Genomic DNA, 57671 nt, shown 5'->3' on the forward strand with positions numbered 1-57671 from the left:
AAGCCTGAATCAGCCGAAAAAATTAGGTGAATGTCTGCGGGAATTTCTGCGCAGGCACTCACCTGAACACTGCGCCATCATTGCTGCTAACGGGTCAATGACGCTCGAAGTTGTGAAAGCGTTACGGGCCGAAGGACTGGAGTGTGGTAAAGATATTGGCCTGGCCGGTTTTGATGAGATGAGCTGGTCTGCGCTGGCGGGGCCCGGTATTACGACGCTGAAACAGCCGACCCACCAGATAGGCTACAGTGCGCTGCAGAGTGTTATCAGTATGATAAAACAGAACGATACCGCCCCTGCCGACCAGTTTTTTAGCGGTGAATTAGTGGTACGCGGTTCCAGCCATCCCCTGTGAGTCTGCGGCTCTGATGTCCGGTTAATCATTTTTTGTTACGGAGATGAAAAAATTAGCGCTTTACCGGCCGGTTATGGAACCAGTACCATCCTGATCAGATAAGCGCTGAAACTGCCCGGCACTGATGTCAGGAGGGAGTGATGAGTACCGAGATTATCGTAGTTACCGGAGCCTATGGCAGGCAACAGGTCGCGGCTGCAGGCGGGCAACAAGCTCTGCTACCGGTGATTGAACAATCCGGTGCCAGCGGTGTTGAAATCCGCAGGGAGCTGTTTTCAGCCCCGGAGTTGTCACAATTACCTGCATTGTCGGCCGCGATAAAACAACACGGGCTAACGGCTTATTATTCTGTTCCGGAGCCACTTTTCACGACCGCCGGGACGATTAACCCGAATCTTCCGGTCTTTTTCGCGGAGGCCGGGACCCTGAATGCCCGCCTGCTGAAATTTTCGGCCGGATATCCGGCTGGCAATCTCCCGGCGGAGCAGCTGGCAGAAAAACTGGCGGCAAGCCCTGTCCCCGTGACGGTCGAAAATGATCAGACTGACGGTGGAACCCTTGCCGCCATGCGTGAATTCTTTTCCCGTTTCGGCCGGGTTCAGGCCATCGCCGGAATGACCTTTGATACCGGAAACTGGTACTGGACCGGCGAGTCACCTCACCAGGCCTGCCGGGAACTCTCAGCCTGTGTCAGTTATATTCATCTGAAAGCTGTCCGGAAAGATAAGCACGGTTTCCGCGCTGTCCCCCCGGACCCGGACGATGAGCACTGGCAAACACTGCTTACCGCTCTCCCGGCGAATGTGCCGCGGGGGATCGAATTCCCGTTAACCGGAGACGACCTGGTGGCCGTCACCCGGCAGTATGTGAACCTGTTTCGTCATTCCTGACCCTGTTTAAGGTTATCCGTCTGCCTGAACTTCCGTCCCGTCAGACAGGTCGCCTGTCGTGTTATACCGGCCCTGCATGGCTGTCATGCCGGAACCGGAGTATGCAGTCATACCCTACAACTTCACCATGGAGATAAACCGGAATGAAACCCTCTGTCATACTTTATGAATCACTCCCCGCAGACCTGCTCTCCCGCCTGAGCGAACAGTATCAGGTCACTGAAATCAGTGCGCTGAATGCTGAGACGGTGGCTGAACATGCCGATGTCTTTCGTCAGGCAGTCGGACTGCTCGGTTCCGGCGGAAAAGTTGATCAAACCCTGCTCGACAGTATGCCCGCCCTGAAAGCCTGCTCTACCATTTCAGTCGGTTATGATCTGTTCGATGTTGATGCGTTAAACGCGCGTAATATCGCACTGATGCACACCCCGACGGTGCTGACAGACACAGTAGCGGATACGATTATGGCTCTGGTACTGGCCAGCGCGCGCCGTGTGACTGAACTCGACAGTTGGGTGAAAGCCGGCAAATGGACCAAAAATATTGGCCCGGAACAGTTCAGTATCGATGTACACCATAAAACCCTCGGTATCGTCGGTATGGGCCGTATCGGTAAAGCCGTCGCACAACGTGCCCGTTTCGGTTTTGATATGGAAATACTGTATAGCGCCCGTTCGGCGCATAAGGATGCTGAAGAGCGCTTCTCAGCCACCCGCTGCGAACTGGATGAGTTACTGAAAAAGAGTGATTTTGTCTGCATTATTCTGCCGCTGACCGATCAGACACGGCATATGATTGGCGCCGGACAACTGGCACTAATGAAATCCAGCGCGATCCTGATTAATGCCGGTCGTGGCCCGGTGGTGGATGAACAGGCCCTTACACGTGCACTTAAAGAGAAAGCAATTTACGGTGCCGGTCTGGATGTGTTTGAACAGGAACCTGTCCCGGCACAGGCTGAACTGCTGACCCTGCCAAATGTGGTGACCCTGCCGCATGTGGGCTCCGCCACCCATGAGACACGATATGCCATGAAAAAGGATGGCGTGGAGAATCTGCTTGCCGCTTTGTCCGGCCAAACCGACAAAAATTGTGTCAATTCCTCCGCCCTCAAAAAGTAAGAGACGGCGCAGGAGAGATTAAAACACATTACCATTGCGCCCGCTGATAGCGGGCGTTATGGTGGAGATACCTTCGGCTAACTTTATATTTCAGCGATGAATTTTTCTCAGTTCGGTCACAAATTTACCCGTCAGAATGGTATTACCCGTTTAATGGAAGATATGGGGACAGGCTTACGCACTCCCGGTACAGTCATGCTGGGGGGCGGGAATCCTGCCAAAATTCCGGAAATGGAAGGTTATATTGAAACGTTGCTGGCCGATATGCAGCAGAGCGGTCAGTTAACAGAAGCCCTATGTAACTACGATGGCCCGCGGGGTAAGAGCGTATTACTGGAAAGCCTTGCCGCAGAACTGAAAGAACACCACGGCTGGGATATCACCGCAAAAAATATCGCCCTGACAAATGGCAGTCAGAGCGCTTTTTTCTACCTGTTTAATCTGTTTGCCGGTACACGAGAGGACGGTCAGAAACGTAAGGTTCTCTTTCCTCTGACACCGGAATATCTGGGATATGCGGATGCCGGTCTCGAAGAAGATCTGTTTGTTTCCGCCAGACCAACGCTGACCCTGCTGCCTGAAGGACAGTTCAAATATCATATTGATATGGATAATCTGACTGTCGGGGATGATATTGGCCTGATTTGTGTTTCCCGGCCCACCAACCCGACCGGTAATGTGATTACCGACGCAGAGTTAGCCAGTCTCGATACGCTGGCCAGGCAGCACGATATTCCGCTACTGATCGATAACGCCTACGGTTTACCTTTCCCCGGGATCATCTTCACCGAAGCCAGTGCCCTGTGGAATCCGAATATTATTCTGTGCATGAGTCTGTCCAAGCTCGGTCTGCCCGGTGCACGCTGCGGTATTATTATTGCCGGCGAAGACACCATTAACGCGCTGGGAAATATGAACGGGATTATCAGTCTGGCCCCCGGCAGTATCGGCCCGGCGATCGCCAACGAAATGCTCTGTCGTAAGGATCTTCTGCGCCTGTCTGCAGAGGTGATCCGGCCTTATTATCGTCAGAAGGTGACAGAAACCATTGCGATTATTCGCCGCTATCTTCCGGAAGAGCGCTGTCTGATCCATAAGCCGGAAGGGGCTATTTTCCTCTGGTTATGGTTCCGTGATCTGCCGGTGACGACAGAGGAACTTTACCACCGTCTGAAAGCGCGTGGTGTATTGATGGTCCCCGGACATTTCTTCTTCCCGGGACTTCAGGAAGAGTGGCCTCATGGGCATCAGTGCATGCGGATGAACTATGTTCCTGAGAATAAAGAAATCGAACGTGCAATGATTATTCTGGCCGATGAACTGGAACAGATCTGTCGTTGATTCTTATCGATTAACTGACTATGTAAGAGTCAACTATGCGCCTTAAAGACCTGCTTCTGGCTTTGTGTGTTGTGATTATCTGGGGTATTAATTTCGTTGTTATCAAAGTGGGCCTTGAAGGTATCCCCCCCTTTTTACTGGCAGCACTGCGCTTCCTGCTGGTCGCTTTTCCCGCGTGTCTGTTTATCAGGCGGCCTGCGGTCCCTTTTAAATGGCTGCTGGTGTATGGCCTGACCATCAGTTTCGGTCAATTTGCTTTTCTGTTTCTGGCCATCAAACTGGGGATGCCTGCCGGGCTGGCCTCACTGATACTGCAGGCACAGGTATTCTTTACCTTACTGTTCGGTGCCTTTTTCCTGCGGGAGAAACTGCACTGGTATAATTTTGCCGGGTTACTGGTAGCTATTATCGGGATGGTCTTCCTGGCAGAACAGAGTCTGACGCCAGGCGTCAGCGATGCGATGTCACTGACCAGCCTGTTGCTAACGCTGGCTGCCGCGCTCTGTTGGGGGCTCGGTAACATCAGCAGTAAAATAATCATGCGTGACCATCCGGTACCGGCAATGTCGCTGGTCGTCTGGAGTGCATTTATTCCTGTCGTGCCATTTATACTGTGCAGCCTCGTATTTGAGGGTGCCGGGAACGTGCTATACAGCCTGACGCATTTTTCCGTCACCGGCATATTCTCCGTCATTTACCTGTCGCTGCTCTCGACAATTGTCGGCTATGGGCTTTGGGGGGCTTTACTGGGGCGTTATGAAACATCGCGGGTAGCACCGATGGCGTTACTGGTACCGGTGGCCGGGATCCTTAGTGCCTCATTTTTCCTGCATGAAACCATCAGTCCCTGCCAGATGCTCGGGATTATGGTGATCATCGCAGGCTTACTGATCACCACCTTTGCGGGCAGATTAAAAAAGCTTCGTCCCCGTCACTGACCGGAGCTCCGCCGGTAAAAATGCCGTGAACCCGCGGCATTGTTTACTTATCTGCCGGACCGGCCATCCTGCGGAACAAGTAATCTCAATACGCCACCGCCTGGCGTTTTTCCCGGGATACCCCATGCAGGGTAATACCGGGTAAGCCTTTCGCCAGCCAGACCGCCCGCGCCGCAGGAAAATATTTACGCTGAAACGGGGACTCCGGCGTCCGCGCTTTATTACTCCGGCAGTGTCTTTTCCCCTGCTCAGTAAAACGAACATCACAGCTACTCGTGAGCGATGATGGGTCAGCCGGGGGCTACGATTGTAATATGTCACAGACGCCTATTCCCCGTGTATTCTTCCGTCAGCAGGCTGAAGCAAATACCGGCAGATTAACGTAAAAACCCGTCTCATCCGTAACGATATATCGATTACCATCAAATACTCCACATAAAAAACCAGAAAATAACCATTACTGAGACTAACCATCTTTCGACACCAGTCATAAAAGCCAGTAGCCTCTGGCCGCACTTCCCGGTTATGCTAAAACAGGAACGGCTAAATGTGTTTTTTTCAAGCAGAAAATAGATTTTTTGCGCGAATTCAGACGAATTGACATACACTCAGAATGAGGGATTATCATATGACTGTAGTAACAGACTGTCATATTTCCGGTTGCCAATCGCTGACGACCTGAAAAAAGATAAAACAGAGGGTAAGGAAGGAACGATAATGATGAAAATGAAAAACAGGATCCCGACTGCCGGCGTTATTGTCTGGTGTGCTTTTTCTTCCACAGGATGTTCCAGTGTTATGTCTCATACCGGTCCGGAACAGGGCTATTATCCGGGAACCCGAGCCAATACTGAGATCCTGAGCGACAGCCATACCCGCTGGCCGGTGAAGACCATGGCGGCTCTGGATTATCCTTTTTCGGCCGTCATGGATACACTGCTGCTTCCCTGGGATTATTATCGCCATGATCATGGTGACGGGCTTTCATTACGTGCCAGAGTCGAACAGAGTGACAGTCTGGCAAAAACAACTACCCCGCAAACGGCGGCTCTGGTAACAACTCCCCCGTCACAATAAATAATTGCCGCCAGCCATCAATGATGCGTGAAAAGGCGATACTCAGGCCATCAGGTGACCAGACGACAGCCTCTCCGTCAGGAGAACGTGCGCTACGGGCTGTCACCCGACGGCAATGACCGGTCAGTACCTCACAGGTCATGACACTATTGTCACTAATAAACGCCAGGTAATCGCCGGACGGATGCCAGTTAACCACCGACGTTATGCTGTGCTTAAGCGACGTGATCTGTACCGGCTCCCCCCCCTGGGGTGAAAGCGTCCATAACTGAATGATCCCTTCCTCATCTGCCATCAGAAAACTGATCCTGCTGCCATCCGGCGAGGTACGTAACCAGTGGCGCGGTTGCAGAGCAACACCGCGGGAAAACGTCAGTCTGCGCTGGACAATGCCTGCCGGCGGTGAGGGCATCCGGTCATGGGTTCCCTGTAGCGGATAAGCACCGGGTAATGCGTAGTCTGCGGCGGCTTCCGGCAAATCCGCGATGAAGATTTCCGGAATCTTTTTACCGTCCGCCGCCAGGGTATCGCCAATAAATACCAGCGCCCGCCGCTGCCACTCACCATTTTTTTTACGGTAACCCCGGTGACCCACCCAGCCTTCCTCATAGGCACGGCTGATTTCGTCACTGCCGGGCACAGGTGCGGGCGTGGTGGTACTGATAAGAACACAGAAATGGCTGCCATTATATTCCCGCGGATGCCGCTGCGGAACACTCACAGAGCGGAGAGGAACTGCCACGCCGACATTTCGTAAATCTTCCGCCAGGGAACGTTCATGCATCACATGGTCGTTATAGGTGAAGCTCAGGTAATCCCCATCCGCATCATACATATGGACATGACTACCGCCACGTAATGCCCCCGGAGTAAAGGGCGGGGTAATATCGCAGGCATCCAGGGTGACCGCCAGGCCTTGCTGAATAATCACGCCCCGCCGGTGATGGAGGTCATAATGCCACGCCTCATCGGGATTTTCCGGGCCGTGGATGCAGACATAGCGTTCCGGGTACTGAGGGCTGCAGGTGATCACCCCCACACAGGCCCCTGCTGTCGCACGGTAAATAATTTCCGTGACACCCGAGTGAACATTCACCCGCTCAACCGTCTGGCTGGTAAAGCTGGCTTCCGGGGGACGCAAATCAAAGACCAGCCACTGGCTGTCAGGCGTCCAGACCTGATCATTCGTTAACTGATGATGACGGTTGTCGAAGGTAAGTTGTTTTTCCTGCATTCACCCGGGTCCACGGTATTCAGTAAGTGGAGGGAATATGCAATATTCTGTGCCCCTTCACCAGCCATAAACCCGTTTTCTGACGGCAGAAAGCGGAAAAACTGCCAAAGGCAGTTTTCCGACGATTGCATGAACTGTGCGACGGTGCTTATTTATCTAATTCCGCTGTCATATAAACGCCGTTATGAGTTCTGGCACTGGTGATGGTGTAAGAGGACGCGCCTGCTGCTTTTGCCTGAGCTGCAATATGAGACTGTGCGCTATCCAGGGTGCTGCCGGTGGCGGAGATCATCTCAGCTGATGCACCGAAAGAGAGTGCAGAAAAAACAGCGGCGGTGGCTAAAGTAGTTAATAGTTTCATCATCAAATTCCTTCTCTGGTTATCTGTTGTTCGTGCTCACCGGACCTGAGGATTATCCTGCAGGTTCAACAGGCACCTGGCACCGGTGGTACTGGCTCTGTTTTAGAACTGAGCCGTTCCCGGGGCATTATTTGTTGTTAATTTCTGCTGTCATATAGACACCATTGTGTGTACGGGCACTGGTAATGGTGTAAGACGATGCGCCGGCAGCTTTCGCCTGAGCTGCAATCTGAGACTGTGCACTATCAAGGGTGCTGCCAGTGGCAGAAATCATTTCGGCTGAAGCCCCAAAAGATAAGGCAGATAAAGCAGCGACGGTCAGTAAGGCAGATAGCGTTTTCATTGTTAACTCCTGAATAGTTAAAAGCTGATATGTAATGCGTTGATGTAATAATACCTATAGTTATTATTAGCTGGTTAACAGAAAATGCGATCCTGATCACGCAAAACCCCTTTATGTCGCGATTTTATTTTAACTAATTGCAACGTATTAATTACATTAGGATTCCTGAAGGACACAGTGACGGAAAAAAACGACCTGTCCGATAAGTACCGGACAACAGCAGGGACAGAAGGGGAAAGCGGAAGGCCGCTGGCAGAAAAAAGGCACCCCGTGAGGTGCCTGTCAGATCTCAGGATTTATTCAGAAAGGGCCCATTTTTCAATGGCGAGGGCAACACCGTCTTCAGCATTAGACAGTGTCTGGTAACGGGCATGTTTTTTGACGATATCAATCGCATTCCCCATGGCGACTCCGCTACCGGCGTAAGTCACCATCGCCAGATCATTTTCATGATCACCAATAGCCATCACTTCATCCGCTGAAATACCGAGTAACTCTGCCAGCTTACGAACACCCTCCCCCTTATTGACCTGTTTGTTGAGAATTTCGAGGTAGAACGGCGAGCTCTTCAGGATGGTATAGTTTTCCACGATCTCTGCCGGTAACCGGGTAATCGCTTCATCGAGGATCTCCGGTTCATCGACCATCATCAGTTTCGGAAAACGTAATTCAGGCTCCATCTCTTCCACGGCACGGTAACGTAACGGTATTCCCGTCAGAGAAACCTCATGTACCGTATATTTGCTGATATCTTTGTCGGGAGTATAAAGATGTGTTTTATCCAGCGCCTGGAAGTGAACTCCCAGCTCCCCCGCGAGCTGTGCAAACCGCAGATAATCATCATGTCCCAGGGTCACTTCGGCAACACAGCTGCCATCTTCGGCACGCTGAACCAATGCCCCGTTATAACTGATACAAAACTGTCCGGGCTTATCCAGGCCCAGCTCTGCAACATACTGCTGCATGCCAATATAAGGCCTGCCCGATGCCAGTACGACAGTGATCCCCCGCTCCTGTGCCTTGTGGATCGCCGATTTTACGGCGGGACTAATCTGATGCTCCGGCGTCAGCAGAGTCCCATCCATATCAATTGCTATCAGTCTGATTGCCATAATGTCCCCGGAAATAATAAAGAGTCCCCCGATGCTACTCTTTTTCACCGAATACTGACTACTGTTTCTATGCTCACGACCAATCCGTATCACAGAGTTAGCATGAAGGTACGGCAGTGACAGTATGTTGCGGTTTCCTCACTGTCACCGTCAGCTGCCTTAAGGCAGCGCGATCCTCGCATTGTCCGTGCCTGCGGACGTACCAGTACCTCTCTTTTCTGTTACCCGCGGCTGTCTGCTCTCCTTAAGCGCCAGCAGCTTGTCGCCGCCCTTTGCAGAATGCCGTCTCAGCCTGAGCCCCCCGGCACCACGCTCTGCGAAGCAAAACCGTATGACCGCCAGAAGTCTGCACTCACCCCGGGGAAGCGCCTGCGGCAACATCCGTTCTCTGTGGCACTCTGTTTCGGGCTGGCATGAATTTCTGCCGTTACCGCCGGTGGCGGTTCCCGGAGAAAACAATAAGGCCGTCCGCCCCTCACTGACAGCAGGCAAAAAAAAACCTCTCTGTGACCAGAGAGGTTTATTATTTCAGCGGCGAACGATCAGATATCGATATTCGCGGCTTTCAGGGCATTTTCTTCGATAAAGGCGCGACGCGGTTCAACCGCATCCCCCATCAGCGTGGTAAATAGCTGATCGGCGGCAATGGCATCTTTAATCGTCACACGCATCATGCGGCGGCTTTCCGGATCCATCGTGGTTTCCCAGAGCTGTTCCGGGTTCATCTCACCCAGACCTTTATAGCGCTGGACTGACAGTCCACGTCTGGACTCTTTCACCAGCCATTCTACGGCCTGCTCGAAGCTGGCTACCGGCTGACGACGTTCCCCGCGTTCAATAAAGGCATCTTCTTCGATAAGGCCACGAAGTTGCTCACCCAGTGTATTGATTCGCTGGTATTCCGGTCCGTAAATGAATTCCGAATCCAGAGGATAATCGGTATCCACACCATGTGTACGAATACGCAGTACCGGCTCAAAACGCTGATGTTCACGGTCTTCACGGACAATACCGGTATAGCTGCTGCCGTGCTGTTCGCGTTCTTCCAGTTTGGCAACCAGAGCATCCATCCACGCCTGTACGGCCGTCTGGTCAGACAAATCATTCAGCGTCGGGTGATACACCAGCCCTCTCAGCATGGCCGCCGGGTAACGACGGGTCATCCGCTTAATCATCTTCTCTGTACTGTTGTACATCGACACCAGATTTTCCAGCGATGCCCCACTCAGTGCCGGAGCGCTGGCATTGGTATGCAGGGTCGCGCCGTCCAGCGCAATCGCTATCTGGTACTGATCCATCGCATCATCATCTTTGATGTACTGTTCCTGCTTACCTTTTTTCACTTTGTACAGCGGTGGCTGTGCGATAAACACATGGCCGCGTTCAATGATTTCTGGCATCTGACGATAGAAGAACGTCAGCAGCAAAGTACGGATATGCGAGCCATCGACGTCCGCATCCGTCATGATGATGATGCTGTGATAACGTAATTTATCCGGGTTGTACTCATCGCGGCCGATACCACAACCCAGCGCCGTGATCAGTGTTGCCACTTCCTGAGAAGACAGCATCTTGTCAAAACGGGCTTTCTCAACGTTCAGGATCTTACCTTTCAGAGGTAAAATAGCCTGATTCTTGCGGTTACGTCCCTGCTTTGCAGAGCCGCCCGCGGAGTCCCCTTCCACCAGATAAACTTCTGACAGCGCAGGGTCACGTTCCTGGCAATCTGCCAGTTTGCCCGGTAATCCGGCCAGGTCCAGTGCCCCTTTACGACGGGTCATTTCACGGGCACGGCGCGCCGCTTCACGCGCACGGGCAGCATCGATAATTTTGCCCACGACGATCTTGGCATCGGACGGATTTTCCAGCAGATATTCAGATAACAGTTCATTCATCTGCGATTCCACGGCCGATTTCACTTCCGAAGACACCAGCTTGTCTTTGGTCTGGGAAGAGAATTTCGGATCCGGCACTTTCACCGACACAACCGCGATCAGGCCTTCACGGGCATCATCACCGGTGGCACTGACCTTCGCTTTTTTACTGTAGCCTTCTTTATCCATGTACGCGTTCAGTGTACGGGTCATCGAGGCACGGAAACCGGCAAGGTGCGTCCCGCCATCTCTCTGCGGAATGTTGTTGGTAAAGCAGTAGATATTTTCCTGGAAGCTGTCGTTCCACTGCAGCGCAACTTCCACACCGATACCGTCTTTTTCAGTACTGAAATAGAAGACATTCGGATGGATAGGCGTTTTATTTTTGTTCAGATATTCAACAAACGCGCGGATACCACCTTCATAGTGGTAGTGATCACTCTTATCGGTGCGCTTGTCGATCAGGCGGATAGACACGCCGGAATTCAGGAAAGAGAGTTCGCGCAGGCGTTTGGCCAGAATGTCGTATTCGAAATCGGTGACATTCGTGAATGTCTGATGACTGGCCCAGAAACGTACCGCCGTCCCGGTCACTTCTGTTTCGCCGATCACAGTCAGCGGAGCGGTCGGTACACCGTGCTGATAAATTTGCTGATGGACTTTACCATCACGGCGGATAGTCAGTTCCAGCTTTTCAGACAAGGCATTGACGACAGAAACACCGACACCATGCAAACCACCGGAGACTTTATAAGAGTTATCATCAAACTTACCGCCGGCGTGCAGTACTGTCATAATCACTTCTGCCGCCGAGACACCCTCTTCAGGGTGGATCCCGGTCGGGATACCACGACCATCATCCTGAACCGAGACGGAGTTATCGGAGTGGATGGTGACGGTGATTTCTTTACAGTGGCCTGCGAGTGCTTCGTCGATGGCGTTGTCCACAACCTCGAATACCATGTGATGCAGACCGGTACCGTCATCCGTATCACCGATGTACATACCGGGGCGTTTGCGTACCGCATCAAGTCCTTTCAGAACTTTGATACTGGAGGAGTCATAAGAATTCGACATCAACGTTTCTCGCTCATTTAATCTTCGGGTTGAACTGCTATTTTACCTTTTTCTACGCTGAACATCTTGCCCTTTTCGTCATTCATGTCGATAACATGATCAACACTGATGGCGCTCACAAAAACCTGCGCTTTTGTGGCTTTCAGGCGGTCGGCAAGGATCTGCCGGCGCGTGTCATCCAGTTCAGAGGCAAAATCATCGATCAGGTAAATACAACGTCTGCCACTTTGACGTGTCAGGTATTCCCCCTGCGCCAGGCGCAGGGCACACATTAATAATTTAAGTTGTCCGCGCGATAACAAATCCTCTACCGGAGTTCCGTCAGCCCGGATACGAAAATCGGCTTTATGCGGTCCACTGGCGGTATAGGTCAGAGCACGGTCCCGTTCAAAATTACGCTCCAGTAACTCCGCGTAATCACTCTCTTTATCCCATCCACGCTGACAGGAAAATGTCAGATCATATTCCGGCAGGAATTGCTGGCAGGTGGCCTTAATTTCCAGCGTAATATCCTCGCTGTAAGACTGCCGCCACTCACTGATTTTATGCGCCAGCGGTGCCAGTTCCTGATCCCAGGGCCGTATCTGTCGATAACTTCCGGCCTGACGCAACGCCGCATTCCGCTGCTTCATCAGGCGGCGAAGGTCATTCCAGGCCGCAAAAAAACCAGGGAAGTTATGAAAGCACCCCCAGTCAATATAGGCTCTGCGGAATTTCGGCCCGCCGGTCAGCAGGGTGAACCCTTCCGGGGTGATCAATTGCATCGGCAAAAGTTGAGCAAGACCGGCAATTTTATGTCCGTCACTGCCGTCGATACGCACCTTGCTCTCCCCGGCACGATCTTTACTGAGCCCGATACTGTGTTGCTGGCTGGCATCAGTGATCCTGCCATGCAGGACAAACGCGGGCTGATCATGTCTTATCACCCGTCCGGTTTGCAGACTGCGGAATGCGCGCCCGTGCCCCAGCGTATAAATCGCCTCCAGCACACTGGTTTTACCGCTGCCGTTAGGACCGATAAGGAAATTTACCCCCTCAGACAGCGAGAGATCGGCCTGCGGAATATTACGAAAGTCTTTAATGATAAGACGGGTCAGGGCCATACATCAGTCCGGGGGCGAGAAAAACGCATTACATAAAAGCCGATCCCCTGCAGAAGTCCTGCAGGGAATGGGGAGCCGGGTAGAGGACTATAAGCGCATCGGCATCACGACATACGCAGCATGCGGACTGGCGACGTCTTCAATCTGCACGCTTGAAACAGAGTCTGTCAGCAGTAAGCGGACATTCTCACATTTAAGGGCATTCAGCACATCCAGTACATAACTGACGTTAAACCCAATCTCGAGATCACTGCCCTGATAGTTCACGTCCAGGATCTCTTCAGCTTCTTCCTGCTCCGGGTTATTCGCGGTAATACGCAACTGATTCTCGGTAATGAAAAGACGCACTCCCCGGAACTTTTCATTGGAAAGGATCGCCGCACGCGCAAAGGCCTGCCGTAAGAGATCACAACCGGCTTCCAGCGTCTTATCCGGATTTTTAGGCAGAACCCGGCGATAGTCAGGAAAACGTCCGTCCACCAGTTTGGAGGTAAAGATAAAATCCCCCACATGCGCACGAATATTACTGCTGCCGATCTGCACCTGCAGAGGCGTATCTCCGCCATCCAGTAGCCGGACCAGTTCAACCACACCTTTACGCGGAACAATGACTGAATGGTCAGGTAACGACTGGCCAACCGGCATCGAACATACCGCCAGGCGGTGTCCGTCGGTGGAGACAGTCCGCAGCTCTTCCCCTTCGGTTTCAAACAGCATTCCGTTCAGGTAGTAGCGAACATCCTGATGGGCCATGGAAAACTGCGTGGCCTCAATCAGGCGTTTCAGCGTTGCCTGAGGCAGTGTGAATTCGACCTCACTCTGCCAGTCATCGAGATTCGGAAAATCACTGGCCGGCAGCGTGGATAACGAGAAACGACTGCGTCCTGAACGTACCAGAATCCGGTCACCTTCCAGGATGACGTGGATCTCAGCGCCTTCCGGTAATCCCCGGCAGATATCCAGGAATTTACGCGCAGGCACGGTCGTCGCCCCTGATTCATGGGGCTGACTGAGCGATACCCGGGCAACCATCTCCATTTCGAGATCCGTTCCGGTCAGCGATAATGCACCCTCGCTCACCTGCAGTAACAGGTTGCCGAGGATTGGAAGTGTCGGACGTCCCCCCAGGGGGCCGCTCACTTGCTGTAAGGGTTTGAGCAATTGCTCTCTTTCAACAATAAATTTCATAGCGTCAGGAAGATAATGTTCTGATTAAATTGGAGAAATCTTCTTTGATATCGTGACTTTCTTCACGTAACTGCTCTATTTTCCGGCAGGCGTGGAGTACGGTGGTATGGTCCCGCCCGCCAAAAGCATCACCGATTTCCGGCAGACTATGGTTCGTCAGTTCTTTCGCCATCGCCATTGCCATCTGACGCGGTCTGGCCACCGAGCGCGAGCGGCGTTTCGATAATAAGTCCGCCACTTTAATTTTATAGTATTCTGCGACGGTTTTCTGAATATTATCGATAGTGACCAGCTTTTCCTGCAACGCCAGCAGATCACGCAGTGCTTCACGAACAAAGTCGATGGTGATCGCCCTGCCGGTAAAGTTCGCATTCGCGATGACACGGTTCAGTGCCCCTTCCAGCTCACGGACATTGGAGCGCAGGCGTTTGGCAATAAAAAACGCGACTTCGCCGGGCAGACGGATTTTATTTTCGTCAGCTTTTTTCATAAGAATGGCGACGCGAGTCTCAAGCTCGGGCGGTTCGATAGCCACCGTCAGGCCCCAGCCAAAACGCGACTTCAGGCGATCTTCGACCCCATTGATCTCTTTCGGATACCGATCGGAGGTCAGGATAATTTGCTGGTTACCTTCCAGCAACGCGTTGAAGGTATGAAAAAACTCTTCCTGCGAACGCTCTTTATTCGCAAAAAACTGAATATCATCGATAAGCAGCGCATCCACCGACCGGTAATAGCGCTTAAATTCTTCAATGGCATTGTTCTGCAATGCCTTTACCATATCCTGCACAAAGCGTTCCGAGTGCATATAGACAATTTTTGCATTCGGTTTTCTGGCGATAATACCGTTACCGACAGCATGTAACAGGTGGGTTTTCCCCAGGCCCGTACCACCATACAGAAATAACGGATTATAGGCGCCGCCCGGGTTCTCAGCGACCTGCCGCGCGGCCGCGCGGGCCAGCTGGTTTGACTTACCTTCGACAAAGTTATCAAAGTTATGCCGGCTATTCACATTTGAGCGATAAGCCACTTCCACAGGGGCAGGAACGTTATCCCAGCTGGGGCGACCATCATGACTCGGTGCTGAAGGCTGACGTACCGGAGGGATCGGCTGCGAAATATTCTGAACGGCAACCGTACTCGCAGCAGGCACCGCCGGTGCTGCCGCTGCAGGCCGTGCACCCACTTCAAAACGTAATACCGGAATATCCGATCCACAAAACTCATTCAGCAGGCCATTAATACTATTAATGTATTTATCCCGCACCCAGTCGAGTACAAAGCGGTTTGGTGCGTACAGAGCCAGAGTGTTGTCGTTCAATTCAGCCTGTAAAGGACGGATCCACATACTGAATTCAGTGGCAGGTAATTCATCCTGCAAACGGGTAAGGCACTGTTGCCAAAGCGTTAGTGACACGGCGGACTCCACTGGTACAAAAAAGTAAGACAAGAAATGGTGCTAATCTTTTGAAAAAACTGGTTATTGATGCAGACGGAGAAATCGCCTGCTGCAACGATCTGCAATTCATCCCCGCGGTGCGTCCGGAAGGATCGCCAGCGGAACGACGGATCATAACGCAAAGCGGGCAAGAGATCTTCCTTTTCTACACCGATTTCTCCCATTTTATCCACAGGATTTCAGAATGACACCGGGCAAGTCACGCTCCGGGATAAAAGAAAAAACCGGCCGGATTGCAGATTTTTCCACCTTACCGGCCGGAGGACGGTCATTTTATGGCAACAGATCGACCGATGATCCTGAACGATCCTTGCTCTTTATAAGGAAGCCCGTATAATTCTCACCCTGTTTGCATCCCGAAGTAGCGCCTGGCGTCACCGAAAGAATTGCAGACAGACTTTTATCGGGGCATAAAGGTGTCATTATTAGCGGAAGTAAATTGACTCAGGACTGTACAGTTATTACAATCCCGCCTCTTTAAATAAAATACACTGAGGCGTCGGTCGGTTTACTGACTCTGCTACGCGTCACCAAGTGAACATTCTCAAGTTTAGGTAGAAATCGCCATGAAACGCACTTTTCAACCGTCTGTACTGAAGCGCAACCGTTCTCACGGCTTCCGTGCTCGTATGGCTACTAAAAATGGTCGTCAGGTTCTGGCACGTCGTCGTGCTAAAGGCCGTGCTCGTCTGACCGTTTCTAAGTAATAAAGCTAACCCTGGTGGGTAAGCTCGCATTTCCCAGGGAGTTACGTTTGTTAACTCCCAATCATTTCACTTTCGTCTTCCAGCAGCCACAACGAGCTGGCACGCCGCAATTGACCATTCTCGGCCGCCAGAATTCGCTGGGGCATCCCCGCATCGGTCTCACCGTCGCTAAGAAACACGTGAAACGGGCACACGAACGTAACCGGATTAAACGTTTAACCCGGGAAAGTTTTCGTTTGCGCCAGCACGAGCTTCCGGCTATGGATTTTGTCATCGTTGCCAAAAAAGGGATAGCTGACCTGGATAACCACACACTGACGGAAGTGTTGGAGAAACTATGGCGTCGTCATTGTCGCCTGGCGCGCGGCTCCTGATTGTCCTTATCCGCGTTTACCAACGGGCAATAAGTCCTCTTCTGGGGCCTCATTGCCGTTTCAATCCAACCTGTTCCCATTACGGGATACAAGCCTTACGTCGTTTCGGGGTGGTAAAAGGCAGTTGGTTGACGGTGAAACGCGTATTAAAATGCCATCCTTTACACGCGGGTGGTGACGATCCTGTGCCGCCAAAAAAACACTGATACCAGAGAAAACTAACGATGGATTCGCAACGCAATCTTTTTTTCATCGCTTTTCTGTTTGTGTCTTTTATGATCTGGCAAGCCTGGCAGACGGACCACAATCCACAGCCACAGCAAACTCAGACCACTCAGAATACGAACAGCACCGCAGGTGATGCTGCAAACCAGGGCGTCCCCGCCAGTGGTGAAGGCAAAACGATTACAGTTAAGACAGACGTCTTGTCTGTTGAGATTAATACCCGTGGCGGTGATGTAGAGCAGGCACAATTACTGGCTTACTCTGACAAACTGGGCTCTTCCAAGCCTTTCCAGTTGCTGGAAACGTCTCCTGACTTCCTGTATCAGGCACAAAGTGGTTTAACCGGCCGTAACGGTCCGGATAATCCTGCCAATGGTGCCCGTCCTTTATACACCGCGACTCAGCAAAGCTACCAGTTAGCCGATGGCCAGACCGAACTGCGCGTTCCTCTGACCTGGACCGGTGAAAATGGCGTGGTTTACACCAAAACCTTCGTCTTCAAGCGTGGTGGTTACTCGGTTGATGTGGATTATCACATCGATAATACGTCAGCACAGCCACTGGAAGTTTCCATGTTTGGTCAGCTGAAACAGACTATCGCGCTGCCAAAAGATCGCCAGACCGGAAGCAACAACTTCGCGTTGCATACCTTCCGTGGCGCGGCGTACTCCACCAGCAATGAAAAGTATGAGAAATATAAGTTCGATACCATTGCTGATAACGAGAACCTGAACGTCAATACTGATAATGGCTGGGTAGCCATGTTACAACAGTACTTTGCGACGGCCTGGGTTCCGCGGACTACCGGCAGTAATACCCTGTATACCAGCGCTCCGGCTAACGGCCTGGCTGCGGTAGGATACAAATCTGCGCCAGTCACTATCGCTGCAGGTGCACAGCAGGACCTGAATGCGACCCTGTGGGTCGGACCGGAACTGCAGGATGAGATGGCAGCCATCTCTCCTCACCTGGACTTAACCGTGGATTACGGGTGGTTATGGTTTATTTCTCAGCCGCTGTTCAAACTGCTGAAATTTATCCACAGCTTTATCGGTAACTGGGGCTTCTCCATTATCGTTATCACCTTTATTGTCCGTGGTATCATGTACCCGCTGACTCGTGCGCAATACACCTCAATGGCGAAAATGCGCATGCTGCAACCCAAAATTCAGGCCATGCGTGAGCGCCTGGGTGATGATAAGCAGCGTATCAGTCAGGAAATGATGGCGCTGTACAAAGAAGAGAAAGTGAACCCTCTGGGAGGGTGTCTGCCACTGGTTATCCAGATGCCTATCTTCCTGGCGCTGTATTATATGCTGATGGGTTCCATTGAACTGCGTCACGCGCCGTTCATTCTGTGGATCCACGACCTGTCCGCGCAGGACCCGTACTATATCCTGCCGGTATTAATGGGTCTGACCATGTTCTTCATCCAGAAGATGTCGCCGACGACGGTCACTGACCCGATGCAGCAGAAGATCATGACCTTTATGCCGGTCATCTTTACGGTCTTCTTCCTGTGGTTCCCGTCAGGCCTGGTGCTGTACTACATCGTGAGTAACCTGGTGACGATACTCCAGCAGCAGCTGATTTATCGTGGTCTGGAAAAACGCGGTCTGCACAGTCGTAAGAAAAAAGCCTGATGGCTATCACGTAGCCTGGCTGCGTGAAAATCCCGATAACTCAGGATATGATAAGGCGGTCATCTGACCGCCTTTTTTTATTGGTAAAGAGAGAACAGCTATGAGCCACAGCGATACTATCGTCGCCCAGGCAACGCCACCGGGCCGCGGAGGCGTCGGTATATTACGAGTTTCCGGCCCGCATGCCGCCGGCATCGCACAACAGATTCTGGGGAAACTTCCGAAACCCCGCTATGCAGATTACCTCCCCTTCCTGGACACAGAGGGTGCTGTTCTGGATCAGGGCATCGCGTTGTGGTTTCCCGGCCCCCATTCCTTCACCGGTGAAGATGTTCTGGAACTGCAGGGACACGGCGGCCCGGTCATCCTGGATCTGTTACTGAAGCGCATTGCCGGACTGCCGGGGGTGCGTATTGCAAGACCCGGTGAGTTCTCCGAGCGTGCGTTCCTGAACGATAAGCTGGACCTTGCCCAGGCGGAAGCGATTGCCGATTTAATCGATGCCAGTTCGGAACAGGCGGCCCGCTCCGCGGTGAACTCGTTACAGGGCGTCTTTTCTACCCGGGTGAACCTGCTGGTAGAAGCGCTGACCCATCTGCGTATTTACGTGGAAGCCGCTATCGACTTCCCGGATGAAGAAATCGATTTTCTCTCTGACGGTAAAATTGAGGCGCAGTTAGCCCGGGTAATTGATGATCTGGAGGCAGTACGGAGTGAAGCCCGCCAGGGAAGCCTGCTGCGCGAAGGAATGAAGGTGGTGATCGCCGGACGTCCGAATGCCGGTAAATCCAGCCTGCTCAATGCGCTGGCGGGCCGTGAAGCGGCGATTGTGACCGATATTGCCGGCACCACCCGCGATGTGTTACGTGAACATATTCACATTGATGGTATGCCGCTGCATATCATCGATACGGCCGGGTTGCGGGAAGCCAGCGACGAAGTGGAACGCATCGGTATCGAGCGCGCATGGCAGGAGATTGAACAGGCCGACCATGTCCTGTTTATGGTTGACGGTACCACCACCACCGATACCGATCCCCGGCATATCTGGCCGGACTTTATCTCTCGTCTGCCGGAAGCATTGCCGGTGACCGTGATCCGTAACAAAGCCGATATCACCGGTGAGTCTCCCGGGGCAGAACCGGAGGCCGGCCATATGTTAATCCGCTTATCGGCACGGACCGGAGGGGGGATCGATACGCTGCGCGAGCATCTGAAACAGAGCATGGGCTTTTCCGGCAATATGGAAGGCGGCTTTATTGCCAGACGACGTCACCTGGAGGCGCTGGAGCTGGCCGGGACCCACCTTCTGCAGGGCAGAGGGCAGTTGCTGGATGCCCGGGCCGGAGAGCTGCTGGCCGAAGAATTACGCCTGGCGCAACTGGCGCTGAGTGAAATTACCGGAGAGTTTACTGCGGATGACCTGCTGGGACGGATTTTCTCCAGCTTCTGTATCGGTAAATAAACCCGACACCGGCCCTGAAGGGCCGGTGTGTTTTCAGGAAGAGGGCCGGTTCCGTGACGGGGTATCTGCCGCCGCTTCGGCACCGACGGACATCAGCGCACCGGCATTCAGTAATCCCCCTACGGCTTGTGCCAGATCCGCTGGCATGGCGACAACCTTCGTATTATTACTTTTTGAAAGATCCCCAAGCGTCGCCACATAATTGTTTGCCAGCTGGAATGACATCGCCTCATGCCCTCCGGCGGCATTCAGCGCGTTTGCCAGTTGTTCCGTGGCTTTTTTCTGTCCGGCAGCCAGCGTTTCAATCGCCTCAGCTTCCCGTCGGGAGGCTTCAAGCTTCGCTTCGGCATCCAGGATCATCGCCTGCTTTTTCCCTTCAGCTTCACGTATCGCCGCATTCTTATTCCCTTCGGCCCGGGTTTCCGTCGCTTTACGCTCCCGCTCTGCGGCAGCCTGTTGTTCCATCGATTTACGCATCGAATCTGACGGTGTAATGTCCTGAATATCAACGGTCCTCAGGATCAGCCCCCAGTCATTCATCTGCTCTTCCATATTCGCCCGCAAGGTAATAGCCAGCTGATCACGGTTAGATAACGTATCGTCCAGATTCATTCCCCCGACCGCATTACGGATGGTGGTCATTACCAGGTTCTGCACGGCAGCACTGTAACTGTCGACGCCGTAGGCGGCTTTATTCGGGTCTGCAATACGGATAAAGCAAATGGCATTGACCCCCACCGTCGCATTATCTTTGGTGATCCCTTCGATACCTTTTACTTCAAACATCTGATCTTTCGCCGACATTTTATAGGCGACGACATCCAGAAAGGGGATCAGGATATTCAGCCCCGGATTAAGGGTACTGTGGTATTTCCCCAGGCGTTCCACAATCCACTGATCGGCCTGCGGAACTATACGTACGCATTTAAATAACGTAATCGCCAGTAAAATAATGATTAAACCCGATGCAATCAGTCCCGGTGACATAGCGCCCCCTCCCTCATGTAGTAACTTAGATAACTGCGACCTTTACCTGTCCTTCGCCGGCCATCGCGACCACCTGCACACGTGCCTGACGGGGTAAAGCTTCATCACTGATACAGGGCCACTCCTGACGTCCCTGAACCGGTTTACTCAGTAGCAGTTTTCCGGTTTCTCCCGGCACCAATGCCGACGCCAGAATCCCCTGCTGCCCCACCAGCGGTTCCGCGAGGTACTTCTCGGGCGGACTACGGATCCAGCGAACCCAGATCCAGGCACAAAGCAATGACGCCACCACCCAGATAAGTAACTGCCCCGCCAGGGATATCCCCGGAACGATTAGCACGATCAGCGCCGGCACCATCGCGGCAATGGCCATCCAGAGACCAAAGAAGGTGACCGTCATCAGTTCGGCCAGCGAAAAAATCGCGGCGATGGCTACCCAGAACCAGAATATTGTGGTTATTTCCATATCTCCCCCTGCTGAAAATACCGGATCCTGTGATGTCCGCGACCCGGTTCAGCGCAGCGATAGGCCTGCGACTGCTGGCGTTATCTTGCCTGAAAAAAACGCAGAATTCATAACTCATCGTAAATTATGAGGGACAGGGCCGTTTACAGACCCCGGAGCTTCAGGAGGCGGCGCGTGACAGCTCAATCACCCGGTCAGCACTGGCGATGGTTGACGGGCGATGGGCAATAAAAATACGGGTAATTTTTAATTCACGGATAGAGGCATTGACCCTGGCTTCATTGTCAAGATCGAGATGGCTGGTCGCTTCGTCGAGGAACAGTATCGCCGGACGGCGATAGAGGGCCCTGGCAATCAGTAAACGTTGTTTCTGGCCCCCGGACAGACTGCCTCCCAGTTCACTGACCAGTGTTTCGTACCCCATCGGCATCTGCATAATTTCATCATGAATATGGCTGCTTTGCGCACAGGAGATGATGCGCTCCGGGTCTCTCTGCTCACTGAAGCTGGAAATGTTTTCGGCAATGGACCCGGCGAATAATTTATCCTCCTGCAACACACAGGCAATGCAATCACGATAATTATTCAGCCCGGCACCGCTGATATCGATTCCGTTAAAAAGGACACTGCCGGTGTCGGATGACAGTAACCCGCTCATCACTTTCATCAGTGTGGTTTTACCCGAACCGGAAGGCCCCGTGATGGCAACACTTTCCCCGGCGGTGACCAGAAAGCTGACACCAGAGAACACAGGCCGGCTCAGTTTGTCATACTGGTAGCCCAGATCCCTTACCTGCAGGCTGGCCGCTTCTTCTGGCGGGCAGAGCCTTCTGGCAGGCTGAAACACCTCGGTATCATGCAGGACAATATCGGCAATCCTGTCGTTATGTAACGCCAGCATTCTTAACTGCAACAACATGTCTATCAGCGCCGAAGCCCGTTCGGAAAACTGTCCGCGATAGGCATTAAAGGCCACAAACATGCCCAGCGTCATCTGCCCGTCAATCACCATCGATGCTCCCAGCCACAGGATAATCACCTGATCGAGGGTCGAGATCAGCGCGTTAACTCCGCCGAATAACATATCAAGACGGGTCATGCGGATACCGGCGTTTGTCGTATCAATATTCAGGTTAAGCCAGAATCTGGAACGCATTTCTGTGAGTCCCAGCACCTTTAATGTACTGATCCCGTAGAGCGTCTCCATAAAATGCGACCCGGCACGGGCCTCTTTGACAATATGCTCTTCCTGAGCCTGACGATAGCGCTGATAAGTCGACAGACGTAATACCATATAGATCAGCGTAAAACCGAGCACGACAAAAATTAGCCAGCCACCGTACAGCAGCATCATCACGAACACACCGACGGACACGATAACATCAATAGTCCCGCTCACCAGGCTACTGGTCAGGGTAGAGCGGATAATATCCAGCGATGAAAACCGGGACTGAATATCACCGAGTTTACGTTTTTCAAAGTAAGCCAGCGGCAGCCGGAGTAAGTGGTCCATCAGTCCGGTTTTCCACTGAATATCAATCAGTGACTGCATGACCAGCGATGTCCAGGCCCGCAGCATGCTGATAAAGGTGCGGAACAGGATGAATGTCAGCAGGCCGAGACAGATCAGACCGAGCAGATCATGATCCCGGGCAATAATGACATGATCCATCACCAGCTGAGTGCCCATCGGGATCAGTATATTGACGGCTTCGACCAGCAACGATAAACAGAAGATCCGGATCAGAAAACCCGGTAATCCGCTGATATTTTTCATCAGTGATCGCAGGCTCAATTTTGAGCGGGCTTTGACCGGAATAAACTCACTATCCGGCCAGACTTCCAGCGCCACCCCGGAGAAATGCCGGGAGATTTCGGTCAGGCCGACAACTCTACGGCCGAAAGCCGGGTCATGAATAATAAAACGCCCCCTTCTCACCGCCACCAGCACCACAAAATGGCTCATATCCCAGTGCAGCAGGCAGGGCCTTTTCAACTGGCCGATTTCATCAATATCCAGCGACAGAGGACGCGTTTTTAAGGACAATTGCCCGGCGATATGAATGATCGTGGCGAGGGTGGCGCCATGCGAAGAGATACCAAAGCGACGACGCATATTGAGCAGGTCGATGTCCATCCCGAAGTAACGACACACCATGACCAGACACGCCAGCCCGCATTCAGAAGCCTCCGTTTGCAGGACCCGGGGGACCCGTCGCCAGGGGGAAAGCTGGATCCGCCGGATGATGTCATTAAATAATTCATTATTCATGTAAAGGCCCGCTCAGACTCCGCCTGATATCGTAATAAGGTGCCAGGATCCATTGATATAATGGCCGGCTTTCCAGGAACAACGTGGTCTCTGCTTTCATTCCGTTAGACCAGCTCATGGGTTTCCCCTGAAACCTGAAGTCTCCGCTTTCAAGCGCCACCACCGTCTTGTAATAGGACCGGGTGATCCCCTGGCTGGCACCGGGCACACTGCTGCTATACATCGCCAGTTCTTTCTGTCCGGCCGGTATTTGTGAGACTGACCTGATTTTTCCGGGGAACTGCCCGAATTTTTCAAAAGGATAGGCTTCAAAACGAAGATTCACGCTATCCCCCGGAGAGACATACGGCAGGCTGCTGTCCGTCAGCCAGAGGATCAGTGAAAATTCAGGGTCTCCGGCCGGCATCACCTGCGCCAGGCTGTCTCCGCCTGAAACCATCTGCCCCACGGTATACACCATGTTTTCGATAGTCCCGTCTTCCGGGGCATTAATAATTAAGGTGCCACTGGCGTTTACCTCGGCCAGCTGGCGTTCAAGCTCACTGCGCTTTAAAGCATACTCCGCTGACTGATTATCAAAATCGGCCGCTTTCATAGCGATGTCTGTTTCCAGATTGATGATCTGCAAACTCTCCTGGATCGCCTGTGTATTCAGACTCTGCCATGCCGATTGCTGCTGGTAGAATAAATAGCGCTGGTTATTAAACTGCTCTTTATTAATTAATCCCCGCTTCAGATAATCATCATAGTTACCCATGCTTTTTTTCATATCCTGCAGCCCGCGGGTGGAACTGCTCATTAATTCCAGAGAGTCTTTATGGGCTTGTTTATATTTCTTAAGCTGTTGCTCAAGGTTTTCCCTGGCGGAAATTTTATTACGGTTAATGGTTTTTATAATTTCATCAATCAGTACCAACTGTTGTTTAATGGCTTCCACGCCACGCAGGCTGACATTACCATTCAGGGTAGTTTTACTGACATCGATCTCATATAAAGGCTGTCCTTTCCTGACACGTTGCCCGGTATTAAAATATTTACCGGAAATCACGCCCTGCCAGGGAGCATAGATCGTGATAGCCTGTTTCTGAGAGATGATTTCGCCCGTTACATTGACTCTGCGGGTATATTCACCCAATAACACCCCGCCGATAATGACAGAAAAAAAGAAGACAGAAAAAAGTATCACCAGCCAGGCCGGACACGCTGAAATAAGCAATGCCTTACCGAGCCACTGTGTTCTCAGATGACGGAGAGCCTCCTCCCTGAAAATCGAATTTCCTTCCATGGGTTCCACTATCACCTTAAGCACTGACGGAGCCATCCCCTGAGGATGCCCGGACCTTTTCACCTTCCCTTAAAAAAGGTGCCAGATCCCTGGCACCTTTGGGTATAGTCAGTGACTATTTATCGCGTAATAATTTAATCGCTGAGGTAATAAAGCTGTAGGCAGATTCGATAGTCAATCCGAGGCTACTTCCTACGGCAGAGGCGTTTTCTACCGAATTCTTCAGACCCAGTAACTTCATTGCCCCCCCGAGAGTCGAACCGATATTACCCAGGGAGTCTGCCAGAGCACCAGCACCGGAAACGCACTCCACTTCAACATGTGTTAGTTCTTTCATAGATTATTCCTTTTTATAAAAATCCCTAAGATATGAAATACGCAAGGATATACGACACCGTAAATTATCAACCGGCCGGCCTGTGATCACTTGCGCACAGGAAATATACCTGAGGAGGATTTTAATGCAATATTCCTCTTAAGACGCATCAGGAAAGCAATAAATATATTTAGCGGATAATTAAGAATTATACGGAAACAAAAAAAGGAAAGATGATTAAATATTGTCATAGAAAGAAAATAAACGGCATGATTATTTCATTAAAACCGATAATATCCGTAATTAGAAATTCTCTGGCCGTTAATTATCAGAATATTTCACCCGGGGTGATATGATTCAACGGATATCCGGAATCATACCCACAACGCTCGCTGCGGCGCGCGGGCCTGACAGCATTCCCCGCCAGACCCGCCACTGTGTCAGCCTATGGCCCCCAGGGCGTCATCTTTCCCCTGGCTCCGCGGTAATAAAAACAGGGTTGCCAGAACATCCACCACATAGATCAGTGCCAGCAGAGTAATCGCCGCCGTGAAAGACCATTCTGAGGCGAGCGAACCAATGACCAATGGCCCCAGGCCCCCGACCGCACGGCCGGCGTTAAATAAGACATTCTGCGCTGTGGCCCGGGCGGCCACCGGATACGTATCAGAGATCAGTGCCCCATACCCGCCAATCATTCCGTTCACGAACATCCCCATGACCGCGCCGGCCAGCAGCATCAGCGTGGGATCGGTGAGCCTGGCATATACCACGACCATGATCACCGCCCCCAGCTGATAGACGATAAAAATTTTCCAGCGGGAAAAGCGGTCGGCCAGCACACCAAATAATCCGATGCCCAGTGTCATACCTATGACGGTGACGGCTGTCCAGATCCCCGACTTTGTCAGCGTGAAACCAAAATTTGCCGAGAGATAACCCGGCATCCAGATCATCAGTCCGTAGTAACCAAAGTTTTGTACGGAGCAAAGAATAAAGATGCCGATGCTGGCTTTTGCCGTCCTGCTATCTTTAAAGAGTAGTTTCAGACGAGACGTAAACGCGAGCGGCGTGGGAGCGACCTCCTGACGGGTAAATGCATCAGGTTCACCTAATCCATGACGGAGAGCGAAAGAGAAAAGTGCCGGAATCAATCCCACCAGAAACATGCCACGCCAGCCAATATGAGGCAGTAGCAATGGCGTCAGCACCGCAGCCATCAGTACACCTGCCTGCCAACCAATGCCGACCCAGGCCGAAGCGCGGTTACGTTTGCTGGCCGGCCAGACCTCAGCAATAAGCGCCATGCCTATCCCGAACTCACCCCCGAGTCCGACCCCCGCCAGTGTCCGGTAGACCAGTAAATCCGGATAACCTCTGGCGACAGCACATAACCCGGTAAATACCGAGAACATCAGAATAGTGAGTGACAATATTTTTATCCGGCCGAAACGGTCACTCAGATGACCAAACAGGATCCCGCCCAGCACCGCGCCTATCAGAGTCCAGGTCACCAGAGACCCGGCCTGTGAATAGTTGAGCGATAACGATAGGCTGATCGCCGGTAACATAAAGCCGAGGATGAGCAGGTCGAACCCATCCATCGCATAACCACTGATCGCCGCAAGCATTGCTTTCGCTGGCGTCACTCTTTTTTTCATACGCACGTGTGTATCCATCTTCAGGGGAGGCATTCAGGTGAGGGAAGTATAAAAAGGATGACGTCGACAAGCTATGGATAGATTAAAAAGACCCCCGCGGCTGCCCGGGCGGACAGCCGCCGGATACGACGGCTTATTCCGGGAGATCATCCCCGGCTAATAACTGGTCCAGCTTGTCACCTCCCAGGTGACGGAAATCCTGACCTTTGACAAAGTAGAAAATGATTTCGCAGATATTCTGGCAACGATCACCAATACGTTCGATAGCCCGGGCACAGAATAGTGCCGTCAGTACGCTCGGGATGGTCCGTGGATCTTCCATCATATAGGTCATCAGCTGGCGGATAATCCCTTCATACTCTTTATCCACTTTTTTATCTTCGCGATAAATCTGTACGGCGGCGTTAAGATCCATACGGGTAAACGCATCCAGCACATCGTGCAGCATCTGTACCGCATGACGACCAAGAGACTCCAGGCTGACCAGCAGCGGCTGGTGATTCTGACCGAATTTCTCCAGCGCCGTACGGCTGATTTTTTCGGCCACATCGCCAATCCGTTCCAGCTCGGAAATTGTCTTAATGATGGCCATCACCATCCGTAAATCGCTGGCCGTCGGCTGACGTTTAGCAATGATCCGGACACAATGATCATCAATATCGACTTCCATCATATTCACTTTCTGGTCGTCATTAATGACCCGTTGTGCCAGTTCACCGTCCATATTTTGCATGGCCGTGATCGCATCGGTCAGTTGCTGTTCAACCAGCCCCCCCATAATCATGACCTGGGTCCGGATATGCTCCAGCTCAGCATTAAACTGCCCAGAAATGTGTTTATTTAAATTCAGACTATCCATGGTGTTCTCCAGTATCGCAATCGCTCTCTGTCACACAGAGGGTGGCAAAGGGTCGGGGCCGCAGAGCCGGGGCTCAGCCATAACGGCCTGTAATATAGTCTTCCGTCTGTTTCCGGGCCGGTTTCGTAAACAACGTATCGGTATCACTGAATTCGATCAGTTCGCCCATATACATAAAGGCGGTATGGTCAGAACACCGCGCTGCCTGTTGCATATTGTGGGTAACAATCACAACGGTGTAATCCTGTTTTAATTCACTGATCAGCTCTTCGATACGTCCGGTAGAAATCGGATCCAGGGCCGAGCAGGGTTCATCCAGTAACAGAACCTCCGGGCGGATAGCGATACCACGGGCGATACACAGACGTTGCTGCTGTCCCCCGGACAGGCTATAGCCGCTCTGATTCAGCTTATCTTTGGTTTCCGTCCACAATGCAGCTTTGGTCAGAGCCCATTGCACACGCTCGTCCATTTCGGCACGGGACAGCTTTTCAAATAAACGAACCCCGAACGCGATATTATCGTAGATAGACATCGGGAAAGGCGTCGGTTTCTGAAACACCATACCGACACGGGCACGTAACAGCGCGATATCCTGGCTATTTTCGAGAATATTTTCACCGTCCAGCAGGATTTGTCCTTCGGCACGCTGTTCCGGATAGAGCTGATACATTTTGTTCAGCGTACGCAGCAGCGTTGATTTGCCGCAACCGGAAGGCCCGATAAAGGCAGTCACTTCATTACGTGCAATATCCAGATTAATATTTTTCAGCGCGTGGAACTTACCGTAATGGAAGTTCAGATCACGTACCTGAATTTTTGCTGCCGCTGCATTCATTTGTGCCATATTCATGCTTGGTCTCTCTTATCCCGGCGCCGCCTGAGCCACGCCGTAAAAATTAGTGTTTACGCTTAGAAAAAATGACCCGTGCCACGATGTTCAGCAGTAAGACACACAGGGTAATAATCAGCACGCCCGCCCAGGCCAGACTCTGCCATTGAGAAAAAGGGCTCATCGCAAATTTATAAATGGTCACCGGCAGGTTAGCCAGAGGCTGCATCATGTCGGTGCTCCAGAACTGGTTTGACAGCGCGGTAAACAGTAAGGGCGCTGTTTCGCCGGCAATACGGGCTATCGCCAGCAATACCCCGGTGATAATTCCTGAGACGGAGGCTTTCAGGGTAATGGCCAGGATCATCCGCCACTTCGGCGTCCCCAGGGCGTAAGCGGCCTCACGCATCGTATCCGGCACCAGCTTCATCATGTTTTCTGTGGTACGGATAACAATCGGCACCTGTAACAATGCCAGCGCCAGCACACCCGCCCAGCCGGAGAAATGATGCATCCGGGCAACAACCAGCGTGTAAACAAACAAACCAATCACTATGGAAGGCGCTGACAGCAGGATATCGTTGATAAAACGGATAACCTCTGCCAGCAGTGATTTGCGCCCATATTCGGCCAGATAGATCCCTGCCAGAATCCCCAGCGGGGTACCGATCACCGTCGCCCACAGGATAAGCAGGCCACTGCCAGTCAGTGCATTCGCCAGCCCGCCGCCATCAGTATTCGGCGGAGGCGTCGACTGGGTAAACAGATCCAGCGACAGCCCGCCCACGCCGCGAGACACCGTCGTCCAGAGGATCCATACCAGCCAGAACAGACCAAAAACCATGGTGAGCAGTGAAAAAAAGATCGCTACCTTATTTTTCAGGCTGCGGCGTGACTGCATTTTACGGCGGGATGCCGCCAGCGCGGCCCGGGCGCCGGAATCCAACGTCGTCATGAACGGCCTCCTTCACTTTTCGCCAGGCGAAGTATCATCAGTTTGGAAATCGCCAACACAACAAAAGTAATGAAGAACAGAATCAATCCAAGCTCCATCAATGCGGCCACATGCAAGCCGGAGGAGGCTTCCGCGAACTCATTCGCCAGCGCAGAGGTAATGCTGTTACCCGGCATATAGAGCGAGGCGCTGTCCAGCTGGTAGGTATTGCCGATAATAAAGGTAACGGCCATGGTTTCACCCAATGCGCGTCCGAGTCCGAGCATCACTCCCCCGATCACCCCGTTGCGGGTAAACGGCAGTACGATATTCCAGATCACTTCCCAGGTTGTACAGCCGAGTCCATACGCTGACTCTTTCATCATCACCGGGGTTTGTTCGAAGACATCACGCATCACCGAGGCGATGTAAGGGATGATCATAATCGCCAGAATCACCCCCGCCGCCAGGATGCCGATGCCGAACGCAGGCCCTGAGAAGAGCTGGCCGATAAAGGGGACAGAAGACAACAGGTCGCCGACCGGCGTCTGAAAATATTCGGCAAACAAAGGGGCAAAAACAAATAATCCCCACATGCCGTAAACAATACTCGGGATCGCCGCCAGTAGCTCGATAGCGGTGCCCAGAGGACGGCGCAACCAGCCCGGGGACAGTTCCGTCAGAAACAGGGCAATACCGAAACTGACCGGTACTGCAATCAGCAGAGCAATTATTGACGTGACCACCGTCCCGTAAATAGGTACCAGCGCACCGAACTGCTCGTTCGGGGCATCCCAGGTTTTATTCCAGAGGAAGGCAAAGCCGAATTTGTGGATGCTGGGCCAGGAGGAGATGATCAGGGAAACGATAATACCGCCCAGGAGTAATAACACGACCAGCGCGGCCAGCCTGACCAGCGCGCTGAAGAGGATGTCACCTTGTTTCCCGGGGGCTTTAAATGTCGGCTTTCTTTCCGCCATAAGAGTCTCTGCTTCACTATTAACAGGGCGGCATCAGCCGCCCGTGGGGTCACATGAGTTAACGGGATTAAGCCTTACTGGTACAGCGCTTTTCCGTTAGCATCAGTGATATTGGTTTTCCACGCACTACGGATTTCTGCGACAACAGAGGCCGGTAACGTAGCGTAATCCAGGCTTTCTGCGGTTTTATTCCCGTGGTTATAGGCCCAGTCAAAGAATTTTAACACTTCTGACCCTTTAGTGGCGTCAGACTGCTTTTTATAGACCAGGATAAAGGTGGTCGATGAAATCGGCCAGGCATCATCGCCTTTCTGATACGTCAGGTCCTGAGCAAACGTCTGTTTCCAGTCAGCGCCTTTCGCCGCGTTGCTGAAACTCTTCTCTGAAGGCAGGATAGCCTTGCCGTCTGCATCCACCAGTTTGGTATAGGTCAGGTTATTCTGTTTCGCATACGCATACTCAACATAACCAATGGACCCCGGCAGACGCTGGACGAAAGCGGCAACGCCATCATTCCCTTTACCGCCCAGTCCGACCGGCCAGTTGACGGTGTTCCCTTTACCGATTTTATCTTTCCACTCGCTGTTAACTTTGGACAGGAAGCTTGTGAAGACAAATGATGTCCCTGACCCGTCTGCACGGCGAACGACGTTAATATTCGAAGAAGGTAACTGAATGCCCGGGTTCAGTTTCGCGATAGCCGGGTCATTCCATTTTTTGATTTTTCCGAGATAGATATCACCGACGGTTTCACCGTTCAGCGTCAGCTCACCGGATTTAACGCCCGGCAGATTGACCGCCAGAACCACACCCCCGATCACTGTCGGGAACTGGAACAGACCGTGTTTTTGCAGATCAGTATCTGAAAGTGGTGCGTCAGAAGCACCGAAATCAACGGTTCTGGCAATGATTTGATTCACACCACCGGAAGAACCAATCCCCTGATAGTTCACCTGACTACCATTCGCTTTCTGGTAATCTGCAGCCCAGCGGGCATATACCGGGGCCGGAAATGTCCCGCCCGCGCCGGTTAAGTCGGTAGCTGCAAATGCAGAAACAGCGCTCAGAGACAATGTCGCTGCCAGTACCCGGGCAACAGTCTTATGCATCAGTGTCATATTCCCTCCGGGGGAGTGTATTTTCAGGCTCAATGCCAGTTTAAACGGGTTAATCATGCTGCAGGAGGCAAAATAGGACAGTTTAATGACATTAAAATGTCCGAATTATGACAGTTTTATGACAACCCTCCCCTCTTTTACCGGCGCAGGGCTACCGGACGGCACAGCGCCGGCGGCGAAACGAATAAAACGGACACGTCTTCAGGCAGCAACGGTCCCTTTTTTACGGTAACGCACCGCTGATATCAGGGGGCTGGCGGCCTCGGCTCCCGGCCGATACGCCCGGCAGGTGTCCTGTAACGCCCTTCGCGCCACCGAAAGAAGGCCCCCCTGACCGCAAACGTCAAACGGCGGTAAATCCGGGGTTGTCACACCTGAACACAAAAAAATGGCGGATGCCCGTCAGCCATCGCCCATCGGGGGTCCGGCGGACGTTACCTGCGTTACCGGTACCGTCTGCTGCTGTAAGAAGGTGAGTAACGCGCGGAACCGGGTATCCTGCAGTTGTGTGGTGATCCTCCTGGCCCGCTGTCTGCCGATACCGGGCAGAGACTGCCAGTCGGTCAAAGAACGATCTGACAGGACGGACAGCGCTTCATTATGTAAACGCACGGCGGCCTGACGGGGAACCGGAACCCCCAGCGCCTGTAGCCAGCGGATCGCCGGCCGTTGGCGGGTCTGACGGAATTGCCGGACAATAGCTGCCGCCCGCTCAGGGCTGAATCCGGCCTGCCTGAGCTGCGCCGGGGTGAACGACATCCATGATAAAAGGTGACTGAATGCCGGTACTGACAGCATCTGTTTCCAGCTGCCACGGCTGATCCCCTGAAGGTCCAGCCCCTGACGACCACTCAGCCCGCTCAGTCTGGAAAGAAATTGCTCACGACACACGGCCGTCAGCCGGAAACAGCTAAACTCATGAAAAGTGGTCTCTGATGGCGGGGATGGATAATGGCGCTCAGCCACCCGCCACACGACCCGGCGGATTGCAGGAACCCCCTGCCCGGCCAGCCCGATAATCACTTCATCCCCGGCAAGAATATCCCTGCGTCGCCAGGTCGCGACACTCCCCGCGCTGACGCGGCTGATGAGTTTATCGTCCAGCATTACCGGCTGCAGAGCCGCAATGACGGACACCTTGCCTGTCCGTCCGACCGTAAAACGGATCTCCCTGACCGCGGTACTGATTTCAGGGGGCGGATATTTCCAGGCCGCTGACCAGAGGTTATGACCGGGCCGCCATTGCGGCGATACCGCAGGAAGGGAATGGATCACAATACCGTCCGTGGTAAAGGGTAATTCGCTGCGAAACCAGCGATCACGCCACAGTTCGACCTCCTCTGCCGTTGCCACTTCCCGGCTCCATATCGCCGTCAGGGGAAATCCCCACTGCGACAGCTGTGCAAAGCGGGCCGGTAATGAAGGCGGCCCGTCCGGCCAGGCCCAGATAAAGATCCCCAGCCGCTGTCCCTCAGGAAGGGTTTCCTGACTGCGCATCAGTCCCGCAACCCGGGCTCTGTCTCCCAGCCCACCTTCCACCGCCCGCCGGTGCCGGTGGCGGGGTAAGAAAATCTCCCCCTGCAGGACGATGATTTCCGCCTCTGCCGGGATCGCCGGCGGAACCGAGGTAACCGCTAACGCTCTGGAAAGCCAGGGTTCGCCCTGCATACCATCCCCGCGACTGGTCACGGCAGATAACTTACCGTACCGGTACACCAGCGTGACCGCCACGCCGTCTATTTTAGGTTGTACCATGAGTGATTGTTTACCCTGCATCCAGCGGGAAACTGCCTGCTTATCTTTCAGCTTACGAACGCCGGTATGCGCGATGGGATGCGGCTGGCGCCCACCGGCTGCCCAACGAGGGATAACGCGCGAGGGCGGTAATCCGGCACATGTCTGCCAGGCCAGCACTTTTTCCGACAGCCGGTCATAGTCGCTGTCACTGACCGGTGACAGTCCCTGCCGGTAATAAGCATCATCCCACTGTCTGAGTTGTTGCTGAAGGCGGGTCACTTCAGTCAACGCCCGGGCGGCGGTCCATGACGGGCAGTCCGCCGCCATCACTGATAACCCCGTTAACCCGCAAATAATAAGTATGATCCTGAGCACAAGCCCACCTCCGGCTTCTGGTATGCCGCTTTTGGTACGGAGGTGCCACAGAACATCTTGTATTACCGGAGATTTATCACAAAGAAGCCACCGGTTATCCGTCTGCAGACAACGGAGTACCCGGCGGCCCCGCAAATAAATCTGTGGCTAAATGCAAGCAAACGCTGCGCCAGAGCGCCGGGGCGTGTATAATCATGAAAATATTGTCCCCGCTCTTTACTCAATTCAAGATAACCATGGCCCAAGGTACGCTTTATATTGTCTCCGCCCCTAGCGGTGCAGGAAAATCCAGCCTGATACAGGCGTTGCTGAAAACGCAGCCACTGTATGATACTCAGGTCTCCGTTTCGCACACCACCCGGGATATCCGGCCGGGCGAAGTCGCAGGCGAGCACTATTATTTCGTCTCTAAAGACGAATTCCGCGCCATGATTGCTGAAAACGCATTTCTGGAGTATGCCGAGGTCTTTGGTAACTATTACGGAACGTCCCGTAAAGCGATTGAGCAGGTGCTGTCGACCGGCGTGGATGTCTTTCTCGATATCGACTGGCAAGGCGCTCAGCAGATCCGCCGTCAGATGCCGGAGTCCCGCAGCATCTTTGTTCTGCCACCGTCAAAAGACGAGCTGGACAGGCGTCTGAGAGGCCGTGGTCAGGACAGTGAAGAGATTATCGAAAAGCGCATGGCAAAGGCTGTCGATGAAATGAGTCATTACGCAGAGTACGATTATCTGATCGTTAATGATGACTTTGATCTGGCTCTTTCTGACCTGAAGACCATTATCCGTGCAGAACGACTGCGTATTCGCCGTCAGACCGCACGACATGATGCATTAATCAGCAAATTATTGGCACACTGAACCGGGTTTCAGTATGATGCCCAGTCATTTCTTCATCTGTGGAGTAGCACACTTATGGCACGCGTAACCGTTCAGGACGCAGTAGAAAAAGTTGGAAACCGTTTTGACCTGGTATTGGTCGCTGCACGTCGTGCACGTCAGATGCAGGTAGGGGGCAAAGACGCCCTGGTTCCGGAAGAAAACGATAAAACCACGGTTATCGCTCTGCGCGAAATCGAAGAAGGGCTGATCACCAACCAGATTCTGGATGTCCGTGATCGTCAGGAACAGCATGAGCAGGAAGCGGCCGAACTTCAGGCTGTGACCGCGATTGCTGAAGGTCGTCGTTAATCTGACTGTTGCAGGCCGCCCTTGTATCTGTTTGAAAGTCTTAATCAACTGATTGAAAAATATTTGCCTGAGGATCAGATTAAACGCCTCAGGCAAGCCTATCTTGTTGCCCGTGATGCTCATGAGGGTCAGACGCGTTCCAGCGGTGAACCTTACATTACACATCCGGTCGCTGTTGCCTGTATTCTGGCTGAAATGCGACTCGACCATGAAACACTCATGGCCGCGTTATTGCACGATGTGATTGAGGATACCCCGGCAACTTACCAGGATATGGAGCAACTGTTTGGTCAGAGTGTCGCAGAACTTGTCGAAGGCGTATCCAAGCTGGATAAGCTGAAATTCCGCGATAAGAAAGAGGCTCAGGCAGAAAACTTCCGTAAGATGATTATGGCCATGGTACAGGATATCAGGGTCATATTAATCAAGCTGGCAGACCGGACACACAATATGCGAACCCTAGGTTCGCTTCGTCCGGACAAGCGGCGGCGTATCGCGCTGGAAACGCTGGAAATCTATAGCCCCCTGGCCCACCGGCTGGGTATCCATCATCTGAAAACGGAACTGGAAGAGCTGGGGTTTGAAGCGCTCTATCCTAACCGTTACCGGGTGATCAAAGAGGTGGTGAAAGCGGCCCGCGGTAACCGTAAAGAGATGATCCAGAAAATACTGGCCGAAATCGATGGCCGGTTGCAGGAGTCCGGGATCCCCTGCCGTGTCAGCGGCCGTGAGAAACATCTCTACTCTATCTATCAGAAAATGCATCTCAAAGAGCAGCGTTTTCACTCAATTATGGATATCTATGCCTTCCGCGTGATCGTGAAGGATGTCGATACCTGCTACCGTGTCCTCGGGCAAATGCACAGCCTGTATAAGCCTCGCCCGGGCAGGGTAAAAGATTATATTGCGATCCCCAAAGCCAACGGCTATCAGTCTCTCCATACGTCCATGATTGGGCCACACGGTGTCCCTGTGGAAGTACAGATCCGTACCGAAGATATGGATCAGATGGCAGAGATGGGGGTTGCCGCACACTGGGCCTATAAGGAACATGGCGAGAGTGGGTCCACCACCGCCCAGGTTCGTGCCCAGCGTTGGTTACAAAGTCTGCTTGAACTGCAGCAAAGTGCAGGGAACTCCTTCGAATTCATCGAAAGCGTGAAATCCGATCTGTTTCCTGACGAAATCTACGTATTTACGCCGGAAGGCCGTATTGTCGAACTGCCGGCTGGCGCGACACCGGTCGATTTCGCCTATGCCGTCCATACGGATATCGGCCATGCCTGTGTGGGTGCCAGGGTGGACCGACAGCCTTATCCGTTATCGCAGTCCCTGTCCAGTGGACAGACCATCGAAATCATTACCGCCCCCGGTGCCCGGCCGAATGCCGCCTGGCTCAACTTTGTGGTCAGCTCGAAAGCCAGGGCTAAAATCCGTCAGTTACTGAAAAACCTGAAACGCGAAGAGTCCGTCAGTCTCGGCCGCCGTCTGCTTAGCCATGCGCTGGGCGGCAGTAAAAAGCTGGCCGAAGTTCCGCAGGAAAATATCCGCCATGAACTGGAACGGATGAAACTGGCGTCTCTGGATGATCTGCTGGCAGAAATTGGCCTGGGTAATGCGATGAGCGTGGTAGTGGCGAAGAATTTACTGCCGGGTGAGCCGACAGAACATCTGCCTCAGGCGACCAGCAAGAAACATAAGCTGCCGATTAAAGGGGCTGACGGTGTGCTGATCACCTTCGCAAAATGTTGCCGGCCGATCCCTGGTGACCCGATTGTGGCGCATGTCAGTCCCGGAAAGGGGCTGGTGGTGCATCATGAATCCTGCCGTAATATCCGGGGTTACCAGAAAGAAGCAGAGAAGTTTATGCCGGTCGAATGGGATAAAGAGACCGGGCAGGACTTTGTGACAGAAATTAAAGTGGATATGCTCAATCATCAGGGCGCCCTGGCGAACCTGACCGCCGCGATCAATACCTGTCATTCCAACATTCAGAGCCTGAATACCGAGGAGCGTGATGGCCGTGTATATACTGCCTTTATGCGCCTCACGGTCCATGACCGTATTCATCTGGCGGATATCATGCGCAAAATCCGTGTGATGCCGGATGTGATTAAAGTCCACCGGAACCGTAACTGATCACATGAATGACCAACGTTTTTCCCGGATATCGGAAATGCTGGCCCGCCGCCAGCATGACCTGACGGTATGCATGGAACAGGTGCATAAGCCCCATAACGTTTCCGCGGTGATCCGCACGGCAGATGCTGTCGGCATCCATAATGTGCACGCCGTCTGGCCCGGGGATCGTATGCGTACCGCAGTGTCCTCTTCCGCCGGCAGCAACAGTTGGGTCAATGTCATTACGCACCGGACCATCGGGGAAGCGGTCAGTACGGTCAAATCGGCAGGTATGCAGGTCCTGGCCACCCATCTTTCCGGGAAGGCTGTGGATTTCCGTGATATCGATTATACCCGGCCCACCTGTATTCTGATGGGTCAGGAGAAAACGGGCATCACCCGGGAAGCCCTGGACCTCGCTGATCAGGATATTATTATTCCGATGCTCGGGATGGTGCAGTCACTGAATGTTTCGGTCGCCTGTGCACTGATCCTGTATGAAGCCCAACGTCAGCGACAAATCGCCGGAATGTACCAGCGTGACCACTGTCTGCTCGACGACGCTGAACAGCAACGCCTGTTATTCGAAGGCGGCTATCCGGTGCTGGCGCGGGTCGCGCGACAAAAAGGGCTACCTTATCCCCGGATCAACGACCAGGGTGAGGTAGAAGCCGATGAGCACTGGTGGTCTGCCATGCAGGCGACCGGCCACAGCCGAAAACGTAAAAAATGAAAGGTCGCCTGCTCGACGCTATTCCGCTGACGACCCTGACCGGCGTAGGCGCCAGCCAGGCGGAAAAACTGGCAAAGCTTGGGCTGCATACCTTGCAGGATCTCTTACTGCACCTTCCCGTTCGCTACGAAGACCGTACCCGCCTCTACCGTATCAATGACTTACTGCCCGGCCTCTGGGCCACCGTAGAAGGTGAGGTCCTGTCGACCGAAGTCTCCTTCGGGCGCCGCAGAATGATGGTCAGCCAGATCAGCGATGGCAGTGGCATCGTCACTCTCCGTTTCTTCAACTTCAATGCCGGTATGAAAAATGCGCTGGCAAAAGGCAGCCATGTGGTTGCTTACGGTGAGATCAAGCGTGGTCAGCGGGGGGCAGAAATTATTCATCCCGAATACCGTATTACCGGGCAACAGCAGGTGACCGAATTACAGGAAACCCTGACCCCGGTGTACCCCGCAACCGAAGGGATCCGTCAGGCGACGCTGCGTAAACTGACCGACCAGGCCCTGCAATTACTGGACAGCTGTCCGATCGATGAATTGCTGCCCGCTGAACTGCGGGGCGGAATGATGTCACTTGCCGATGCCCTGAAAACACTGCACCGGCCCCCGCCGGGATTACTGCTCAGTGATCTGGAGCAAGGAAAACATCCGGCACAACAGCGTCTGATCACCGAAGAATTACTGGCCCATAACCTGAGTATGCTGGCGGTACGGGCGGGCGCGCAACGCCATCATGCCCGGCCCATGCCGGCAGACCACCGCCTGAGCCGGCAATTCCTGGCCTCGCTGCCATTTGCCCCGACCGCAGCACAGGTGCGGGTGGTCAAAGAGATAGAGCAGGATATGGCTCATGACTACCCGATGCTGCGCCTGGTTCAGGGCGATGTGGGGTCCGGAAAAACCCTCGTCGCCGCGTTAGCGGCATTAAATGTCATTGCCCGGGGCTACCAGGTTGCGCTAATGGCCCCGACGGAACTGCTGGCGGAACAACATGCCACTAATTTCCGCCAGTGGCTGGCACCCTTGGGTATTGAGGTGGGCTGGCTGGCCGGTAAGCAAAAAGGCAAAGCCCGTCAGGCTCAGCAGGAAGCCATTGCCAGCGGTCAGGTCCCGATGGTCGTCGGCACCCATGCGTTATTTCAGGAACAGGTAAAATTTAACGGGCTGGCACTGGTCATTATTGATGAACAGCACCGGTTCGGGGTCCACCAGCGCCTGTCGCTGTGGGAAAAGGGAGAGCAGCAGGGGTTCCATCCTCATCAGTTAATTATGACCGCCACCCCGATCCCGCGTACGCTTGCCATGACAGCGTACGCCGATCTGGAAACCTCCACGATTGATGAACTGCCTCCGGGCCGTACGCCGGTCGCGACGGTGGCTATTCCGGATACCCGGCGTGAAGAAATCATTCAGCGGGTCGAGCAGGCCTGCCGGCAAGGGCGTCAGGCCTACTGGGTCTGCACCCTGATCGAAGAGTCTGACCAGCTGGAGGCCCAGGCCGCCGAAGCTACCTGTCAGGAACTGCAACTTGCGCTCACCGATATGAAGATCGGTCTGGTGCACGGGCGGATGAAACCTGCCGACAAGCAGGCCATCATGCAGCAGTTTAAAGATAATCAGTTAGACCTGCTGGTGGCCACCACGGTCATTGAAGTCGGTGTCGATGTGCCGAATGCCAGTCTGATGATCATCGAAAACCCTGAACGACTCGGGCTGGCCCAGCTGCACCAGTTACGCGGGCGCGTCGGGCGCGGGGCCGTCGCCTCTCACTGTGTTTTATTGTATAAATCGCCGCTCAGTAAAACCGCCCAGAAGCGTTTACAGGTATTACGCGACAGTAACGACGGGTTTGTCATCGCCCAGCATGATCTGGAAATCCGTGGCCCGGGAGAATTACTGGGTACCCGCCAGACCGGTAATGCAGAATTCAGGGTCGCCGATCTGCTCCGCGATCAGGCGATGATCCCGGCCATACAACGCATCGCCCGCCATCTTCATGAACAGTATCCGGCACAGTCCGCAGCGCTGATTGAACGCTGGCTGCCCGCCACAGAACGTTTTTCCCACGCCTGATTTTCTTCGCCCCGTTGGCAAACGTTTGCTTTTATCCGGCGGATAATTAAAATCGCTTTCTTTTATCTCGTTCAGGATGCCTTGATGTCTGCCCATGCCCCGTTTGACCGACAACCTTCCGGTTCTTCACACAGTGATCTGGTTTACCGTCTGGAAGACAAACCGCCTTTACCCCAGGCCCTGTTCGCGGCATTACAGCATTTGCTGGCGATGTTTGTGGCTGTGATCACACCGGCATTACTTATCTGTCATGCGCTCGGCTTACCGGCACAGGACACCCGGCATATTATCAGTATGTCGTTATTCGCGTCCGGTATCGCCTCGGTGCTGCAAATCCGCACCTGGGGTCCGGTAGGTTCGGGGCTGCTCTCCATTCAGGGCACCAGCTTTAACTTTGTCTCCCCGCTGATCATGGGCGGCCTGGCGCTGAAGCATGGCGGTGCCGATGTCCCCACCATGATGGCCGCCCTGTTCGGTACCCTTATGCTGGCCTCCTGTACCGAAATGCTGTTATCCCGCATCCTGCCATATGCCCGTAAGGTGATTACTCCCCTTGTCTCCGGGATTGTCGTGATGATCATCGGTCTGTCATTGATTCAGGTCGGATTGACCTCTATCGGGGGTGGCTTCAGCGCCATGAGTAACCACACCTTCGGGGCGCCTGATAATCTGCTGCTGGCCGGGGTCGTTCTACTGACGATTATCCTGCTTAACCGTCAGAAAAACCCGTATCTGCGTATTGCCTCGCTGGTGATCGCTATGGCTGTAGGCTATCTGCTGGCGTGGTGCCTGAATATGCTGCCGGTAACCGCCGCGGACCCGGACGCCCCACTGATCGCTGTGCCCCGCCCTTTTTACTACGGCCTCGGTATTGACTGGGATTTATTACTGCCCCTGATGCTGGTCTTTATGGTGACCTCACTGGAAACCATCGGCGATATTACCGCGACCTCAGATGTCTCTGAACAACCGGTCAGTGGCCCTGTGTATATGAAACGCCTGAAGGGTGGCGTGCTGGCAAACGGCGTTAACTCCTGTGTTTCCGCGCTATTTAATACCTTCCCTAACTCCTGCTTCGGGCAGAACAACGGTGTTATCCAACTGACCGGAGTCGCCAGCCGTTATGTCGGGTTTCTGGTGGCATTAATGCTGATAGTGCTGGGGCTTTTCCCGGCGGTCAGTGACGCCGTACAGCATATCCCTGAACCGGTGCTGGGCGGTGCCACGCTGGTGATGTTCGGCACGATTGCGGCCTCCGGAGTGCGTATTGTTTCCAGAGAGGCAATTGATCGACGGGCTATCCTGATTATTGCCATTTCACTGGCGGTCGGCCTGGGTGTCTCCCAGCAACCGCAGATCCTGCAGTTTGCTCCAGACGGGGTAAAAACACTGTTATCTTCCGGTATTGCCGCCGGGGGGATCACTGCGATTATCCTGAATCTGATTTTTCCTGCGGATCGGCAGAAACCTTAAGACCGCGCCCCGGGGCTGCTCAGACAGGGCAGCCCTGCCTTTCCGCCGACCGGAACGGAATTTTTTTTCGCCTTACGGTGTACTCCCCCCGTGATCACCGTTGAGGTCTGACACAAATTCAGGCATAACTGACCTTCGCTTACCCTCAGGACTCAGGACCGACACCATGAAATTTATTGGAAAATTTTTCCTGATACTGCTGCTAATCCTTTTACTTGTGCTTATTACTGGCTATTTTTTGCTGAAAAGCGCCTGGGGAGCAGCCACACTTAGTCGCTGGATCAGCGATGATACGGCATACCATCTCTCTATCGGCAGGTTACACCATTCATTCAGTGCACCGCTGGAAGTCACCTTAGACGACTTCAGCTTTGGCCATGATGGTCAGCCGGCACTGGTCGTCGCCGAGGATGTGACACTGGATCTGTCTCTGCTTCAGTTCAGCTCCCCTTCTCACTTCGATGCGATTACCCTGACTAACGGTGAAATTAATCTGGCGAACATTCGCCCCGGGACCGCTATCCCGCTACAGGCTAACCATCTCCGTCTGAACAATATCAGCATCGTTGAACCGGGCACCGGTTCCGGGTTTACCGCCCGTCAGATAATGGCAGATATTGCTCCCTGGAAGCCGGATACCAACAGTCTGCAGGGCGAACAGTACCACTTCCGGATGGGTATCGGACAGCTACAGCTGAACGCACAATCGCTGTCAAATATTCACGCCGAGGGCCAGGTGAATTCACAACAACTGACCCTGGAGAGTCTGGACGGGCAGGCTGAACGCGGAAGTTTCTCCGGGTCCCTGACGCGGGATGCCCGGGGTCACTGGCAGGTACAACAACTCTCCCTGCAGGATATCCGCTTCCAGACCGACAAAAACTTACCTGATTTTCTGGCGCCACTGGTCCGCCATAATATTCGCCCGGGGCAAATCAATGTCAGTCATGCCACTATCGTCGGGCCGGACTGGGCAGTCACCGATCTCAATATGCAGCTGGCCAATCCGCAATTACCGGCCACGGATCTGCTGACTCAGGGGGGCACGCTGAAATTCCAGGCCAGTGAACTGGTCTATGGCAATAATGATTTTGTGTCGCCGCAAGCCGAAGCCGAAGCCACCCCGGAGGGACTGCGGATAGACAGCATCAGTACACACTGGAAAAACGGTACCGTGAGCGCCAGTGGTGAGTGGCAGCGTGCTAACCGGCAACTGGCACTGAATAACCTGACCTTCACCGGGCTGGAATATACCCTGCCGCAGGACTGGCGTCAGTGGTGGATGGCGCCGCTGCCGGACTGGCTGGACTCGGTGATCGTTCATCAGCTGGCGGTGAGTAACTCACTGGTTATCGATATTAATCCCGCGTTTCCGTTCCAGATGACCGCCTTGCATGGCACCGGTCAGGAACTGTTACTGGCCAGAAATCATCAGTGGGGGATCTGGTCCGGGGACAGTGAATGGAAAGCGACCGAAGCCACGTTTAACCGCCGGGACATTAACGCACCGTGGCTGAAATTACATGCCGATGATCGGCAAATCAATATCAGTGATCTGAAGATGCTGGTCGATAATGGCCCGCTGATTGGCAGTGCTACCATCTCGCAGCAACCTTCCCGCGAGTTCAGCCTCAGCTTACAAGGGCAGTCGGTGCCGACCGACCTCTTTACGCACTGGGGCTGGCCGGCGACTTCTGCGGGTGGCAAAGGCAATGTTACGCTCAATCTGACCGGTAAGCTGCAGGCGGATCAGCCGCTTCGTCCGACCGTGAATGGTACGTTATACCAGAGCACCCCGGCAGGGGTACATCAGCAGTCCATGCAGGCGGGTGTGATTCGTTAACTCTCCACGGGCACGGGCACGGGCGCCGCGGCGGGCGCCCGTCTGGCCTGGCGTGACTCAGTTTATCCCTGAGCCACCTTCCTCCAGTGACCGCAGCGGATCGGCGGGCAGTACAATATAGACCCCCTCAAATACCGCACCGGTTTTTTCATCACCCTGCAGTTGTACATCCAGCCGGACCCGGGCTTTCCGCCCCCGGGCCAGCCTGTCCAGGTCTCCGCGCAGCGACCCTAATTCAGCCACCGCTCCCGGCCGGCCGGTAATGGCACTGTGGTAACGGATATGGGCATCGGCCAGTACGATGGTTCCCCCAAGATGACGCTCCCGCAGCAATAACCAGATCAACCCCCAGCCGGTTAAGGTCGCCAGCGAAAAGAGACTCCCCGCAAACAGCGTATGATGGGGGTTCTGATTTCCGGTTTCCGGCATCGTGGTACTGAACTGATGCCCGGTGTATTGCTGAATACGAACCCCCATTTTTTCACTCAGGGGAATATGCTGATACCAGGCCTGTTGCAGTTGCTCACACCAGTCCGCCCGGTGCAGAATATCGTCCATGCTGACACTGGGTTTTATCATCAGAAAATGGCGAACCGGTGTGGTCTGTGCCGCAAGAATTTCTCCCTGGTTGATGTAGCCCAGTTTGACGAAAAATTCGATAGCATCTTCACGGGCACTACAGGTGATTCGCTTTACGCCTTCCTGACGGGCGACGGATTCCAGCGTCATAATCAGCAGTGTGCCCAGCCCTTTTCCACGCAGAGCAGGATCTACCGCGATAAAGCGGATCGAAGCCTCATTATCGGCATTAATATACAGGCGTCCGACGGCTACCGGATGGTTATCTTCATCGACGACCATCTGGTGATGCGCGGTGGCATCCCACGCTTCGCGTTCGGAACCGGCCGGCTGATTTAAGGGTTTGCGTAACATTTCCCAGCGGAACTGAAAATATGCCTCCAGCTCTTCCGGCGTCCCGGGAACACGAAGGTGATACATAGAAGAATTCTCCCTGCTGACCGATCCATACACCGGCAAGGGGCCGGTATTTGTCTTATGACACCTGTAGCCAGAAGGTGACCGGGCCATCATTCACCAGACTGACCTGCATATCTGCGGCGAACTGGCCGTTTTCGGTGGTGACCCCCTGCTGACGGCAACATTCACTGAAATACTGATAAAGTGCCTGTGCTTTCTCCGGCGCTGCGCCCCCGGAAAATGACGGTCTCATCCCTTTACCGGTATCTGCCGCCAGGGTAAATTGTGAGACCACCAACAGACTGCCGTCAGCCTGCTGTAAATTCAGATTCATTTTTCCCTGCTCGTCGCTGAACACACGATAACCCAGTACACGTTCAGCCAGTCGCTGAGCTTTTTTCTCATCGTCCTCTTTTTCTACCGCCAGTAATACCAGCAGGCCTGCGCCTATCCGGCCGACGGTTTTCTCCCCGACGGTGACACTGGCCTGAGTAACGCGTTGTATTAATGCAATCATGCTGTTTCCGGCTCTTCTTTTTTGGATTGTTTCAGCTGCCGGTAATGCCCGATCGAGACCGTGATCTCCGCCCCCAGTAACACGATACACCAGGTCCAGTACATCCAGAGGATCAGGATCGGTATCACCGCCAGAACCCCGTAGATCAACTGATATGACGGGAACATGGTGACATACAGCGAAAATGCCTTTTTCCCCAGTTCGAACAGAATGCCGGCAAACAATGCACCGATAAACGCATCCCGTGAAGGCACCTCACGTGTAGGCACAATACTATACAACAACCAGAAGGCCAGCACAGAAAGCAGCAAGGGTAATAAGCGCAGGACAGGATCCAGCAGATGAGTGACCCCGGTATCATTGAGCCATTGCACAGAAAGAAGATATGAGCTCATGGCAAGGCTTGCCCCGGCCAGCAATGGCCCGAGGGTAAGCACCATCCAGTAGACGGCAAAAGAAAAAACCAGCGGCCGCTTTTTCGTACTTCGCCAGATGGTGTTCAGCGCACTGTCAATCGAATGTATCAGCAGCAACGCTGTGACGATAAGCCCGATGGCACCGACCGCCGTCATCCGGTTGACATTGGAAACGAAACGTTCGAGGTAATCTTCCACCACCGTGCCCGCGGCCGGGACAAAGTTATCAAAAATAAAATGCCGCAACTGGATACTGATGTCCGAAAACACCGGGAAGGCAGCAAACAAGGCAAAGACCACCGTTGCCAGGGGAACCAGTGCCAGTAACGAGACAAATGTCAGGTTCCCGGCATGGACGGTCATATTATCTTCGTCAATACGCCGCCAGAGCAGCGCCCCCCAGCTCAGCAAAAATTTTATCCGCGCCATCATGTCGTTGAGCTCCCTGCCAGTGAAATGAAAGTGCCGGAGACCTGCCGGCTAGTGAGCCGCGGCACGGTCAGAAAACCACTCTCTGAGGGTTTCAGGACCGGTGACCAACACACTGTTGATGCCGAGGCGCTGAGCAGCCTCGATATTCTGCGGATTATCATCAAAGAAGACCGCCTCCTGTGCCGTCACTCCTTCTTTCCTCAGTACGGCCTCATAGATCTGCGCTTCAGGTTTACGCATCTGCATTTGCTGTGAGAGATAAATAGCATCGGCCGCGTCAGTGACCTGCGGATAGTGTTTTGGCCAGAACTCGCAGTGCTGGTTATTGGTATTAGACAGGATGACCACCCGGTGACCTTGTGCCCGTAGTGCATTCATTTGTGCGACCACCTCGTTCCGGACATCCACAAAAACGGCCTCCCAGCCAGCCGCAAACTGCGCATAGCTGAGGTTAATTTCCAGCATCTTACAAAGAGAGGCAGCAAACTGCTGATCGGTCAGCTCCCCGCGTTCATGCTGTTCAAAGGCTTCGTCGAATGTAAAACGGTGCTGTAATAATGCGAGCGGTACGCCACTGAGATGGCTCCAGACACCCAGCGCCCGTTTGAAATCGATATCAACGATGACATTTCCTAAATCAAAGATATAGAGCATAGTCGTCTCCCTGCTTGTTACCGGTCTTTTCACTTTAGCGGCAAATAGCCCCGGTTAACAGAGAGGCCGGTAGAGAAAAATCCGGAGAAAGGTAAAGCGCCCGCCGGCAGCAGAGGCAGAAAAGCGACAACCGTGGGGTGCGGAGACAGGCCCGCGCTTTAACGAGCCTTTCTGCAGACATAAAAAAACCCCGGCGAGCCGGGGTTTTGCGTTACAGCACGCTCAGTTAAGAGTCTTTGCCGCCACGTGAAGCACGTTTACGCTCATTCTCAGTCAGATGGCGTTTACGGATACGTACAGAGGTCGGAGTCACTTCAACCAGTTCATCGTCATCGATGAATTCCAGCGCCTGTTCCAGAGACATCTTGATAGCAGGAACCAGAGTGGTTGCTTCATCCGTACCGGAAGCACGCATGTTGGTCAGTTTTTTACCGGTCAGGCAGTTCACGGTCAGGTCGTTTGAACGTGAGTGAATACCGATAATCTGGCCTTCGTAAACTTCAGCACCGTGACCCAGGAACAGCTTACCGCGGTCCTGCAGGCTGTACAGTGCGAACGCAACCGCTTTACCCTGGCCATTAGAAATCAGTACGCCGTTCTGACGCTGACCGACTTCACCCGGACGCAGATCACCATAATGACTGAAGGTCGAATACAGCAGACCGGTACCTGAAGTCATGGTCATGAATTCGTTACGGAAGCCAATCAGACCACGGCTCGGGATTTCATAGTCAAGACGCACACGGCCTTTTCCATCCGGATCCATGTTCTTCATGTCACCTTTACGCTCACCCATCGCCTGCATCACAGCACCCTGGTGCTGTTCTTCGATGTCCAGGGTAACGTTCTCGTAAGGTTCCTGCTTACGACCGTCAACTTCGCGGAAGATAACTTTCGGACGGGATACCGCCAGTTCGAAACCTTCACGACGCATGTTTTCGATCAGTACCGACAGGTGAAGTTCACCACGACCAGATACACGGAATGCATCAGCGTCTTCGGTTTCTTCAACGCGCAGAGCAACGTTATGTACCAGTTCTTTCTTCAGACGATCCAGGATCTGACGTGAAGTGACGTATTTACCTTCTTTACCACAGAATGGTGAGGTGTTTACGCAGAAGTACATGCTGACGGTCGGTTCATCAACGGTCAGTGCCGGCAGTGCTTCAACATTCTGTGGGTCACAGATAGTGTCAGAAATGTTCAGCTCGCCCAGACCGGTAATTGCGATGATGTCTCCGGCTTCCGCCAGGTCGCTGTCGATACGTTCCAGACCCAGGTGGCCCAGGACTTTACCGACTTTACCGTTACGGGTTTTACCTTCGCTATCGATAACAGTCACTTGCTGGTTAGGTTTTACCTTACCACGCTTGATACGACCGATCCCGATAACACCCAGGTAGTTGTTGTAATCCAGCTGGGAAATCTGCATCTGCAGAGAACCATCCAGATCAACGTTAGGCGCAGGGACGTGCTTAACGATAGCTTCGTACAGTGGCGTCATGTCTTCCGCCATTGCCGCATGATCATCACCGGCAATCCCCTGGATAGCCGATGCATAGATGATCGGGAAATCCAGCTGTTCGTCGGTCGCGTCCAGGTTAACAAACAGGTCAAAGACCTGATCGACAACCCAGTCAGGACGTGCGCCCGGACGGTCAATTTTGTTGATAACGACGATTGGCTTCAGACCATGAGCAAATGCTTTCTTGGTTACGAAGCGCGTCTGTGGCATCGGGCCGTCGATAGCATCAACAACCAGCAGCACAGAGTCTACCATCGACATCACACGTTCCACTTCACCACCGAAGTCGGCGTGTCCCGGAGTATCGACGATATTGATTCGATAATCGTTCCACTTAATCGCGGTGTTTTTCGCGAGGATAGTAATCCCACGCTCTTTCTCCAAATCGTTGGAGTCCATCACACGTTCAGTTGCTTCGGTACGGGCATCAAAAGTACCGGACTGTTGTAACAGCTTATCAACCAGGGTCGTTTTTCCATGGTCAACGTGCGCGATGATGGCGATATTACGCAAATTTTCGATCACAGCTTTGCCTCAGGCATTAGAAATAGCGCGCTATTGTACACGGATTAGGCGAAAGACTGAACATGATCACAGTATTCCGTGTAACTTTCTCACGACTTTTTTTACTGGCCTGTATCCGCAGCAGATTACGTACATTTTTAGTGCAATGCATGGCGACCAAAACAGCATTGCACTATACTGGTGCACCATAGCTCACCATGATTCCCCATTTTGGTGCATTGCGCCAGTATAGTGCCTTCGCTGTTTGACCCCGATTGCCGTCCGGCCCCTGTTTTCCGGCGAAATAAAAAGTTGGCACAGTTTTCGCTTAACCAGTGATAAGCAAAAACGCCAGTTTCACAACGTTTGAAACGCTTGTCGGGAACTTTAAACCGGGAATTCACAGCGCCTCGTGAGTCATCATCGGTTCAGTTCTCTATCCACGACAACAATGATTATTTCAGGAGAGTTAGTATGTCCGTTGAACACGTTCTCTCATTGATGAACGAACACGAAGTTAAGTTTGTTGATCTCCGTTTTACCGACAGTAAAGGTAAAGAGCAGCACGTCACCATCCCTGCTCACCAGGTCAACGAAGACTTCTTTGAAGAAGGAAAGATGTTCGATGGCTCATCCATCGGCGGCTGGAAAGGTATTAACGAATCAGACATGGTGCTGATGCCGGATGCGACCACCGCGGTACTGGACCCGTTTTTCGAAGACCCGACCCTGATCATCCGTTGTGATATCCTGGAGCCAGGCACGCTGCAAGGCTATGACCGTGACCCGCGTTCTATCGCGAAACGTGCTGAAGACTTCCTGCGCACTTCCGGTATCGCTGATACCGTACTGTTCGGACCGGAACCCGAGTTCTTCCTGTTTGACGATGTACGTTTCGGTTCAACCATGTCGGGTTCTCACGTGGCTATCGATGATATCGAAGCGGCATGGAACACCGGTAAAGCCTATGAAGGCGGTAACAAAGGCCACCGTCCTGGTGTGAAAGGCGGTTACTTCCCGGTACCTCCGGTCGATTCATCACAGGACCTGCGTTCTGCCATGTGTCTGACGATGGAGCAGATGGGCCTGGTTGTTGAAGCTCATCACCACGAAGTGGCTACTGCAGGTCAGAACGAAGTCGCGACCCGCTTTAACACCATGGTGAAAAAAGCCGACGAAATCCAGATTTATAAGTATGTGGTACACAACGTGGCACATGCTTACGGTAAAACAGCGACCTTTATGCCAAAACCTATGTTTGGCGATAACGGTTCAGGTATGCACTGCCATATGTCACTGGCTAAAGACGGTAATAACCTGTTCTCCGGTGACAAATACGGCGGCCTGTCTGAAACGGCACTGTTCTACATCGGCGGTATTATCAAACACGCAAAAGCGATCAATGCCCTGACTAACCCGACCACTAACTCTTACAAACGTCTGGTTCCGGGTTATGAAGCGCCGGTCATGCTGGCTTACTCAGCCCGTAACCGCTCAGCCTCAATCCGTATCCCGGTTGTCGCCAGCCCGAAAGCTCGCCGTATCGAAGCGCGTTTCCCGGACCCGGCGGCTAACCCATACCTGGCGTTCTCAGCACTGCTGATGGCGGGTCTGGACGGTATTATCAACAAAATCCATCCTGGCGATGCGATGGATAAGAACCTGTATGACCTGCCTCCTGAAGAAGAAGCAGAGATTCCAAAAGTTGCAGGTTCTCTGGAAGAAGCACTGGACGCACTGAACGAAGACCGTAGCTTCCTGACCCGTGGTGGCGTATTCACCGATGATACTATCGATGCCTATATCGCCCTGCGTAAAGAAGATAACGACCGTGTGCGCATGACTCCGCATCCGGTAGAGTTCGAGCTTTACTACAGCGTTTAATCTCTGTTGCAGAGTTGTTGGCGTGGAAAAATTCAGCCCATCTCCGGATGGGCTTTTTTCTCAGTAATTTCAATGTGTAATAATTTTTTATGCTGGTTATACTGCCAGTTAACCGCCTTTCATTGATGGTCAGGCAGACAACAGTCCGTATCACACTGATGTTTAACTCCGGAAGACACCTTTGACGGGCTTTATCTGGTAACGCGGAGATGGAAAAAATGATAACCAACACACAATCCGATGCAGTGCAGATACTCAACTCTCTCATCAACAGTGTGTTAGTAGTCGATGATCAACTGGTCATCCATTATGCGAACCCGGCGGCATTGCAATTACTGGCACAAAGTTCACGTAAAATTTTTGGTACACCGTTACCGGAACTTACCGGATATTTTTCTCTGAATATCGAGGTGATGCAGGAAAGCCTGAAATCAGGCCTGGGATTTACTGACAGCGAAGTGACGATAGTGGTGGATGGCAGGGCACATATTATGTCCCTGACCGCACAGACGTTTCCTGACCAGAAAGTCCTGCTGGAAATGGCCCCGATGGATAACCAGCGCCGTCTGAGCCAGGAACAGATTCAGCATGCACAACAGGTGGCCGCCAGAGACTTAGTCCGTGGACTGGCCCATGAAATCAAAAACCCGCTGGGGGGATTACGCGGAGCGGCTCAGCTGCTTTCAAGAGCACTTCCGGACCCGTCGCTCAATGAATATACCAAAGTTATTATTGAGCAGGCCGACCGTTTACGTAATCTGGTCGACCGGTTACTGGGCCCACAGCAGCCAGGGATGCACGTCACTCAGAGTATTCACCAGGTGGCCGAGCGTATTGTCAATCTGGTCTCGATGGAGTTGCCGGAAAATGTCTCTCTGGTGAGGGATTATGACCCCAGTCTGCCGGAACTGGCCCACGATCCGGATCAGATAGAACAGGTGTTACTGAATGTGGTACGAAATGCCCTGCAGGCATTGGGAGAGGCAGGAGGAACCATTACCCTGCGTACCCGTACCGCATTTCAGCTCACCTTGCACGGGGTACGTTATCGTCTGGTTGCCCGTATCGATATAGAAGATGATGGCCCGGGCATCCCCCAGCAACTGCAGGATACATTGTTTTATCCCATGGTGAGTGGACGAGAGGGGGGGACCGGTCTTGGATTATCCATTGCCCGAAGCCTGATTGACCAGCACTCAGGAAAAATAGAATTTAACAGTTGGCCAGGACATACCGAATTCTCGGTTTTCCTGCCTATTCGCCAGTGAGGTTACCATGCAACGAGGGATAGTCTGGATCGTCGATGACGATAGCTCCATCCGCTGGGTGCTTGAACGTGCGCTCACTGGAGCCGGTGTCAGCTGTACGGCTTTCGAGAACGGAAACGACGTACTGAATGCACTCGCCAGTAAGACACCTGACGTATTATTGTCAGATATCCGCATGCCGGGTATGGATGGCCTTGAATTACTCAAGCAAATTAAGAAACGTCATCCAATGCTGCCGGTCATCATTATGACGGCACATTCTGATCTTGATGCTGCAGTCAGTGCCTATCAGCAAGGGGCTTTTGATTACCTGCCAAAGCCTTTTGATATCGACGAGGCCGTCGCGCTCGTCGAACGGGCGATTAGCCATTATCAGGAACAACAACAACCCAGAAACCATCCTGACAGCGGCCCCACCACCGATATTATCGGTGAAGCCCCCGCCATGCAGGATGTTTTCCGTATTATCGGTCGTCTGTCACGGTCATCGATCAGTGTACTGATCAACGGGGAATCCGGTACGGGGAAAGAACTGGTGGCGCATGCCTTACATCGCCATAGTCCGCGGGCAAAATCACCGTTCATCGCACTGAATATGGCCGCCATCCCGAAAGATCTGATTGAATCAGAGCTGTTTGGCCACGAGAAAGGCGCATTTACCGGAGCGAATCAGGTCCGCCAGGGGCGCTTCGAGCAGGCGGACGGCGGAACGCTGTTTCTGGATGAAATTGGCGATATGCCACTGGATGTCCAGACCCGGTTATTACGCGTGCTCGCCGATGGTCAGTTTTACCGGGTCGGAGGATATGCCCCGGTTAAAGTGGATGTCCGGATCATTGCCGCAACTCACCAGAACCTGGAGTTACGGGTTCAGGAAGGCAAGTTCCGTGAAGATTTGTTCCACCGTCTGAACGTGATCCGCATTCATCTGCCGCCGCTGCGTGAACGCAGAGAGGATATTCCCCGCCTGGCCCACTACTTCCTGCAGGTCGCAGCCCGGGAACTGGGCGTGGAAACCAAAATCCTCCATCCGGAAACCGAAGCAGCCCTGACCCGCCTGCACTGGTCGGGGAACGTCAGGCAACTGGAGAATACCTGCCGCTGGCTGACCGTCATGGCTGCCGGACAGGAAGTACTGATTCAGGATCTGCCTCCGGAACTGTTTGAAACGACGCCGGCAGAAACCCCGACACAATCGTCACCGGACAGCTGGGCGACCCTGCTGGCACAATGGGCTGACCGGGCGTTACGTTCCGGTCATCAAAACCTGTTATCCGATGCACAACCGGAAATGGAAAGAACATTGCTGACGACCGCTCTGCGCTTTACCCAGGGACACAAGCAGGAAGCAGCCCGCCTGTTGGGCTGGGGAAGGAACACTCTGACCCGGAAACTGAAAGAACTGGGAATGGAATAACCTCCACTCCTGAGAACCGGCAGCCAGACTGCCGGTTATTTCAGATAACGCGTGAGAAGTGTTGCTGACGTACGGTAGTACGCAGATACCGGTCAAAACACATGCAGATATTACGGATCAACAGCCGTCCCCGGGCCGTCACCCGCAGGCAGTCCCCTTCCCGGATGACCATACCATCACGGATAAACGGGCTTAATAACTGCAAATCCTCTGAGAAATAGTCACTGAAATCGATACCCCACTGCTGCTCCGTCTGGCGAATATCCAGTGAGAACTGGCAAATAAGGGCTTTAATCACTTCCCGACGCAGACAATCATCGCTATCCAGGCTGACTCCGCGCCAGAGCCCGGTCCCCTTTTCAGACACACTCTGGTGCCACTGATTAAGGACCTTATGATTCTGCGCATAGGTATCCCCAATCATACTGATGGCCGATACCCCCAGCCCCAGTAAATCGGTATTTCCCTGGGTCGTGTATCCCTGGAAGTTCCGGTGTAATACCCCCTCCCGCTGCGCTATCGCCAGCTCATCCTCCGGTAAGGCAAAGTGATCCATACCGATAAACTGATAGCCGCCTTCCGTCAGGGTGGTAATGCTCTGCTGCAGAATAGCCAGTTTCCGGGCGGCATCAGGGAGATCAGCCGTTTTTATCTTGCGCTGAGCGGCAAACAGCTCCGGCATGTGGGCGTAATTAAACACACTCAGGCGATCCGGGCGTAATTCCAGAACCTTTTGTAGCGTATAGGCAAAACTTTCCGGGGTTTGTTTCGGCAATCCATAAATTAAGTCAATGTTTCCGGACACAAAACCCAATGCTTTCGCCCGTGCCATCAGGGCAAAAATAAAGTCTTCATCCTGCTCGCGGTTAACCAGTTTCTGGACCTGCTTATTGAAGTCCTGAACGCCCATGCTCAGCCGGTTAAAACCTTCCTGTTTCAGGTGATCGAGCATCTCCAGCTCAATTTCGCGCGGGTCCAGTTCGAGAGAAATTTCGGCGTCCGGAGCAAAACGGAAGTTTGCCTTCAGGCAGGCCGTCAGACGTGAGACCTGAGCGGCACTAAGAAATGTCGGCGTTCCCCCGCCCCAGTGCATCTGCGTCACTGTCCGGTCACGAAAAAGAGGGGCACGCTTCAGGATCTCCGCTTCCAGCGTATCCAGATACTGATCCGCTTTATGCCCCTGCCGGGTGATCTGCTTATTGCACCCACAGAAATAACATAAGCGATGACAAAACGGGATATGGAGATAGAGGGAAAGCGGACGTTGCGGATAGCGACCGGTCGCCTGCAAAAAGTCCTGTTCGGTGTAGCGTTGATCGAACTCAAGGGCGGTGGGATACGAGGTATAGCGCGGCCCGGAATAATTATATTTTTCGATTAACGGCTGGTCCCATTCAATCTGAGGTACAGACATACTCACTCCTTCCGGTGGCGGGCTCTGAAAGCAGATCGCGCAACTCCGGAAGAAGGGGGCCGGTATCGGCGACGCAACCGCGATTTTAATCGTGACAGACGCCGTAGTTTACCGAAGAAGAACAGGAGAAAACACGCATACAACAGCGCTAAAATTGATCCTGGCCAAAGCATGGTTAACTATTCTCAGTGGAGGGTACAAAATTTACTCTGCACCCCGGAAAACTGATTAGTTACCCTTAAGTAACCGGTACATATCTTCTTCTGCTTCAGCATCCTGCGTTTCGCTGTCTTCATCCAGATCAATACCCAGTTTTTCCATCAGGACTTCGATACGGTCCAGCGTCGTATCCAGCCAGGTCTGCTCTTCTGCAGACAACTTCACGCCATTTTCCAGTTGATCCAGCAAAGTATCCAGACGCTCATTGCTTTCCAGCGCGGCCAGTTCTTCACGGGCGCTGAGCGCAGGAGCCACTTCGCGGGGCTTAACCACGGGTTTTGCGGCCACTGCGCCTTCGGCAACCAGAGGCACAGGTTTTTTACTGCCCAGACGCGGGTCGTTCAGCGCTTTGTCTTTACCTTTACCATTGCCCTGTGCATTGGCCGGGTTTGCACGGCTACCGGCCGTCAGGCCTTTATGTCTTTTCTGCCGCTGACGGTCACGGCCTTCCATATTCAGTTCGGCGCGCGTTTTACGCTGAGGTGCGGATTTACCGCGCGGTGCTTTGGCAGGTTGTTTCATGGTGTTCAGTCTCAATGGTTTTTCTTTAGTATAGAATTGCGGCGGAATCTAGCAGAAACCAGCACAATAAAAAAGCGACAGCTGCGGGTATCGCGCATTTATCAGAACCCAGAGGCCTGTTGCAGCTCCGCGAAGCCCGTTATGTGGCCCGGCAACCGGTATTTCTCCCCCCGCAGATCAGCCCTGAGTCAACCGCCGGGCGGTTAACCTGTCTGTGTAACAATAGCAGGAAAACCCGCGGGTCAGGGGATAACACACCAGTGTGCGTCTGATCTCAGACCGGTGATATGACGGAGGCTGAACAGCGCGCATCACCGGTCACCGACGAACGTTCCCGCCGGGTATCACCGGCAATCAAATCGGTCGCGGATCACATTGTATACAGGCACTTTGCCGCCATAACAGGTATACTGCCGTTATTACCCTGACCTTATTATGCGGAGTTTGACCTTGTCTGGATGGAATTATCACGTTACCCACTTTGTTACCAGTGCCCCGGACATTCGCCATCTGCCTGTCGATAGTGGTGTGGAAGTGGCTTTTGCCGGACGTTCTAATGCAGGTAAATCCAGTGCGTTAAATACGTTAACCAATCAGAAGTCGCTGGCCCGTACCAGTAAAACCCCCGGCAGGACCCAGCTGATTAACCTGTTTGAAGTCGCTGACGGCTATCGTCTGGTGGATTTACCGGGTTATGGTTACGCGGAAGTCCCGGAAGAGATGAAACTGAAGTGGCAACGCGCGCTGGCGGAATATCTGCAAAAGCGGGATTCATTAAAAGGACTGGTCATTCTGATGGACATCCGCCATCCGATGAAAGACCTCGATCAGCAGATGGTGCAATGGGCCGTTAACAGCCATATTCCTGTACTGGTGTTACTGACCAAAGCCGATAAACTGGCCTCCGGTGCCCGGAAAAAACAACTGAACCTGGTACGTGAGCACAGCCAATCGTTTGAAGGCGACGTTCAGGTAGAAATGTTTTCTTCACTGAAGAAAATTGGCGTTGATAAATTAAAAAATAAACTGGACGAGTGGTTCAGTACTTATTCCGTCAGTGCCGGAGATAACGCCGACGTTTAATTCCTGCACCGGGTTTCCTGCCGGTACCCTCGCCCTGTTTCCCATAAAAAACGCCCCGGTCACCGAAATGACCGGGGCGGCTAATATTCAGCCAAATCCGATTACGTGAAGTAAAAGGTCTGAAAGATAGAACATCTTACCTCTGTACCCTACGTCTGAAAATGTACCTGATTTTCCGGACCCGATAAAGCATTTTCTTGCTCTTTTTTTAATAGTTTCGGCGCTTTATTCATCAGTAAATATAAAATAAAAAAATGACCCGGGTCATCCGGCATAATAAAAACTTATTCCGTGGAAAAAGAGAATATTTCTTCTTTTTACCGTATATTTTCATTTCTTATTCGTGATTTATCGCGTTTCTTCATGCCTCTTCCTGGTAAATGGCGGTCGACCAGAAACAACAACAGACTGAAAATTAAGGGGTTTATGAAAACACCCGGAAATAGTGCGTATCTGCTTTTTATGAAAATATGAGCTCTTTTCCTTTCCGGAAATACAACATCGCACATCATTTACAAAACATTCAACACCAAATATATAAACAATTAATTAACGCACGCGTTTTTACGGCATAGCAACTCCGCCTTCAGCGGCAGACATCGCAACCGATAGCAGCCTTTCACTCGCCGTCGCCTGTAAAACATAATATGGATACCGCCTCCGTCCCCCGCAGATATAGATAAACGAATCAGCTTTTTATTTATATTTATCCATCCTCTCTGGATTTTAAGTGAGGACCTTTTCCTGGACACAATATCCCAAAAAATAATCACTCTCATAAAGTAAAAAACCCTTCTTTTTACGAATTATTATCATGAAAGCAGCACAATGCGCAGACGCTTTCACAATACGGCGATATTCAGTCTGGTATTGCCGGCACATCAGCATAAACGTCAATCGGTTCAGCGGCCGATGCCCCGGAGGGTAGCCCTTCCGGATGTCCGGTGATCGTGGAGGAACACAAACCCGACGGAAAAAGAGGGGGAGGGTTTTCCCCCGATGACCGCTAACAGCGGTACCGCCAGAGCCGGGCCGGATACCGACTCGTCATCGCCCAGTGACAATATGAGCGCCTCTGTCAGGACCTGAGCGCGAACGTTAGCTTCTGAGCTACGCGCCCGGTGAAAAGGTAGCCTGGATTGTCTTTTTTCATGGTATAGCCCCCTCCCCCCGACACTGATTGCCTGTTAAGGTACAGAAGAATGACGGGATTATCTTCCCGACGGCCCACCCGATGGAGACCATACCGTGAAATCACCGAATGACAGAATCCGGATAGTCGATGTCAGAACACTTTCTGATGACTGGTATCTGCTGGAGAAATATACCTTTGATTTTCAGTGCCATGACGGCTCGTGGCAGCGGTTAAACCGTGAGGCCTATGATCACGGTGACGGTGCGGCGGTATTACTTTTTAACCGGGAGAAAAGGACGGTGATCCTGACCCGGCAATTCAGGCTGCCCGCCTTTGTTAATGGTGGCGAAGGTATGCTGATTGAAGTCGCGGCCGGGTTACTGGAAGCAGAAGACCCTGAGACCCGGGTGCGTCAGGAGGCCGAAGAGGAAACCGGCTACCGGATAAGCCACGTCAGAAAAGTCTTTGAGGCCTGGATGAGTCCAGGATCGGTCACCGAAAAGTTACATCTGTTTGTCGCGGAATATCATCCTGAAGATCGGGTTTCCCGCGGAGG

The 57671-nt window shown here is 52.9% G+C and carries 51 protein-coding genes (2 of these 51 running past the window's edge); 24 read left to right on the plus strand and 27 right to left on the minus strand.

From position 1 onward, the window contains the following. The 6 genes from JK223_RS07460 to JK223_RS07485 form a co-directional block, all read left to right on the plus strand. Positions 1–355, plus strand: partial view of a LacI family DNA-binding transcriptional regulator gene (locus JK223_RS07460; protein WP_212713563.1) — the 3' portion only. 668 nt of this gene lie to the left of the window's left edge; 355 of the gene's 1023 nt are visible here — the last part of the coding sequence; the start codon falls outside the window, past its left edge; the stop codon is at positions 353–355. A gap of 140 nt (positions 356–495) precedes the next feature. Beyond that, the gene (locus tag JK223_RS07465; protein WP_212713564.1) at positions 496–1245 is read left to right on the plus strand and encodes a sugar phosphate isomerase/epimerase; all 750 of its coding nucleotides are present in this window, start codon (positions 496–498) and stop codon (positions 1243–1245) included. Positions 1246–1388: 143 nt separating this feature from the next. Beyond that, positions 1389–2366, plus strand: a complete 978-nt coding sequence (ghrB, locus tag JK223_RS07470; RefSeq protein ID WP_212713565.1) for a glyoxylate/hydroxypyruvate reductase GhrB — start codon at positions 1389–1391, stop codon at positions 2364–2366. Between the two features lie 96 nt (positions 2367–2462). Further along, positions 2463–3707 (plus strand): valine--pyruvate transaminase, encoded by a 1245-nt coding sequence (locus tag JK223_RS07475; RefSeq protein ID WP_212713566.1) that lies wholly within the window; start codon positions 2463–2465, stop codon positions 3705–3707. A gap of 35 nt (positions 3708–3742) precedes the next feature. Continuing rightward, positions 3743–4645, plus strand: coding sequence for an EamA family transporter (locus JK223_RS07480; protein WP_212713567.1), 903 nt, complete (start codon positions 3743–3745; stop codon positions 4643–4645). 726 nt (positions 4646–5371) lie between these two features. Further along, positions 5372–5722: a YceK/YidQ family lipoprotein gene (locus tag JK223_RS07485; RefSeq protein ID WP_371813084.1), complete on the plus strand. Its 351-nt coding sequence runs from the start codon at positions 5372–5374 to the stop codon at positions 5720–5722. On the opposite strand, the gene JK223_RS07490 is transcribed toward JK223_RS07485, so the two are convergent. The 8 genes from JK223_RS07490 to dnaA all read right to left on the minus strand — a co-directional run bounded on the left by JK223_RS07490 (position 5676) and on the right by dnaA (position 15434). Then, the gene (locus tag JK223_RS07490) at positions 5676–6956 is read right to left on the minus strand and encodes a DUF3748 domain-containing protein (protein WP_212713568.1); all 1281 of its coding nucleotides are present in this window, start codon (positions 6954–6956) and stop codon (positions 5676–5678) included. The genes JK223_RS07485 and JK223_RS07490 overlap by 47 nt on opposite strands. A gap of 148 nt (positions 6957–7104) precedes the next feature. Further along, positions 7105–7320, minus strand: coding sequence for a YdgH/BhsA/McbA-like domain containing protein (locus tag JK223_RS07495; protein ID WP_371813081.1), 216 nt, complete (start codon positions 7318–7320; stop codon positions 7105–7107). A gap of 124 nt (positions 7321–7444) precedes the next feature. Next, a complete protein-coding gene (locus JK223_RS07500; protein ID WP_212713569.1) occupies positions 7445–7660 on the minus strand; it encodes a YdgH/BhsA/McbA-like domain containing protein in 216 nt (71 codons plus the stop codon). Positions 7661–7956: 296 nt separating this feature from the next. Continuing rightward, the gene (yidA, locus tag JK223_RS07505; RefSeq protein ID WP_212713570.1) at positions 7957–8772 is read right to left on the minus strand and encodes a sugar-phosphatase; all 816 of its coding nucleotides are present in this window, start codon (positions 8770–8772) and stop codon (positions 7957–7959) included. A 542-nt stretch (positions 8773–9314) separates the two neighbouring features. Continuing rightward, positions 9315–11723, minus strand: coding sequence for a DNA topoisomerase (ATP-hydrolyzing) subunit B (gene gyrB / locus JK223_RS07510; RefSeq protein ID WP_212713571.1), 2409 nt, complete (start codon positions 11721–11723; stop codon positions 9315–9317). A gap of 17 nt (positions 11724–11740) precedes the next feature. Next, positions 11741–12826, minus strand: coding sequence for a DNA replication/repair protein RecF (gene recF, locus JK223_RS07515; RefSeq protein WP_212713572.1), 1086 nt, complete (start codon positions 12824–12826; stop codon positions 11741–11743). Between the two features lie 87 nt (positions 12827–12913). Beyond that, a complete protein-coding gene (gene dnaN, locus JK223_RS07520) occupies positions 12914–14014 on the minus strand; it encodes a DNA polymerase III subunit beta (RefSeq protein WP_212713573.1) in 1101 nt (366 codons plus the stop codon). Positions 14015–14018: 4 nt separating this feature from the next. Beyond that, positions 14019–15434: a chromosomal replication initiator protein DnaA gene (gene dnaA, locus JK223_RS07525; protein WP_212713574.1), complete on the minus strand. Its 1416-nt coding sequence runs from the start codon at positions 15432–15434 to the stop codon at positions 14019–14021. Positions 15435–15484: 50 nt separating this feature from the next. On the opposite strand from dnaA, the gene JK223_RS07530 reads away from it, so the two are divergent. The 6 genes from JK223_RS07530 to mnmE all read left to right on the plus strand — a co-directional run bounded on the left by JK223_RS07530 (position 15485) and on the right by mnmE (position 19890). Beyond that, positions 15485–15664: a hypothetical protein gene (locus JK223_RS07530; protein ID WP_212713575.1), complete on the plus strand. Its 180-nt coding sequence runs from the start codon at positions 15485–15487 to the stop codon at positions 15662–15664. A gap of 378 nt (positions 15665–16042) precedes the next feature. Next, on the plus strand, positions 16043–16183 hold the full coding sequence (gene rpmH / locus JK223_RS07535; protein ID WP_000831330.1) for a 50S ribosomal protein L34: 141 nt from the start codon (positions 16043–16045) through the stop codon (positions 16181–16183). Positions 16184–16197: 14 nt separating this feature from the next. Next, positions 16198–16557 carry a ribonuclease P protein component gene (gene rnpA / locus JK223_RS07540; protein WP_212707319.1) on the plus strand — a complete coding sequence of 120 codons (360 nt, stop codon included), beginning with the start codon at positions 16198–16200 and terminating at the stop codon, positions 16555–16557. Then, positions 16521–16763 carry a membrane protein insertion efficiency factor YidD gene (yidD, locus tag JK223_RS07545; protein WP_212713576.1) on the plus strand — a complete coding sequence of 81 codons (243 nt, stop codon included), beginning with the start codon at positions 16521–16523 and terminating at the stop codon, positions 16761–16763. Before rnpA ends, yidD begins: the two co-directional genes overlap by 37 nt. 18 nt (positions 16764–16781) lie before the next feature. Next, on the plus strand, positions 16782–18425 hold the full coding sequence (gene yidC, locus JK223_RS07550; RefSeq protein WP_212713577.1) for a membrane protein insertase YidC: 1644 nt from the start codon (positions 16782–16784) through the stop codon (positions 18423–18425). Between the two features lie 100 nt (positions 18426–18525). Beyond that, complete coding sequence (gene mnmE / locus JK223_RS07555; protein ID WP_212713578.1) at positions 18526–19890, plus strand: tRNA uridine-5-carboxymethylaminomethyl(34) synthesis GTPase MnmE; 1365 nt, start codon at positions 18526–18528, stop codon at positions 19888–19890. A gap of 33 nt (positions 19891–19923) precedes the next feature. On the opposite strand, the gene JK223_RS07560 is transcribed toward mnmE, so the two are convergent. The 12 genes from JK223_RS07560 to ligB all read right to left on the minus strand — a co-directional run bounded on the left by JK223_RS07560 (position 19924) and on the right by ligB (position 33712). After that, complete coding sequence (locus JK223_RS07560; protein WP_212713579.1) at positions 19924–20877, minus strand: SPFH domain-containing protein; 954 nt, start codon at positions 20875–20877, stop codon at positions 19924–19926. Positions 20878–20902: 25 nt separating this feature from the next. Beyond that, positions 20903–21343, minus strand: coding sequence for an NfeD family protein (locus tag JK223_RS07565; protein WP_212713580.1), 441 nt, complete (start codon positions 21341–21343; stop codon positions 20903–20905). A gap of 160 nt (positions 21344–21503) precedes the next feature. Continuing rightward, complete coding sequence (locus JK223_RS07570; protein ID WP_212713581.1) at positions 21504–23615, minus strand: peptidase domain-containing ABC transporter; 2112 nt, start codon at positions 23613–23615, stop codon at positions 21504–21506. After that, entirely contained in the window at positions 23608–24900 is a 1293-nt protein-coding gene (locus tag JK223_RS07575) for an HlyD family secretion protein (RefSeq protein WP_212713582.1), read from the minus strand. Before JK223_RS07575 ends, JK223_RS07570 begins: the two co-directional genes overlap by 8 nt. A 115-nt stretch (positions 24901–25015) precedes the next feature. Beyond that, positions 25016–25237 (minus strand): hypothetical protein, encoded by a 222-nt coding sequence (locus JK223_RS07580; RefSeq protein WP_212713583.1) that lies wholly within the window; start codon positions 25235–25237, stop codon positions 25016–25018. A gap of 419 nt (positions 25238–25656) precedes the next feature. Continuing rightward, positions 25657–26877: an MFS transporter gene (locus JK223_RS07585; RefSeq protein WP_249213526.1), complete on the minus strand. Its 1221-nt coding sequence runs from the start codon at positions 26875–26877 to the stop codon at positions 25657–25659. Positions 26878–27010: 133 nt separating this feature from the next. Next, positions 27011–27736, minus strand: coding sequence for a phosphate signaling complex protein PhoU (gene phoU / locus JK223_RS07590; protein WP_212713585.1), 726 nt, complete (start codon positions 27734–27736; stop codon positions 27011–27013). Between the two features lie 73 nt (positions 27737–27809). Beyond that, positions 27810–28583, minus strand: coding sequence for a phosphate ABC transporter ATP-binding protein PstB (gene pstB, locus JK223_RS07595; protein ID WP_212713665.1), 774 nt, complete (start codon positions 28581–28583; stop codon positions 27810–27812). Positions 28584–28635: 52 nt separating this feature from the next. Beyond that, entirely contained in the window at positions 28636–29523 is an 888-nt protein-coding gene (gene pstA, locus JK223_RS07600; protein ID WP_212713586.1) for a phosphate ABC transporter permease PstA, read from the minus strand. Beyond that, complete coding sequence (gene pstC / locus JK223_RS07605; protein ID WP_212713587.1) at positions 29520–30482, minus strand: phosphate ABC transporter permease PstC; 963 nt, start codon at positions 30480–30482, stop codon at positions 29520–29522. The genes pstA and pstC overlap by 4 nt, the downstream gene beginning before the upstream one ends. A gap of 74 nt (positions 30483–30556) precedes the next feature. Next, positions 30557–31600: a phosphate ABC transporter substrate-binding protein PstS gene (pstS, locus tag JK223_RS07610; protein ID WP_212713588.1), complete on the minus strand. Its 1044-nt coding sequence runs from the start codon at positions 31598–31600 to the stop codon at positions 30557–30559. Positions 31601–32002: 402 nt separating this feature from the next. Then, positions 32003–33712: an NAD-dependent DNA ligase LigB gene (gene ligB / locus JK223_RS07615; protein ID WP_212713589.1), complete on the minus strand. Its 1710-nt coding sequence runs from the start codon at positions 33710–33712 to the stop codon at positions 32003–32005. Between the two features lie 236 nt (positions 33713–33948). Here ligB and gmk point away from each other — a divergent pair, with 236 nt between their 5' ends. The 7 genes from gmk (at position 33949) to JK223_RS07650 (ending at position 43147) form a co-directional block, all read left to right on the plus strand. Continuing rightward, the gene (gmk, locus tag JK223_RS07620) at positions 33949–34572 is read left to right on the plus strand and encodes a guanylate kinase (protein ID WP_212713590.1); all 624 of its coding nucleotides are present in this window, start codon (positions 33949–33951) and stop codon (positions 34570–34572) included. 54 nt (positions 34573–34626) lie between these two features. After that, positions 34627–34902, plus strand: coding sequence for a DNA-directed RNA polymerase subunit omega (gene rpoZ, locus JK223_RS07625; RefSeq protein WP_025901579.1), 276 nt, complete (start codon positions 34627–34629; stop codon positions 34900–34902). 21 nt (positions 34903–34923) lie between these two features. After that, positions 34924–37041 carry a bifunctional GTP diphosphokinase/guanosine-3',5'-bis pyrophosphate 3'-pyrophosphohydrolase gene (spoT, locus tag JK223_RS07630; protein ID WP_212713591.1) on the plus strand — a complete coding sequence of 706 codons (2118 nt, stop codon included), beginning with the start codon at positions 34924–34926 and terminating at the stop codon, positions 37039–37041. A 4-nt stretch (positions 37042–37045) separates the two neighbouring features. Continuing rightward, the gene (gene trmH / locus JK223_RS07635; protein WP_212713592.1) at positions 37046–37756 is read left to right on the plus strand and encodes a tRNA (guanosine(18)-2'-O)-methyltransferase TrmH; all 711 of its coding nucleotides are present in this window, start codon (positions 37046–37048) and stop codon (positions 37754–37756) included. Further along, positions 37753–39831 (plus strand): ATP-dependent DNA helicase RecG, encoded by a 2079-nt coding sequence (gene recG / locus JK223_RS07640; RefSeq protein WP_212713593.1) that lies wholly within the window; start codon positions 37753–37755, stop codon positions 39829–39831. Before trmH ends, recG begins: the two co-directional genes overlap by 4 nt. 84 nt (positions 39832–39915) lie before the next feature. Continuing rightward, entirely contained in the window at positions 39916–41304 is a 1389-nt protein-coding gene (locus JK223_RS07645; protein WP_212713594.1) for an NCS2 family protein, read from the plus strand. A 166-nt stretch (positions 41305–41470) separates the two neighbouring features. Next, positions 41471–43147 (plus strand): AsmA family protein, encoded by a 1677-nt coding sequence (locus JK223_RS07650; protein ID WP_212713595.1) that lies wholly within the window; start codon positions 41471–41473, stop codon positions 43145–43147. A gap of 57 nt (positions 43148–43204) precedes the next feature. Here the strand turns inward: JK223_RS07650 and fabY are convergent, their stop codons facing one another. The 5 genes from fabY to typA all read right to left on the minus strand — a co-directional run bounded on the left by fabY (position 43205) and on the right by typA (position 48194). Next, complete coding sequence (gene fabY / locus JK223_RS07655) at positions 43205–44146, minus strand: fatty acid biosynthesis protein FabY (protein ID WP_212713596.1); 942 nt, start codon at positions 44144–44146, stop codon at positions 43205–43207. Between the two features lie 55 nt (positions 44147–44201). After that, on the minus strand, positions 44202–44642 hold the full coding sequence (dtd, locus tag JK223_RS07660; RefSeq protein ID WP_212713597.1) for a D-aminoacyl-tRNA deacylase: 441 nt from the start codon (positions 44640–44642) through the stop codon (positions 44202–44204). Then, positions 44639–45490, minus strand: coding sequence for a virulence factor BrkB family protein (locus JK223_RS07665; RefSeq protein ID WP_212713598.1), 852 nt, complete (start codon positions 45488–45490; stop codon positions 44639–44641). The genes dtd and JK223_RS07665 overlap by 4 nt, the downstream gene beginning before the upstream one ends. Before the next feature lie 48 nt (positions 45491–45538). Beyond that, the gene (gene yihX / locus JK223_RS07670; RefSeq protein WP_212713599.1) at positions 45539–46144 is read right to left on the minus strand and encodes a glucose-1-phosphatase; all 606 of its coding nucleotides are present in this window, start codon (positions 46142–46144) and stop codon (positions 45539–45541) included. Between the two features lie 226 nt (positions 46145–46370). After that, the gene (typA, locus tag JK223_RS07675) at positions 46371–48194 is read right to left on the minus strand and encodes a ribosome-dependent GTPase TypA (protein ID WP_212713600.1); all 1824 of its coding nucleotides are present in this window, start codon (positions 48192–48194) and stop codon (positions 46371–46373) included. A 453-nt stretch (positions 48195–48647) separates the two neighbouring features. On the opposite strand from typA, the gene glnA reads away from it, so the two are divergent. From glnA to glnG, 3 genes are all read left to right on the plus strand, one after another. After that, positions 48648–50057: a glutamate--ammonia ligase gene (gene glnA / locus JK223_RS07680; RefSeq protein ID WP_212713601.1), complete on the plus strand. Its 1410-nt coding sequence runs from the start codon at positions 48648–48650 to the stop codon at positions 50055–50057. Between the two features lie 218 nt (positions 50058–50275). After that, positions 50276–51325 carry a nitrogen regulation protein NR(II) gene (gene glnL, locus JK223_RS07685; protein WP_212713666.1) on the plus strand — a complete coding sequence of 350 codons (1050 nt, stop codon included), beginning with the start codon at positions 50276–50278 and terminating at the stop codon, positions 51323–51325. Between the two features lie 7 nt (positions 51326–51332). Further along, entirely contained in the window at positions 51333–52742 is a 1410-nt protein-coding gene (gene glnG, locus JK223_RS07690) for a nitrogen regulation protein NR(I) (protein WP_212713602.1), read from the plus strand. 40 nt (positions 52743–52782) lie between these two features. Here the strand turns inward: glnG and hemN are convergent, their stop codons facing one another. After that, positions 52783–54156, minus strand: coding sequence for an oxygen-independent coproporphyrinogen III oxidase (gene hemN, locus JK223_RS07695; protein ID WP_212713603.1), 1374 nt, complete (start codon positions 54154–54156; stop codon positions 52783–52785). Between the two features lie 228 nt (positions 54157–54384). Then, positions 54385–54897 (minus strand): Der GTPase-activating protein YihI, encoded by a 513-nt coding sequence (gene yihI, locus JK223_RS07700; protein WP_212713604.1) that lies wholly within the window; start codon positions 54895–54897, stop codon positions 54385–54387. Positions 54898–55347: 450 nt separating this feature from the next. On the opposite strand from yihI, the gene yihA reads away from it, so the two are divergent. Further along, positions 55348–55980: a ribosome biogenesis GTP-binding protein YihA/YsxC gene (gene yihA / locus JK223_RS07705; protein WP_212713605.1), complete on the plus strand. Its 633-nt coding sequence runs from the start codon at positions 55348–55350 to the stop codon at positions 55978–55980. Between the two features lie 1248 nt (positions 55981–57228). Next, on the plus strand, positions 57229–57671 hold the 5' portion of the coding sequence (locus JK223_RS07710) for an NUDIX domain-containing protein (RefSeq protein ID WP_212713606.1). The gene runs 142 nt beyond the window's last position; only the first 443 of its 585 coding nucleotides appear in the window; its start codon is at positions 57229–57231; its stop codon lies off the right edge, out of view.

The sequence above is a fragment of the Tatumella sp. JGM118 genome (genome assembly GCF_018257515.1).
In the GTDB taxonomy this organism is placed as follows: domain Bacteria; phylum Pseudomonadota; class Gammaproteobacteria; order Enterobacterales; family Enterobacteriaceae; genus Tatumella; species Tatumella terrea.

What these genes read in the sequence shown, in the direction of transcription:
- glnA (WP_212713601.1), top strand. Translation starts at nt 48,648, where the DNA reads ATGTCCGTTGAACACGTTCTCTCATTGATGAACGAACACGAAGTTAAG.
- pstB (WP_212713665.1), bottom strand. Translation starts at nt 28,583, where the DNA reads ATGGCACAAATGAATGCAGCGGCAGCAAAAATTCAGGTACGTGATCTG.
- rpmH (WP_000831330.1), top strand. Translation starts at nt 16,043, where the DNA reads ATGAAACGCACTTTTCAACCGTCTGTACTGAAGCGCAACCGTTCTCAC.
- JK223_RS07565 (WP_212713580.1), bottom strand. Translation starts at nt 21,343, where the DNA reads ATGGAAATAACCACAATATTCTGGTTCTGGGTAGCCATCGCCGCGATT.
- yihI (WP_212713604.1), bottom strand. Translation starts at nt 54,897, where the DNA reads ATGAAACAACCTGCCAAAGCACCGCGCGGTAAATCCGCACCTCAGCGT.
- dtd (WP_212713597.1), bottom strand. Translation starts at nt 44,642, where the DNA reads ATGATTGCATTAATACAACGCGTTACTCAGGCCAGTGTCACCGTCGGG.
- yidD (WP_212713576.1), top strand. Translation starts at nt 16,521, where the DNA reads ATGGCGTCGTCATTGTCGCCTGGCGCGCGGCTCCTGATTGTCCTTATC.
- dnaN (WP_212713573.1), bottom strand. Translation starts at nt 14,014, where the DNA reads ATGAAATTTATTGTTGAAAGAGAGCAATTGCTCAAACCCTTACAGCAA.
- glnG (WP_212713602.1), top strand. Translation starts at nt 51,333, where the DNA reads ATGCAACGAGGGATAGTCTGGATCGTCGATGACGATAGCTCCATCCGC.
- glnL (WP_212713666.1), top strand. Translation starts at nt 50,276, where the DNA reads ATGATAACCAACACACAATCCGATGCAGTGCAGATACTCAACTCTCTC.
- JK223_RS07650 (WP_212713595.1), top strand. Translation starts at nt 41,471, where the DNA reads ATGAAATTTATTGGAAAATTTTTCCTGATACTGCTGCTAATCCTTTTA.
- yihX (WP_212713599.1), bottom strand. Translation starts at nt 46,144, where the DNA reads ATGCTCTATATCTTTGATTTAGGAAATGTCATCGTTGATATCGATTTC.
- rpoZ (WP_025901579.1), top strand. Translation starts at nt 34,627, where the DNA reads ATGGCACGCGTAACCGTTCAGGACGCAGTAGAAAAAGTTGGAAACCGT.
- gmk (WP_212713590.1), top strand. Translation starts at nt 33,949, where the DNA reads ATGGCCCAAGGTACGCTTTATATTGTCTCCGCCCCTAGCGGTGCAGGA.
- yidA (WP_212713570.1), bottom strand. Translation starts at nt 8,772, where the DNA reads ATGGCAATCAGACTGATAGCAATTGATATGGATGGGACTCTGCTGACG.
- JK223_RS07500 (WP_212713569.1), bottom strand. Translation starts at nt 7,660, where the DNA reads ATGAAAACGCTATCTGCCTTACTGACCGTCGCTGCTTTATCTGCCTTA.
- JK223_RS07475 (WP_212713566.1), top strand. Translation starts at nt 2,463, where the DNA reads ATGAATTTTTCTCAGTTCGGTCACAAATTTACCCGTCAGAATGGTATT.
- mnmE (WP_212713578.1), top strand. Translation starts at nt 18,526, where the DNA reads ATGAGCCACAGCGATACTATCGTCGCCCAGGCAACGCCACCGGGCCGC.
- pstS (WP_212713588.1), bottom strand. Translation starts at nt 31,600, where the DNA reads ATGACACTGATGCATAAGACTGTTGCCCGGGTACTGGCAGCGACATTG.
- gyrB (WP_212713571.1), bottom strand. Translation starts at nt 11,723, where the DNA reads ATGTCGAATTCTTATGACTCCTCCAGTATCAAAGTTCTGAAAGGACTT.
- pstC (WP_212713587.1), bottom strand. Translation starts at nt 30,482, where the DNA reads ATGGCGGAAAGAAAGCCGACATTTAAAGCCCCCGGGAAACAAGGTGAC.
- fabY (WP_212713596.1), bottom strand. Translation starts at nt 44,146, where the DNA reads ATGTATCACCTTCGTGTTCCCGGGACGCCGGAAGAGCTGGAGGCATAT.
- trmH (WP_212713592.1), top strand. Translation starts at nt 37,046, where the DNA reads ATGAATGACCAACGTTTTTCCCGGATATCGGAAATGCTGGCCCGCCGC.
- JK223_RS07570 (WP_212713581.1), bottom strand. Translation starts at nt 23,615, where the DNA reads ATGAATAATGAATTATTTAATGACATCATCCGGCGGATCCAGCTTTCC.
- JK223_RS07485 (WP_371813084.1), top strand. Translation starts at nt 5,372, where the DNA reads ATGAAAAACAGGATCCCGACTGCCGGCGTTATTGTCTGGTGTGCTTTT.
- ghrB (WP_212713565.1), top strand. Translation starts at nt 1,389, where the DNA reads ATGAAACCCTCTGTCATACTTTATGAATCACTCCCCGCAGACCTGCTC.
- JK223_RS07575 (WP_212713582.1), bottom strand. Translation starts at nt 24,900, where the DNA reads ATGGAAGGAAATTCGATTTTCAGGGAGGAGGCTCTCCGTCATCTGAGA.
- recF (WP_212713572.1), bottom strand. Translation starts at nt 12,826, where the DNA reads ATGGCCCTGACCCGTCTTATCATTAAAGACTTTCGTAATATTCCGCAG.
- JK223_RS07490 (WP_212713568.1), bottom strand. Translation starts at nt 6,956, where the DNA reads ATGCAGGAAAAACAACTTACCTTCGACAACCGTCATCATCAGTTAACG.
- JK223_RS07580 (WP_212713583.1), bottom strand. Translation starts at nt 25,237, where the DNA reads ATGAAAGAACTAACACATGTTGAAGTGGAGTGCGTTTCCGGTGCTGGT.
- recG (WP_212713593.1), top strand. Translation starts at nt 37,753, where the DNA reads ATGAAAGGTCGCCTGCTCGACGCTATTCCGCTGACGACCCTGACCGGC.
- yidC (WP_212713577.1), top strand. Translation starts at nt 16,782, where the DNA reads ATGGATTCGCAACGCAATCTTTTTTTCATCGCTTTTCTGTTTGTGTCT.
- pstA (WP_212713586.1), bottom strand. Translation starts at nt 29,523, where the DNA reads ATGACGACGTTGGATTCCGGCGCCCGGGCCGCGCTGGCGGCATCCCGC.
- JK223_RS07665 (WP_212713598.1), bottom strand. Translation starts at nt 45,490, where the DNA reads ATGATGGCGCGGATAAAATTTTTGCTGAGCTGGGGGGCGCTGCTCTGG.
- hemN (WP_212713603.1), bottom strand. Translation starts at nt 54,156, where the DNA reads ATGTCTGTACCTCAGATTGAATGGGACCAGCCGTTAATCGAAAAATAT.
- phoU (WP_212713585.1), bottom strand. Translation starts at nt 27,736, where the DNA reads ATGGATAGTCTGAATTTAAATAAACACATTTCTGGGCAGTTTAATGCT.
- JK223_RS07465 (WP_212713564.1), top strand. Translation starts at nt 496, where the DNA reads ATGAGTACCGAGATTATCGTAGTTACCGGAGCCTATGGCAGGCAACAG.
- JK223_RS07480 (WP_212713567.1), top strand. Translation starts at nt 3,743, where the DNA reads ATGCGCCTTAAAGACCTGCTTCTGGCTTTGTGTGTTGTGATTATCTGG.
- JK223_RS07495 (WP_371813081.1), bottom strand. Translation starts at nt 7,320, where the DNA reads ATGATGAAACTATTAACTACTTTAGCCACCGCCGCTGTTTTTTCTGCA.
- JK223_RS07645 (WP_212713594.1), top strand. Translation starts at nt 39,916, where the DNA reads ATGTCTGCCCATGCCCCGTTTGACCGACAACCTTCCGGTTCTTCACAC.
- JK223_RS07585 (WP_249213526.1), bottom strand. Translation starts at nt 26,877, where the DNA reads ATGAAAAAAAGAGTGACGCCAGCGAAAGCAATGCTTGCGGCGATCAGT.
- JK223_RS07560 (WP_212713579.1), bottom strand. Translation starts at nt 20,877, where the DNA reads ATGTCACCGGGACTGATTGCATCGGGTTTAATCATTATTTTACTGGCG.